Annotated in this window: 58 protein-coding genes and 2 tRNA genes (2 of these 60 only partly in view); 38 read left to right on the top strand and 22 right to left on the bottom strand. The window is 63.8% G+C overall.

The features are described 5' to 3' along the window. The 3 genes in view from R3D65_RS02065 to lptF are tightly spaced (at most 1 nt apart) and all read right to left on the bottom strand, a layout consistent with a single transcriptional unit that may run on beyond the window. A protein-coding gene (locus tag R3D65_RS02065; RefSeq protein WP_371273569.1) for an LPS-assembly protein LptD crosses the window boundary here: on the bottom strand, positions 1-1,708 show its 5' portion. Its footprint begins 716 nt before the window's first position; 1,708 of the gene's 2,424 nt are visible here — the first part of the coding sequence; the start codon lies at positions 1,706-1,708; its stop codon lies off the left edge, out of view. A 1-nt stretch (position 1,709) separates the two neighbouring features. Next, positions 1,710-2,810, bottom strand: a complete 1,101-nt coding sequence (gene lptG / locus R3D65_RS02060) for an LPS export ABC transporter permease LptG (RefSeq protein WP_371273568.1) — start codon at positions 2,808-2,810, stop codon at positions 1,710-1,712. Continuing rightward, positions 2,807-4,018 (bottom strand): LPS export ABC transporter permease LptF, encoded by a 1,212-nt coding sequence (gene lptF, locus R3D65_RS02055; protein WP_371273567.1) that lies wholly within the window; start codon positions 4,016-4,018, stop codon positions 2,807-2,809. Before lptF ends, lptG begins: the two co-directional genes overlap by 4 nt. Positions 4,019-4,250: 232 nt before the next feature. Here lptF and R3D65_RS02050 point away from each other — a divergent pair, with 232 nt between their 5' ends. Then, positions 4,251-5,732, top strand: coding sequence for a leucyl aminopeptidase (locus R3D65_RS02050; RefSeq protein WP_371273566.1), 1,482 nt, complete (start codon positions 4,251-4,253; stop codon positions 5,730-5,732). 3 nt (positions 5,733-5,735) lie between these two features. Here the strand turns inward: R3D65_RS02050 and R3D65_RS02045 are convergent, their stop codons facing one another. Beyond that, positions 5,736-6,203 carry a MarR family winged helix-turn-helix transcriptional regulator gene (locus R3D65_RS02045; RefSeq protein ID WP_371273565.1) on the bottom strand — a complete coding sequence of 156 codons (468 nt, stop codon included), beginning with the start codon at positions 6,201-6,203 and terminating at the stop codon, positions 5,736-5,738. A 91-nt stretch (positions 6,204-6,294) separates the two neighbouring features. On the opposite strand from R3D65_RS02045, the gene R3D65_RS02040 reads away from it, so the two are divergent. Then, complete coding sequence (locus R3D65_RS02040; protein ID WP_371273564.1) at positions 6,295-6,837, top strand: cytochrome b; 543 nt, start codon at positions 6,295-6,297, stop codon at positions 6,835-6,837. 5 nt (positions 6,838-6,842) lie between these two features. Here the strand turns inward: R3D65_RS02040 and R3D65_RS02035 are convergent, their stop codons facing one another. Continuing rightward, positions 6,843-7,133 (bottom strand): hypothetical protein, encoded by a 291-nt coding sequence (locus tag R3D65_RS02035; RefSeq protein ID WP_371273563.1) that lies wholly within the window; start codon positions 7,131-7,133, stop codon positions 6,843-6,845. 94 nt (positions 7,134-7,227) lie between these two features. Here R3D65_RS02035 and R3D65_RS02030 point away from each other — a divergent pair, with 94 nt between their 5' ends. The 4 genes from R3D65_RS02030 (at position 7,228) to R3D65_RS02015 (ending at position 9,451) form a co-directional block, all read left to right on the top strand. Beyond that, positions 7,228-7,677 (top strand): DNA polymerase III subunit chi, encoded by a 450-nt coding sequence (locus R3D65_RS02030; protein ID WP_371273562.1) that lies wholly within the window; start codon positions 7,228-7,230, stop codon positions 7,675-7,677. Continuing rightward, a complete protein-coding gene (locus R3D65_RS02025; RefSeq protein WP_371273561.1) occupies positions 7,674-8,375 on the top strand; it encodes a class I SAM-dependent methyltransferase in 702 nt (233 codons plus the stop codon). Before R3D65_RS02030 ends, R3D65_RS02025 begins: the two co-directional genes overlap by 4 nt. A gap of 19 nt (positions 8,376-8,394) precedes the next feature. Next, positions 8,395-8,994 (top strand): hypothetical protein, encoded by a 600-nt coding sequence (locus R3D65_RS02020; RefSeq protein ID WP_371273560.1) that lies wholly within the window; start codon positions 8,395-8,397, stop codon positions 8,992-8,994. A 139-nt stretch (positions 8,995-9,133) separates the two neighbouring features. Then, positions 9,134-9,451 carry a hypothetical protein gene (locus R3D65_RS02015; RefSeq protein WP_371273559.1) on the top strand — a complete coding sequence of 106 codons (318 nt, stop codon included), beginning with the start codon at positions 9,134-9,136 and terminating at the stop codon, positions 9,449-9,451. 77 nt (positions 9,452-9,528) lie between these two features. Here R3D65_RS02015 and R3D65_RS02010 read toward each other — a convergent pair whose 3' ends face one another. The 4 genes from R3D65_RS02010 to R3D65_RS01995 all read right to left on the bottom strand — a co-directional run bounded on the left by R3D65_RS02010 (position 9,529) and on the right by R3D65_RS01995 (position 13,914). Continuing rightward, positions 9,529-10,572 (bottom strand): aldo/keto reductase, encoded by a 1,044-nt coding sequence (locus tag R3D65_RS02010; protein ID WP_371273558.1) that lies wholly within the window; start codon positions 10,570-10,572, stop codon positions 9,529-9,531. Between the two features lie 112 nt (positions 10,573-10,684). Continuing rightward, a complete protein-coding gene (locus R3D65_RS02005) occupies positions 10,685-11,479 on the bottom strand; it encodes a crotonase/enoyl-CoA hydratase family protein (protein WP_371273557.1) in 795 nt (264 codons plus the stop codon). A gap of 8 nt (positions 11,480-11,487) precedes the next feature. Further along, positions 11,488-13,380, bottom strand: coding sequence for an ABC-F family ATP-binding cassette domain-containing protein (locus R3D65_RS02000; protein WP_371273556.1), 1,893 nt, complete (start codon positions 13,378-13,380; stop codon positions 11,488-11,490). 39 nt (positions 13,381-13,419) lie between these two features. Further along, positions 13,420-13,914 carry a DinB family protein gene (locus R3D65_RS01995; protein ID WP_371274336.1) on the bottom strand — a complete coding sequence of 165 codons (495 nt, stop codon included), beginning with the start codon at positions 13,912-13,914 and terminating at the stop codon, positions 13,420-13,422. An 87-nt stretch (positions 13,915-14,001) separates the two neighbouring features. On the opposite strand from R3D65_RS01995, the gene R3D65_RS01990 reads away from it, so the two are divergent. From R3D65_RS01990 to R3D65_RS01980, 3 genes are all read left to right on the top strand, one after another. Next, the gene (locus R3D65_RS01990) at positions 14,002-14,694 is read left to right on the top strand and encodes a glutathione S-transferase family protein (RefSeq protein ID WP_371273555.1); all 693 of its coding nucleotides are present in this window, start codon (positions 14,002-14,004) and stop codon (positions 14,692-14,694) included. A gap of 123 nt (positions 14,695-14,817) precedes the next feature. Further along, positions 14,818-15,240, top strand: a complete 423-nt coding sequence (ndk, locus tag R3D65_RS01985) for a nucleoside-diphosphate kinase (protein ID WP_099304891.1) — start codon at positions 14,818-14,820, stop codon at positions 15,238-15,240. A 175-nt stretch (positions 15,241-15,415) separates the two neighbouring features. Further along, on the top strand, positions 15,416-16,072 hold the full coding sequence (locus R3D65_RS01980) for a hemolysin III family protein (protein ID WP_371273554.1): 657 nt from the start codon (positions 15,416-15,418) through the stop codon (positions 16,070-16,072). 8 nt (positions 16,073-16,080) lie between these two features. Here the strand turns inward: R3D65_RS01980 and R3D65_RS01975 are convergent, their stop codons facing one another. The 6 genes from R3D65_RS01975 to R3D65_RS01950 form a co-directional block, all read right to left on the bottom strand. Next, complete coding sequence (locus R3D65_RS01975) at positions 16,081-16,551, bottom strand: molybdenum cofactor biosynthesis protein MoaE (protein ID WP_371273553.1); 471 nt, start codon at positions 16,549-16,551, stop codon at positions 16,081-16,083. Positions 16,552-16,555: 4 nt separating this feature from the next. Continuing rightward, positions 16,556-16,807, bottom strand: coding sequence for a molybdopterin converting factor subunit 1 (moaD, locus tag R3D65_RS01970; protein WP_371273552.1), 252 nt, complete (start codon positions 16,805-16,807; stop codon positions 16,556-16,558). Positions 16,808-16,837: 30 nt separating this feature from the next. After that, on the bottom strand, positions 16,838-17,428 hold the full coding sequence (pgsA, locus tag R3D65_RS01965) for a CDP-diacylglycerol--glycerol-3-phosphate 3-phosphatidyltransferase (protein ID WP_371273551.1): 591 nt from the start codon (positions 17,426-17,428) through the stop codon (positions 16,838-16,840). Positions 17,429-17,527: 99 nt separating this feature from the next. After that, on the bottom strand, positions 17,528-19,606 hold the full coding sequence (gene uvrC / locus R3D65_RS01960; protein WP_371273550.1) for an excinuclease ABC subunit UvrC: 2,079 nt from the start codon (positions 19,604-19,606) through the stop codon (positions 17,528-17,530). Next, positions 19,603-20,367: an SDR family oxidoreductase gene (locus R3D65_RS01955; protein ID WP_371274335.1), complete on the bottom strand. Its 765-nt coding sequence runs from the start codon at positions 20,365-20,367 to the stop codon at positions 19,603-19,605. The genes uvrC and R3D65_RS01955 overlap by 4 nt, the downstream gene beginning before the upstream one ends. Positions 20,368-20,375: 8 nt before the next feature. Continuing rightward, the gene (locus tag R3D65_RS01950) at positions 20,376-21,320 is read right to left on the bottom strand and encodes a calcium/sodium antiporter (RefSeq protein ID WP_371273549.1); all 945 of its coding nucleotides are present in this window, start codon (positions 21,318-21,320) and stop codon (positions 20,376-20,378) included. A gap of 292 nt (positions 21,321-21,612) precedes the next feature. On the opposite strand from R3D65_RS01950, the gene R3D65_RS01945 reads away from it, so the two are divergent. Further along, on the top strand, positions 21,613-22,284 hold the full coding sequence (locus tag R3D65_RS01945; RefSeq protein WP_371273548.1) for an outer membrane protein: 672 nt from the start codon (positions 21,613-21,615) through the stop codon (positions 22,282-22,284). Positions 22,285-22,362: 78 nt separating this feature from the next. Here the strand turns inward: R3D65_RS01945 and R3D65_RS01940 are convergent, their stop codons facing one another. The 4 genes from R3D65_RS01940 to R3D65_RS01925 all read right to left on the bottom strand — a co-directional run bounded on the left by R3D65_RS01940 (position 22,363) and on the right by R3D65_RS01925 (position 25,061). Then, positions 22,363-22,962: a glutathione S-transferase family protein gene (locus tag R3D65_RS01940; RefSeq protein WP_371273547.1), complete on the bottom strand. Its 600-nt coding sequence runs from the start codon at positions 22,960-22,962 to the stop codon at positions 22,363-22,365. 31 nt (positions 22,963-22,993) lie between these two features. Next, positions 22,994-23,662, bottom strand: coding sequence for a ribonuclease (locus R3D65_RS01935; protein ID WP_371273546.1), 669 nt, complete (start codon positions 23,660-23,662; stop codon positions 22,994-22,996). 7 nt (positions 23,663-23,669) lie between these two features. After that, positions 23,670-24,098 (bottom strand): hypothetical protein, encoded by a 429-nt coding sequence (locus R3D65_RS01930; protein WP_371273545.1) that lies wholly within the window; start codon positions 24,096-24,098, stop codon positions 23,670-23,672. 114 nt (positions 24,099-24,212) lie between these two features. Next, on the bottom strand, positions 24,213-25,061 hold the full coding sequence (locus R3D65_RS01925; protein WP_371273544.1) for a 23S rRNA (adenine(2030)-N(6))-methyltransferase RlmJ: 849 nt from the start codon (positions 25,059-25,061) through the stop codon (positions 24,213-24,215). Positions 25,062-25,155: 94 nt separating this feature from the next. On the opposite strand from R3D65_RS01925, the gene R3D65_RS01920 reads away from it, so the two are divergent. Next, positions 25,156-27,261, top strand: coding sequence for a molybdopterin-dependent oxidoreductase (locus R3D65_RS01920; protein WP_371273543.1), 2,106 nt, complete (start codon positions 25,156-25,158; stop codon positions 27,259-27,261). A 6-nt stretch (positions 27,262-27,267) separates the two neighbouring features. Here the strand turns inward: R3D65_RS01920 and R3D65_RS01915 are convergent, their stop codons facing one another. The 3 genes from R3D65_RS01915 to purM all read right to left on the bottom strand — a co-directional run bounded on the left by R3D65_RS01915 (position 27,268) and on the right by purM (position 29,742). Then, positions 27,268-27,966 carry a glutathione S-transferase family protein gene (locus R3D65_RS01915; RefSeq protein WP_371273542.1) on the bottom strand — a complete coding sequence of 233 codons (699 nt, stop codon included), beginning with the start codon at positions 27,964-27,966 and terminating at the stop codon, positions 27,268-27,270. A 91-nt stretch (positions 27,967-28,057) separates the two neighbouring features. Then, positions 28,058-28,681, bottom strand: coding sequence for a phosphoribosylglycinamide formyltransferase (purN, locus tag R3D65_RS01910; RefSeq protein WP_371273541.1), 624 nt, complete (start codon positions 28,679-28,681; stop codon positions 28,058-28,060). Then, positions 28,678-29,742, bottom strand: coding sequence for a phosphoribosylformylglycinamidine cyclo-ligase (gene purM, locus R3D65_RS01905; protein ID WP_371273540.1), 1,065 nt, complete (start codon positions 29,740-29,742; stop codon positions 28,678-28,680). Before purM ends, purN begins: the two co-directional genes overlap by 4 nt. 196 nt (positions 29,743-29,938) lie before the next feature. Here purM and R3D65_RS01900 point away from each other — a divergent pair, with 196 nt between their 5' ends. The 27 genes from R3D65_RS01900 to nuoN form a co-directional block, all read left to right on the top strand. Continuing rightward, positions 29,939-30,493, top strand: coding sequence for a CDP-alcohol phosphatidyltransferase family protein (locus tag R3D65_RS01900; protein WP_371273539.1), 555 nt, complete (start codon positions 29,939-29,941; stop codon positions 30,491-30,493). Then, the gene (locus tag R3D65_RS01895; RefSeq protein WP_371273537.1) at positions 30,468-31,619 is read left to right on the top strand and encodes an AI-2E family transporter; all 1,152 of its coding nucleotides are present in this window, start codon (positions 30,468-30,470) and stop codon (positions 31,617-31,619) included. The genes R3D65_RS01900 and R3D65_RS01895 overlap by 26 nt, the downstream gene beginning before the upstream one ends. 6 nt (positions 31,620-31,625) lie before the next feature. Next, a complete protein-coding gene (gene hdaA, locus R3D65_RS01890) occupies positions 31,626-32,336 on the top strand; it encodes a DnaA regulatory inactivator HdaA (protein WP_371273536.1) in 711 nt (236 codons plus the stop codon). A gap of 61 nt (positions 32,337-32,397) precedes the next feature. Continuing rightward, positions 32,398-32,474, top strand: a tRNA-Pro gene (locus tag R3D65_RS01885). 176 nt (positions 32,475-32,650) lie between these two features. Further along, positions 32,651-32,956 (top strand): ETC complex I subunit, encoded by a 306-nt coding sequence (locus R3D65_RS01880; protein WP_371273535.1) that lies wholly within the window; start codon positions 32,651-32,653, stop codon positions 32,954-32,956. A gap of 28 nt (positions 32,957-32,984) precedes the next feature. Beyond that, positions 32,985-33,061: transfer RNA gene (locus R3D65_RS01875), tRNA-Arg, on the top strand. Between the two features lie 612 nt (positions 33,062-33,673). Beyond that, on the top strand, positions 33,674-35,074 hold the full coding sequence (locus R3D65_RS01870; protein WP_371273534.1) for a selenium-binding protein SBP56-related protein: 1,401 nt from the start codon (positions 33,674-33,676) through the stop codon (positions 35,072-35,074). A gap of 13 nt (positions 35,075-35,087) precedes the next feature. Beyond that, the gene (locus R3D65_RS01865; protein ID WP_371273533.1) at positions 35,088-35,744 is read left to right on the top strand and encodes a hypothetical protein; all 657 of its coding nucleotides are present in this window, start codon (positions 35,088-35,090) and stop codon (positions 35,742-35,744) included. 225 nt (positions 35,745-35,969) lie between these two features. Then, positions 35,970-36,455: a TRAP transporter small permease subunit gene (locus R3D65_RS01860; protein ID WP_371273532.1), complete on the top strand. Its 486-nt coding sequence runs from the start codon at positions 35,970-35,972 to the stop codon at positions 36,453-36,455. Further along, complete coding sequence (locus tag R3D65_RS01855) at positions 36,442-38,007, top strand: TRAP transporter large permease subunit (RefSeq protein WP_371273531.1); 1,566 nt, start codon at positions 36,442-36,444, stop codon at positions 38,005-38,007. Before R3D65_RS01860 ends, R3D65_RS01855 begins: the two co-directional genes overlap by 14 nt. 49 nt (positions 38,008-38,056) lie before the next feature. Further along, positions 38,057-39,121: a TRAP transporter substrate-binding protein gene (locus tag R3D65_RS01850; RefSeq protein ID WP_371273530.1), complete on the top strand. Its 1,065-nt coding sequence runs from the start codon at positions 38,057-38,059 to the stop codon at positions 39,119-39,121. A 453-nt stretch (positions 39,122-39,574) separates the two neighbouring features. Next, positions 39,575-39,940, top strand: a complete 366-nt coding sequence (locus R3D65_RS01845; RefSeq protein ID WP_371273529.1) for an NADH-quinone oxidoreductase subunit A — start codon at positions 39,575-39,577, stop codon at positions 39,938-39,940. Next, entirely contained in the window at positions 39,931-40,512 is a 582-nt protein-coding gene (locus R3D65_RS01840; RefSeq protein WP_371273528.1) for an NADH-quinone oxidoreductase subunit B family protein, read from the top strand. Before R3D65_RS01845 ends, R3D65_RS01840 begins: the two co-directional genes overlap by 10 nt. Before the next feature lie 16 nt (positions 40,513-40,528). Next, on the top strand, positions 40,529-41,134 hold the full coding sequence (locus tag R3D65_RS01835) for an NADH-quinone oxidoreductase subunit C (protein WP_371273527.1): 606 nt from the start codon (positions 40,529-40,531) through the stop codon (positions 41,132-41,134). Positions 41,135-41,143: 9 nt separating this feature from the next. Beyond that, positions 41,144-42,334, top strand: coding sequence for an NADH-quinone oxidoreductase subunit D (locus tag R3D65_RS01830; RefSeq protein WP_371273526.1), 1,191 nt, complete (start codon positions 41,144-41,146; stop codon positions 42,332-42,334). Then, positions 42,335-43,561, top strand: coding sequence for an NADH-quinone oxidoreductase subunit E (locus R3D65_RS01825; RefSeq protein WP_371273525.1), 1,227 nt, complete (start codon positions 42,335-42,337; stop codon positions 43,559-43,561). 12 nt (positions 43,562-43,573) lie between these two features. Next, positions 43,574-44,878 carry an NADH-quinone oxidoreductase subunit NuoF gene (gene nuoF / locus R3D65_RS01820; RefSeq protein WP_371273524.1) on the top strand — a complete coding sequence of 435 codons (1,305 nt, stop codon included), beginning with the start codon at positions 43,574-43,576 and terminating at the stop codon, positions 44,876-44,878. A gap of 80 nt (positions 44,879-44,958) precedes the next feature. Further along, positions 44,959-45,750 carry an NADH-ubiquinone dehydrogenase gene (locus R3D65_RS01815; RefSeq protein WP_371273523.1) on the top strand — a complete coding sequence of 264 codons (792 nt, stop codon included), beginning with the start codon at positions 44,959-44,961 and terminating at the stop codon, positions 45,748-45,750. Between the two features lie 93 nt (positions 45,751-45,843). Then, entirely contained in the window at positions 45,844-47,928 is a 2,085-nt protein-coding gene (gene nuoG / locus R3D65_RS01810; RefSeq protein WP_371273522.1) for an NADH-quinone oxidoreductase subunit NuoG, read from the top strand. A 15-nt stretch (positions 47,929-47,943) separates the two neighbouring features. Further along, positions 47,944-48,990, top strand: a complete 1,047-nt coding sequence (nuoH, locus tag R3D65_RS01805; RefSeq protein WP_371273521.1) for an NADH-quinone oxidoreductase subunit NuoH — start codon at positions 47,944-47,946, stop codon at positions 48,988-48,990. Positions 48,991-48,992: 2 nt separating this feature from the next. Next, a complete protein-coding gene (locus R3D65_RS01800) occupies positions 48,993-49,184 on the top strand; it encodes a hypothetical protein (RefSeq protein WP_371273520.1) in 192 nt (63 codons plus the stop codon). Between the two features lie 2 nt (positions 49,185-49,186). After that, positions 49,187-49,678, top strand: a complete 492-nt coding sequence (nuoI, locus tag R3D65_RS01795; protein ID WP_371273519.1) for an NADH-quinone oxidoreductase subunit NuoI — start codon at positions 49,187-49,189, stop codon at positions 49,676-49,678. Positions 49,679-49,875: 197 nt separating this feature from the next. Further along, a complete protein-coding gene (locus R3D65_RS01790; protein ID WP_371273518.1) occupies positions 49,876-50,496 on the top strand; it encodes an NADH-quinone oxidoreductase subunit J in 621 nt (206 codons plus the stop codon). Positions 50,497-50,510: 14 nt separating this feature from the next. Continuing rightward, complete coding sequence (gene nuoK, locus R3D65_RS01785) at positions 50,511-50,819, top strand: NADH-quinone oxidoreductase subunit NuoK (RefSeq protein ID WP_371273517.1); 309 nt, start codon at positions 50,511-50,513, stop codon at positions 50,817-50,819. Positions 50,820-50,832: 13 nt separating this feature from the next. Continuing rightward, positions 50,833-52,839 (top strand): NADH-quinone oxidoreductase subunit L, encoded by a 2,007-nt coding sequence (gene nuoL / locus R3D65_RS01780; protein ID WP_371273516.1) that lies wholly within the window; start codon positions 50,833-50,835, stop codon positions 52,837-52,839. After that, complete coding sequence (locus tag R3D65_RS01775) at positions 52,839-54,347, top strand: NADH-quinone oxidoreductase subunit M (protein ID WP_371273515.1); 1,509 nt, start codon at positions 52,839-52,841, stop codon at positions 54,345-54,347. The genes nuoL and R3D65_RS01775 overlap by 1 nt, the downstream gene beginning before the upstream one ends. A gap of 20 nt (positions 54,348-54,367) precedes the next feature. Next, a protein-coding gene (gene nuoN, locus R3D65_RS01770; RefSeq protein WP_371273514.1) for an NADH-quinone oxidoreductase subunit NuoN crosses the window boundary here: on the top strand, positions 54,368-55,688 show its 5' portion. It continues 116 nt past the right edge of the window; the window shows 1,321 of its 1,437 coding nt (coding positions 1-1,321); it begins with the start codon at positions 54,368-54,370; its stop codon lies off the right edge, out of view.

Raw genomic sequence — 55,688 nt, 5'->3', positions numbered from 1 at the left:
CGAGCGCGGTCTGATACGGCGCGTCGGGCCGCACGAAAATCTGCGCTGTCGGCTCGAACACATGCGTGGCGGACGTGGTGGAGAACAGGATCGGCCAGCGCAATTCAAGCCCGGCCGTCGCCATGTAGCGGAACCAGGCATTGCGGGTGTTCACCGCCACGCCGTTATTGGCGGCCATGAAACCGATAGCTGCATTGGTGGCCTGATTGTAGTCGGTGAACACGCCATCGCCGCGCAGGCCCAGCATCGGGGTGATGATGAGGCCGTTCTCGGTAATGTAGTTGCGCTTCCATTCCAGTTCGGCGGAGATGCGCTGGCTGGTGCCGGCCAGGCCTGGAATCGTTGCAATTCCGTTTGTAAGGGCGCTTGGTCCCGCCAGGATTTCGCTTTCCAGCAGGTTGTTGCCGGTATGGGTGACATCGCGATAGATGCTCTGCGCATTCACGTCGAGCGACAGTTCGCCACCCGCCACCGGTTCGTCGAAGGTCCTCGAATAGTCGAAGGAGGGCAGGGCCCATGCCTGCCGTTCGTCCCTGGCGCCCCTGCTGCCCTTCAGCGCATTCTCCTGCACGTCGAATTTCATGAAGCGCAGGTCGAGGAAATTGCGGTCGTGGAGGCCGGTCAGGTAGATTTCCGAGCGGCGCACGCTGTCGTCAAAGCCGTCGATCCCGTAGACGCGGGAGAAATTCTTGTCGGTCTGGTAGAGCAGGTCCCAGCCGAAAAGCCAGCGCGGATTGAGGCGGAACTCGCCCTTGGTGCCCACCATGTAGCGCTCGCGCACCGACGCGCTGACCGCGTCATTGTCGAATGCGCCGGGAGACCGCTGGCGGATGCCGGCCCCCTTGATGAAAAACGCGCCGTTGTTGAACTGCTTGCGGAACTCCACTTCGCCCATGAACCCCTGGCGCGTGTAATAGGTCGGCGTCAGAAGCAGGTCATGGGTCGGTGCCAAGGCGATATTGAAGGGTGTGCCGACACCCCAGCCGAGCGCCGAATTGTTCGAGATTCGCGGAAACAGGAAGCCGGTCTTCCGCTTGATCGTCGGGTCCGCCATGGAGAAGCTGGGCAGGTAGGCGATCGGCATGCCGAAGAATTCGAAACTGGCATCCCTGAACCGGACAACCCGCTCCTTGCCGTCCCAGATGATCCGGCGTGCCTTGATCTGCCAGATCGGGGCCTTGTCCGGATTGTCCTGGCAGGGCTCGCAGGCCGTGTAGACGCCATTGTTGAATGTGGTGACGTTCCCGCCCTCGCGGGTGGCGCTTTCGGCCGCGAAACGGGTATTGTCCGTCGTTTCCACGCGCAGCGCATTGACGAAGCCGTCGCCAAGATCGTCGGTGATGTCGATTTCGTCGGCATAGATGCGATTGCCGTCGCGCTCGATGATCTCGACATTGCCGGAAGCCATCACCCTGCGGTTGGCCTGGTCGTAGCTGACCTGTTCGGCTACCACCTTGTATCCGTCATAGTCGATCTGGACATTGCCGCGCGCCGTTACCGTGCCGCGGTCATTGTCATAGACCAGCGTGTCGGCTTCCATGAGCATCTGCGCGTTGGGGTCGGTGCTGCCGGCCAGCGAGCGCACATCCTGCGCCAGGACGGGGGAGAAACCCGATGGCAGGGCGGCTGCGAGAAGCGCCAGGGCGCTGACGCCCGCCAGCCGCGCCGTCCGGACCGTGGAGTGTCCTGTCCCCCGAAAACGCACCACCTTATCCGTCCTCCCGATGCAGTAGAAAGCTGATCCCGATGAAGGCTGCAATCACGACGGGCGACCATGCTGCGATGACGGGAGGCACGAAACCGGAACTTCCAAACGCCTTGACCAGAACCGAAGCGACATAAAGCAGAAAACCCGCGGCAATGCCACCCACGATCATCGCGCCCGATTGCCCGAAACGGACGAAGCGCAATGACACCGTTGCCGCGATGAGGGTCATCGCCACAAGCAGTGCAGGCAGAGCAATAAGCGATTGGAATTGCATGCGCAACGGGTAAGCCGGATATCCGAAGGCTTGTGCGACTTCAATTTTTGCGGGCAGTGCGAAAAAGGGCACAGAATCCGGCTCCGCCAGCCGCTGGCTCACCAGTTCGGGCCGCAGGTTCGTGGCTACGCGCGCCTGCTGCACCTGTTCCGGCTGCGCGCCGAGTCGCGTCTCGCGCACATTCACCAGTTGCCAGAAACCGTCCTTGAGGATCGCGCGCTCGGCATCCTGGCGCCGTTCGATGGCGCCGTCCCTGCCGATGTGGATGAAGACCGGGCTGGCCAGCACGGTGCCGTCACGCAACACCGCCTTGGCACCGATGATCGTTTCCCCGTCTTCCGTCTTCTGGCGCAGCCACGGTACGCTTGTGGCGATGCTGGTGTTGGAGGCCCGTGCGCGCCAGTCGGCCTCGATGGCATTGGCTTCCTCGAAGCCGCGCGCCGACAGCGGATTGAGAACCGTGACGGCCAGTGCCCCGAAGGCGAACGCGCCCAGGCAGATCGGCGCCAGGAACTGCCAGGCGGAAACGCCCGAGGCGCGCGCCACGACCAGTTCGTGCCGGCGGTTGAGCGAGATCAGCGTCGCCATGCCGGAAAACAGCGCGATGAAGGGTACGATCTGCTGCATCAGGAACGGGATCCGCATGGCAGAGATGAACAGCGCGCCCGCCATCGTGTATTTGGGCAGGTTGGAGGTGCGCGAGGAGAATTCCGTGAAATCGATCAGGAAGGCCAGCGCGAAAATCCCGGTGAAGAACCAGGCGGTGATCACGGCATAACGGCGCAGGAAGTACCGCCCAAGCGTCCATCCGGGATAGGGCACGATCATGCCGCGGCCCCCCGGATGCCAAGCCAGGCCTGAAGCCTTGCCGGCAGCAGGCGGGCGGCGCGGTTTCGCCACGAATCGGCCAGCGCCTGCATCCGTTCAGCCTGATGCGCGGGCAGTTCCAGTGTCCGCGACGTGGCGAACAGCCATGCCGTCAGCGCAATCGCGGCGATGGGAATCACGTAGAGCGCGAAAGCGAAAACCACGGTCTCGTCGGCCTTGCCGAAGCTGAAATAGCTCATCCAGCGCACCAGCAGCACGGTGCCGATCGTCGATATCATCGGGTGCAGGCGCGCCTCGCGATGCGAACGCGCATTGCCGGCAATGGAGAGCGCGATCAGCCCGAAAACCAGCGGGTTGAGCCAGGTCGTCAGCCTTGAATGGATCTCGGCCACGAACAGTCCGGGCATCGATTTCAGATAGGTATCGTCGGGATCCGGGTTGAGCAGATAGGTCAGAGGACGGTCCTTCGGCCACAGGTTCACCTTGCCGGTGGAGGGCGTGAACTCCGCCAGGTCGAAGACATAGGAATTGAACCGGATGATCGAGACGGGCTCGCCCGGCCGGTTGCGGTGGATCTCGCCGTCGCGCATCGCCAGGAAGTTGGCGCCGTCCTTCTCGCCCAGCACCGCCGTCTTTGCGTAATAGGTCAGATCGACGTCCTTGGTGCGCGAATCGGCAACGAAGACGGATCCGAGCTGCCCGTCCGCCCGCCGCTCGCCCACCTGCAGGAACAGGTTGTCGTCGATCCGCCGGAAGGCACCTTCCTGGATCAGCGTGCTGATCAGGCCGGCCCGCGCCTCGGCGATCATTTCGCGCACCGTTTCGCGGGTGATCGGCGCGACGACGTTGTGAACAAGAAAGGTCGCGATGCAGGCTGCGCCTGCCAGCACGAGCACCGGTTTAGCAAGCGTCACGCGGGATGTGCCCGCCGCATTGATTACCACGAGTTCGGAATCGGTGTTCATCGTGGTCAGCGCATGGGCGACGCCGATGGCGACAGCGATCGGCATCACTTCCGGCACGACATTGGGCAGGATGAGCGTCGCCAGTTGAAGGAAGTCCAGCGCCGACTGGCCGGTATCGGTCACCAGGTTGATGCGGTTGAGCACCTGCACTGTCCAGGCGATCGTCAGCGTCGAGATCGTGGCCGCCAGAAAGACCGACGTCATTCGCCGCAGCAGGTATCGTTCGATGATGTTGAGCGTCATCCCGTATCCCTGTCGGCCGATGCGTAAACGCCGGTCCCCTGTCGCATCGCCTGCGAACGGCACCGCTTGCCGCTGTGTCCGACCGTCTCTCTTAATGGGCGAAGCTTGGCTAAAAAAGGGCCAAGAAACGCGGTTAACGAAGAGTTGCACACGCGTCCAGCCTTGCCAATCGCGTCAAAACGCCCAAGATCAGGCGCTTGTCATCCAGATTCCCCGAAAAACCGGAGTTGTCATGTCTTCTCGCCCCTCCATCAAGTTCGCGAAAATGTCTGTTCCCGAGAAGGGGGCCGTCATTCTTCTGGCCGGCGAAGATGCCGCGCTGTCGCAATCGGCGCTCGCCTGCGATCCGGACGGCGTTGCCGCGCGGGCGGCCGGAGATGCCGAATTCAAGGGCAAGCTGGCTGCCTCGCTGGAAATTCTCGCCCCCTCCGGTCCCGGCTTCTCGCGCCTCGCGCTCGTGGGTGCCGGCAAGCCGGACGAGCGCAAGGGCAGTGCCTGGTCGCGTATCGGCGGGGCTGCCATGGGGGCCGCCGGAAAGGCCGGTGAAATCGCCGTGATCGCAGACCTTCCCGATGGCGTCATGGCACCGGAGGCGGTGGCCGAACTGGCCATGGGCATGGTGCTGCGCGCCTACACCTTCGACAAGTACAAGACGAAGAAGGGCGACAAGAAGGACAAGGCCGCGAAAGTGACCGTGCATTGCGCCGATCCTTCGGCCGCGAAGAAGGCGTGGGCCGACGCCGAAGCCCTGGCCGACGGCATGATGCTGGCCCGCGACCTGGTGAACGAGCCGGCCAACATTCTCGGGCCGGAGGAATTCGCCGGCAAGGCGAAGGCGCTGGAAGAACTCGGGGTCGAGGTGGAAATCCTGACCGAGAAGGAGATGAAGAAGCTTGGCATGGGCGCGCTTCTGGGCGTCGCCCAGGGCTCGGTTCGCCCGCCGCGCCTGGCTGTCATGCAGTGGAACGGCGGCAAGTCCAAGGATCAGCCGGTTGCTTTCATCGGCAAGGGCGTGGTGTTTGACACCGGCGGCATCTCCATCAAGCCGGCCGCCGGCATGGAGGACATGAAGGGCGACATGGGTGGTGCGGCCGCCGTCACCGGCCTGATGCATGCCTTGGCGGCGCGCAAGGCCAAGGTGAATGCCATTGGCGTGATCGGCCTTGTGGAAAACATGCCCGACGGCAATGCGCAGCGTCCCGGCGACATCGTCACCTCCATGTCGGGCCAGACCATCGAGGTGCTGAACACCGATGCCGAAGGCCGCCTGGTGCTCTGCGATGCGCTGCATTACGTCAATGACCGCTTCAAGCCGGCCTTCATGATCAACCTTGCCACGCTGACCGGCGCCATCATCGTCGCGCTCGGCCATGACCATGCCGGCTTGTTCTCCAACAATGACGAACTGGCCGAGAGGCTTCATGCCGCGGGCAGGGAGACCGACGAGAAAGTCTGGCGCATGCCCTTGGCGCCGGAATACGACAAGCTGATCGACTCCAAGAACGCCGACATGAAGAATATCGGCGGCCGCTGGGCCGGCTCCATCACCGCCGCCCAGTTCCTGCAACGTTTCGTCGGCGATACGCCCTGGGCGCATCTCGATGTCGCCGGCACGGCCATGGGCTCGCCGTCCAGCGAAATCTCGAAGGGCTGGGCATCCGGTTTCGGCGTGCGCCTGCTCGATCGCCTGGTGCGCGAGCACTACGAGAAATAGGGCTTACGTCCCGTCCTGGCGATGCGTGGCGTCCTGGTGGCGCCGCGCATTGGCCTCGGCGCGTTCAAGCAGGCTGAACAGCAATTGCGTTTCCTGCGCCGTGAAACCGTCGAGAAGGCGCGCGTTCACCTCCTCCCAGAAATCGCGCAAGTGCGTCAGCTTCCCGGCTGCCGGGCCGAGGCGGACATGGATTGCGCGCCGGTCCCCGGCATTGGCTTCCCGGCGCACCAAATCCTTCTGCTCCATCCTGTCCAGAATGCGCGAGATCGCCGGCGCGTTGTTGCCGGTGTAGCGGACAAGATCGCCGACTGACAGCCCGTCGCGGCGCCATAGGGCTGACAGCACCACCCATTGTGCCAGCGTCAGATCGTGCCTGGACAGCATGGCCTGGCACATGGCCGTCGCCGCGCCAGCGGTGAAATTGAGCGCCCGGCCCAGCGAGCGGGGGGCTTGCAAACCATCATTTTCCATGTAATCTGTTTCCATGTAAATATTATGTGGGCTTTGCTTGTATTGTGCAAGCCCTGTGCGCTTGCCATGACACCCTGAAAGGAGCGATGCCATGCACCTGCCGACCCGCTACCACCCCGTACTTGTCGCGCTGCATTGGATCATGGCAGCGATGATTGTCGTCGCGCTTGTCATGGGCGGTGCTGTCCTGGCCGAAACGCCCAACAGCGATCCCGGCAAGATCGACGCGCTGCGCGGGCACATGATCTTCGGACTGTTGCTGCTGCTGCTCGTGCTCGTCCGCCTTGTCGTCCGGCTGCGCACGCCCCGGCCCGGCCACGCCTCCACCGGCAATCCCGTGCTCGACCGCATCGGCGTGTGGACGCACCGCGCCTTCTATGCGCTCATTGTCCTTGTGGCGCTGTCGGGCATCGGCATTTCGGCTCTTGCCGGGCTGCCGGGCATCGTGTTCTTCGCCAATGGCGAGCCGCTGCCGGCGGATTTCTGGGCTTATTCGCCGCGCTATGGCCATGCTGTTCTCACAAAGCTGCTCGGCGTCCTGGTCCTTGCCCACGTGGCGGCAGCGCTTTGGCATCAGTTCGGCCGCAAGGACCGGCTGATGGCGCGCATGTGGTTCGGCAGGAGCGGGCGGTAGCCCTGTCAGAACGCCGTCGGGACATCGGGAAATGCCACCTGCGGCTTCGGCTTGATCTCGCGCAGGTCTTTCGCCAGGTCTTCCACCTGTTCGCTCAGCGTCCGCTCCACGCCAACCGGCTTGTGCGTCTCCAGGCGCGGAACCCTTGTCTTCAGCATGGCATCCGGATCGGGAGCGATCGGCCGGATCGTGCTGCATGTCACGCCCTTGCTTCCCTGTTGCACGCATTGCGCAAGGGCAGGGGAGCCGGGCAGGACGGCTGCAAGCATCAGCGCGGGCAGGGTGGCGATTTTCATGGCGCCAGATATCGTGTGAAAAAACGGCGCGGGCAAGGCAGCGGACAAGCCTGCGCCGTTGCAAGCCGGTGTCCCGCTGTCCCATATAGTCTCCATGGCCGAGGTTCTTTTCTATCACCTGACCGAATCGACGCTCGAGGAGGCGCTGCCCGCCCTTCTGGAGCGCTCGCTGCAACGTGGCTGGAACGTGGTGATCCAGACCGGGACTGAAGAGCGGCGCGACGGGCTGGATCTTCACCTGTGGACCTACAGGGACGAAAGCTTCCTGGCCCATGCGACGGATCGCGCCGAACACGCCGCCGAAAACCCGGTGGTGCTGACATGCGGCGCGAACAACCCGAACGGCGCGACGATTCGCTTTCTTGTCGATGGCGCAACGCCGCCCGATCTTTCCGGCTATGAGCGCGGCGTCTTCATGTTCGATGGCCATGATCCTGACCAGTTGAACCACGCTCGTGCGCAATGGAAGGCACAAAAGGCCGCCGGCCACGACCTGACTTATTGGCAGCAGACGCCGGAACGGCGATGGGTGAAGAAGGCATGAGCTCAGACAGTCCCGACGATTTCCGCAGCCGGCGCGAGGCCATGAAGGCGCGTATCGATCCGCTGGACCGCGATGCCGGCGCAACGGTTTCCGAACGCAAGGCCTTCTTCGATCAGGTCTATGCCATGGCCGGCGGCGACGAAGCGGCCGTGCCATGGGCCGACCTTAAGCCCAAGGACAAGCTGCTGGAGTGGCTGGCAGCCCATCCCGGTAATGGCCGCACCGCCATCGATATCGCCTGCGGTCTGGGCGACAATGCCGAGGCGCTGGCCGCGGCCGGCTATGCCACCACGGCCTTCGACCTTTCGGAGAAGGCGGTGGAATGGGCGAGACGGCGGTTTCCCGGAAGCGCAGTCGATTATCAGACGGCAAACCTGCTGTCGCCGCCGCCTGAATGGATCGCCGGTTTCGACCTTGTCCACGAATGCTACACCATCCAGTCCGTGCCGCCGGCCATGCAGCAGGCATTCTCGCAAGCGGTGGCCGCTCTGGTAAGGCCGGGCGGGCGGTTGCTCGTCTATACGCGCCTGCGTCCGGAAGGCAGCGCCCATGAGGGGCCGCCCTGGCCGCTGATGCCGTCGCAAACCGGAGCCTTCGCCGGGCTCGGCCTTGTCGAGGAGCATCGCGAGCATTTCGACATCCTGCGCCCGGATCGCAGGATCGCGCATGAATTTTCCGTCTGGCACAAGCCGGCCTGAGCGACCGGGGGAAACGTGCATGCTTCGCTTCATCTTTCTTCTGGTCATGCTCGCCGGATTGGGCGCGGCGGTCGGCTATCCCTGGGCCGTGGAAAATTTCTCCGGCACCGAACTGGGCACCATTCGGGTTTACGACCGCGAAACGGGCTTCACGCCGGCGCGCGTGATCGTCTCGCCGGTGGACGCGCCGGTGCGTGTCCTCGTTGATCTGACCGCGCTGCCGCAGCGCATCCTGGCGTCCGACCGCACTGTCATCGACCTGACCATCGCGAGCGCTGGCGGAACGCAACGCACGGAGCGGCTCGACTTCGCCCCGGCTCAGGCCAACCGCGAGGATGCGGGCCTGTCCTCCGAACAGGTCTACCGTGTCTCGGCAGGAACGCTGGAGCCACGCATTACCGACGAATATACCTTCACCTTCGCTCCGGCAGGCAATCAGGCCATCGAAATGAAGACGCTGGACCTTGTCCTGCGCCGCAACGCGCTGGCCTGGGACAAGCGCGTCCAGCCGGCAGGCTTCATCGCCGCCGCGCTGGGCTTCATCGGCTTCGTCCTGGCGTTCAGACGCCGCAAGCGTCCGCCAGTGGAGCCGCAACGGCGCAAATGGGGCAGGGGCTGACGCGGGCGCCCCTGCCGGTCCTGGCGTGGCTGCCATCCGCCCGGCGCGCTCTTGAACCGCCTGTTTGTGATTTGGCGCACAGATGCACGGCCATTTGTGGCATAATACGGGATGCGGAGGGGCAACCACGGAGGTTGCTATGTCACGTCAATCCAGTCTTCACACATCCGGCCGGTTCGCCGCCACCTTGGCCTTGGCGGGTGCAGCGCTGCTTTTTGCCACGGCCGCGTTCGCCCAGGCAAATGCCGGAAATCAGGGTGGGCCGGATACCGGCAACGGGTCCGACAGACGGTCCAACTGCACTGCCGCGCCCTGTCCGACCGCCCAAAGGGAGGCGCCACGGCCGGATTGTTCCTGCGATATCCGGCGCATGAACACGGCCAATGGCGTCGTGCTGGTCCGCGATTGCTATGTGCAGGTCAATGGCCGGATGCAGTATTGCGAGGCCAGGCGGTAGCAATCTGCCAGCCGGAAAAGCCGCGCCCGTGTCTTCGGGCGCGGCACTTTGGCTGCCCTGTTTCCGAGGCACGCTGGTCAGAACGGCATCGGATAGTGCCGGTGGATGGCGTCGATCCGCTCCAGCACGTCCGCGCCAAGCGCCACGTCCTTGGCGGCGATGTTGGTCTTGAGCTGTTCCATCGAGGTTGCGCCGATGATGACCGAAGCCATGAAGGGCTTGGCCAGGCACCAGGCGAGCGCCATCTGCGCGGGGTCGAGGCCACACTCGCGTGCCAGCCCGACATAGGCCTCCATGGCCGGAATGGCATGCGCCTGCCAGCGCCCGCCGAGATTGTCCGTGATCGAGCGGCGCGAGCCGGCCGGAATGGCACCGTCGAGATACTTGCCAGTCAGGATGCCGGCAGCCAGCGGGGAGTAGGTCAGCAGGCCCACATCCTCGTGGTGCGAAAGCTCGGCCCAGTCGGTGTCGAAAAGGCGGCACATCAGGTTGTACTCGTTCTGCACCGAAGCCACGCGCGGTCCGCCGCTGCGCTCCGCGATCTCCAGCATCTTCGCCACGCCCCAGACCGTGTCATTGGAAACGCCAAGCGCGCGGATCTTGCCTTCCTTGACCAATGCGTCTGCCGTGGCCACGGTCTCTTCAAGGTCGGCCTGCGCCTGCGCCTTGTCCTGCTTCCAGGGCGCGTAGGCCCAGTTCTGCCGGAAATGATAGGAGCCGCGATTGGGCCAGTGAATCTGGTAGAGGTCGATATGATCCGTCCCGAGCCGCTTCAGGCTGTTTTCCACCGCCTCGCGAATGGTCAGGGCATTGGCGGGCGCACCATCGCGCACCGTCTTGTTGCCCTTGCCGACGATCTTGGTGGCGATGACGATGTCGTCACGCCGCCCGCGCGCCTTCAGCCATGAGCCGATGATCTCCTCGGTTCGTCCCGCCGTCTCGGCGCGGATCGGGTTGGTCGGGTACATTTCCGCGGTGTCGAAGAAGTTGATGCCCTGTTCGACGGCATGATCCATTTGTGCATGGCCGTCCGCTTCGCTGTTCTGCTCGCCCCAGGTCATGGTGCCGAGGCAGATTTCGGAAATGGCGATGCCGGTCCGGCCGAGCGGATTCATTTTCATCGGTTCTGTATCCTGATCGTGAAGGGGATTTGCCCAGGGGCAAAGACATAGCCGAAGACGGCTTCATGTCCAGTGCCCGCCGAAGATGGATTGCCGGAGAGGGAAGGCGGTTTCAGATTTCGCCGAAATCGCCGCCACGGCCCTTGCCGGATGAGAAACGCGCAGCCCCGGCGACGCCGTCGCGGGTGAAGGTGTCCAGGCTGCGCCACTCGTTGGCCAGCGCTTGCGCCGGCTCCTTGCCCCATTGGTTCAGCGCGCTCATCCGGTCGGCGCGCATGGTCGCCTGCGGAAAGCGCGTCAGCGTCTGCGCCAGTTCCAGCGCCGTCGCCAGCGCCGAACCATCGGCGCAGACAGTGGTTGCAAGCCCGATGGCGAGGCATTCGTCCGCATCCACCCGTCGCCCGGTCAGGATCAGGTCCATGGCGCGGCCCTGGCCAACGATGCGCGGCAGGCGCACCGTGCCGCCATCGATCAAGGGCACCCCCCAGCGCCGGCAATAGACGCCCATATAGGCGCTTTCCTCCATCACCCGCAGGTCGCACCACAGCGCCAGTTCCATGCCGCCAGCAACGGCCGGGCCCGAAATCGCGGCAATGACCGGTTTGGACAGCATCAGCCGCGTCGGCCCCATCGGACCGGGCCGCGGGTCGGCCGCCGGATTGTCCCAATCCTCGCCGATGACGTGACGCGAAAACCAGTCGGCATCCATCCCTTGGGCGGCCGCCTTCAGGTCGAAGCCCGCGCAGAAGGCGCCCGGAACCCCGGTCAGGATCGCCACGCGCTGGCTCTGATCCGCCTCGAAGGCAAGGAACGCCTCGTAAAGCGCCGAGGCCATGGCCGGGTTGACGGCATTGCGCGCCTCCGGCCGGTCGATGGTGACGGTCGTCACCGCGCCGTCTGCGGTCATGCGTATCGTCACCCCGCCATTGCCTCCTCGTATTGCGCGGACATGTCCAGCCAGCTTTCCTCGGTCTGCGCCAGTTTCGCGGTCAGGTCAGCCCGTTCCTTGCCCAGATCGGCGGCCTTCTTCGCGTTCTTCTCATAGAGCGAAGGGTCGGCCAATTCGGTTTCGATGGACGCAATCCGCTTGCCAAGCTTTTCCATCAAGGTCTCGGTTTCCTTGATCTTTCTTGCCAGCGGCTTGAGTTGCTCGCGCTTCTGCGCCGCCTCGCGCCGCTGGTCCGCCTTGGAGACGGCGGCGGGGCCGTCTTCCTTCGGCCTCTTCGCCTCGCCTGCCGCCCTGGCCGCGCCGGTGATGAACTGGCGGTAGTCGTCGAGATCGCCGTCATAGGGTTTGACGCCGCCGTCATGCACCAGCCAGAGCCGGTCGGCGGTGGCTTCGACAAGGTGCCGGTCGTGCGAGATCACGATCACGGCGCCCGGAAAATCGTTCAGCGCCTCGATCAGCGCCTGCCGGCTGTCGATGTCGAGATGGTTGGTCGGCTCGTCGAGGATCAGAAGGTTCGGGCCGTCGAAGGCGGCAAGTCCCATCAGCAGCCGCGCCTTTTCCCCACCCGAGAGGTTCTTGGCCGGCGTATCCATCTTCTCCGTCGCCAGCCCCATTTGTGCCACGCGGGAGCGCACGCGGGCCTCCGGCTCTTTCGGCATCAGCGCGCGCACGTGGTCGGCCGGGCTGTCGTCTGGCCGCAGGTCGTCCATCTGGTGCTGGGCGAAGAAGGCCACCTTCAGATTGGGCGACAGCGTGATCGATCCGGTTTCCGGTTGCAACCGTCCGGCGATCATCTTGGCGAAGGTGGATTTGCCATTGCCATTGGCGCCCAGCAGCGCGATCCGGTCGTCGGCGTCGATCCGTAGCGAAAGCCGCTTGAGAACCGGCTGGCCGGGCACATAGCCCACCGAACCGCCGTCGATTGCAATGGCCGGCGAGGCAGCGCGTTTTTCCGGCTCGGGAAAGCGGATCGGCGCGACATGATCGTTCACGGCTGCCGATATGGGGGCCATGCGCTCCAGCGCCTTGAGCCGGCTTTGCGCCTGGCGCGCCTTGGAAGCCTTGGCGCGGAAGCGTTCGACAAAGCTTTCCATGTGCTTGCGCTTGGCTTCCTGCTTCTCCCGGCTTTTTTCCTGGAGGATCGCCTTCTCGGCCCGCTGGCGCTCGAACTGGTCATAGCCGCCGCGCCAGAAGGTCAGCTTCTGCTGATCGAGATGGACGATGGAATTGACGGCCCGGTTGAGCAGGTCACGGTCGTGCGAGATGAGCAGAACGGTGTGCGGATAGCGGGCAAGATAGGTCTCCAGCCACAGCGTGCCTTCAAGGTCGAGATAGTTGGTCGGCTCGTCCAGCAGCAGCAGGTCGGGCTCGGCGAACAGCACGGCGGCCAGTGCGACGCGCATCCGCCAGCCACCGGAAAAGCTCTTCGCCGGGCGTTTCTGCGCCTCGGCATCGAAGCCCAGCCCTGCCAGGATGGAGGCAGCACGCGCTTCGGCCGAATGCGCCTGGATGTCGGCTAGCCGGGTCTGGATGTCTGCGATGCGATGCGGATCGGTCGCCGTCTCCGCCTCCGCCATCAGGGCAAGGCGCTCCGTGTCGGCCTTCAGCACGATCTCGATCAGCGGCTCGTCCGTACCCGGCGCTTCCTGCGCCACCTGGCCTATTCTCATGTTTTTCGGCAGGTGGATGGAGCCGGTTTCGGGCGCCAGGTCGCCGGCAATGGCGCGAAAAAGGGTGGTCTTGCCCGTGCCGTTGCGCCCCACCAGTCCGGCCTTCGCGCCTTCGGGCAGCGACAGCGTGGCATGGTCGATGAGCAGGCGTCCGGCAATGCGAAGCGAAAGGTCGGATATCGTCAGCATGGCCCGCTTTTGACCGATGCGGGGGAGCGGCGCAAGGGGTCAGGCGAAGCGCCTGCCTTCCGGCGCGCGGTGGAACTGGATCAGGTCGAGTCCCGGCGGCGTCTCGCCCAGAACCGAAAGGATCATGTGCGCCTGCCCGCGATGATGTGTTTGGTGATTGAAGAAATGGCTGAGCGCCGGTGCAAGCCGCTGGCTGACCGTCCTGAGGTCCGTCATGGTCGTATAGGTGAAACGCCCGGCCACCGCCGCGTCGTCCAGCCCGTCGATGAAGGCGAGGATGCGCCGGTCCTCGGCTTCACGCGCGGCCCGCAGGCTGGCAAGGTCTTCGTAGAGGATCGTGTCCAGCGAAGGCGGATTGGTGCCTTCGCCGGTGAATCGCTTCATCCAGACGCGGTCGCCGACGAGGATATGGTTCAGCGTGCCCATCATCGACTTGAAGAAGGCGCCACAATCGCGCCGCCAGGCCGCATCGTCCAGCGCGCCGGCCGCATCGTAGAGCCGCCCGTTCGCCCAGGCATTGTAATGCGCGAACATCTGGAAATTTTGTCTGGCGTCCACTTTCCTTGTCCCCCGCCTGTGGCAATAGTGTCGCCACAATAACGAATTGCGAGGGACAGAACAGTGACCATTCAGCTTTACGATCTCGTCGGCGCCGATGCCGCCCGCCCGTTCAGCCCCCATTGCTGGAAGACGGCGATGTCGCTGGCCCACAAGGGCCTGGATTTCACCCGCGTGCCGACCCGTTTTCCCGAAGTGGCGAAAATCGAGGGCGGGGCATCGAAGACGGTGCCGGTCATCAATGACGGCGGCAAGGTGGTGGCGGACAGTTTCGCCATCGCCGAGTATCTTGAAGACGCCTATCCGGACAGGCCGAGCCTGTTCGGCGGGGAGGGAGGCCGCGCAACCGCGCGCTTCGTCGAAAGCTGGACGCAATGGGTCATCCACCCGCAGCTTGTGCGCGTCGCCATCATGGACATTCACGACTGCCTGTCGCCGGAAGACCGGGAATGGTTCCGCGCCGACCGCGAGGGCAAGTTCGGCAAGCCGCTGGAAGAGCTGCGTCTGTCCGGCGAGGAGGCGCAGGCCGCGTTCACGAAAACGCTCGATCCGCTGCGCGCCACGCTGAAGAAGCAGGCTTTCATCGGCGGTGCCGGCCCGCTCTTTGCCGATTACATCGTCTTTGGCGCGTTCCAGTGGGCCCGCGTGGTCTGCCCGCATGAATTCCTGCCGCAAGGCGATCCGGTGGCCGATTGGTTCGGCCGCTGCCTCGATCTGCATGACGGGCTTGGGCGCCAGGTTCCCGCCTGCGGCTGAGGCGGCGTTGCGGGCGTCTTTCGTTTTTCATCCAGACGCGCTATAGCGCCCGCGAACCGGCGCTGCGGGCCGCGCCCGCGGCGCCGCGCCATTTCAAGACAACAAACGGATCCGAGGACCATCATGGCCATTGAACGTACCTTTTCGATGATCAAGCCCGACGCCACCAAGCGCAACCTGACCGGTGCCATCACCAAGATGCTGGAAGATGCCGGCCTGCGCGTCGTCGCTTCCAAGCGCGTGTGGATGAGCCGCCGTCAGGCCGAGCAGTTCTATGCCGTCCACAAGGAGCGTCCCTTCTTCGGTGAACTGACCGAGTTCATGTCCTCCGGCCCGACCATCGTGCAGGTGCTGGAAGGCGAAAACGCCATTGCCAAGAACCGCGAAGTCATGGGCGCCACCAACCCGGCCGATGCCGCCGAGGGCACGATCCGCAAGGCCTTCGCCCAGTCCATCGGCGAAAATTCCGTCCACGGCTCCGATGCGCCGGAAACGGCTGCCGAGGAAATCGCCTTCTGGTTCGGCGGCAACGAGATCGTCGGCTGACCACGGGTGACGGACTGCCTGCGCAGGCATCCGATACGAGACTGCGAAAGCCGGGCCCCGCGCCCGGCTTTTCGTTGTCCGGATGCGGCTTTCCGCCGCGTTACGATTGCTTCACTGATTTATGACATGATCATGGGGCAAGAGAACCGGAACCAACAACGACCGGCAGGCAGGCGTGTTCGATCACAGGGAATATACGGCCCGCGAGATCCTCGCTGACGGCATCGTGCACGGAGTGGCCATCGCCGCCAGTCTGGCTGCGGGCGGCGCGGTGCTGGCGCTGGCAACGATCTACCTGGAGCCGGGCATCCGGCTGGCGCTCACCGTCTATGCGGTCACGCTGGTCGCCATGTTCGCCTTTTCCATGGCCTACAATCTCATTCCGCATCCGCCGCTCAAGCCGCTGCTGCGCCGGTTCGACCAGGCTGCCATCTTTCTGAAGATTGCCGGCACCTACACGCCGCTGACGGTGCTGATCGGCTCTGTCTTTTCGCATACCATGCTGGCGCTCATCTGGCTGGCCGCTCTGGCCGGCGTTGCGCTCAAGATGTTCGGCCGTATGCATCGCGACCGCTACACGATCCCGCTTTATCTCGGGCTGGGATGGGCCAGCGTCGCGCTGGTCTGGCCCATGATGCAGACCCTGCCGACGGTGGATGCGGTGCTGATCATCGCCGGCGGCCTGCTGTACACGGCTGGACTGGTGTTCCATGTCTGGCATTCGCTGGCCTACCAGAATGCCATCTGGCACGGCTTCGTCGCCGCGGCCGCAACCTGCCATTTCACCGCCGTTTCGCACGCCTCCTTCACGCTCGGTGTGCTCACGGCCTGAACAGGATATCAGGCGTCCCAGCGCCGTGCGGCCGCGTCATCGGCCTCCTTGGCGTCCACCCAATGCCCCGACGATCCGTCGGCCAGATGCTCCTTCTTCCAGAAAGGCGCCCGCGTCTTCAGGTAGTCCATCAGGAAGGAGGCCGCATCGAAGGCTGCCTGGCGGTGCGCCGATGCGGCGACAACAAGCACGATCTGCCCGCCCGGCTCGATCCTGCCGAACCTGTGAATGGCGGTCAGGCCGGTCAGCGGCCAGCGTTCGATGGCCTGCGCCGCGATGCGCGCGATCTCGGCTTCGGCCATGCCCGGATAATGCTCCAGTTCCAGCGCGGAAAGCTTGCCGGCCTCGTCTCGGCAATAACCGGTAAAGGTGACGACGGCACCCACGTCTCCGAGCCCCGCTGCCAGGCGAGCAACTTCCGACTGAATGTCGAAATCCTCCCGCTGGATGCGCACCAGCGGCTCAACTGCGCCAGCCATGGCGTCAGCCTCCGGTCATCGGCGGGAACAGCGCGATCTCGAAGGGCGTGCCGATTTTCTCCGAATGGTGCACGTGCTCCATGTCCAGCGCCACGCGTATGGCATCGGAATGTTCCAGCGCTCCGGCATATTCCGGCCCGCGCGTCTTCAGCCAGTCGAGCAGATCGCGCACCGTGACGACCTCCGCCGGCAGGTCGATATCCTCGCTCTCCTTGCCGATGCGTTCGCGCACCCAGGCGAAATAGACGAATCTCATGGCTGCTGGTCCTCCGCCGTTCGGGTTGTCTCAATCGTCGATCATGTGTTTCAGGCCGGCCCGGAAATAGTCGTAGCCGGTGTAAAGTGTGACGATGGCCGATATCCAGAGAAGGGCAAGGCCTGTCTCGGTCGTGTAGGGCAGAACCTTGTCGCCCGCCGGACCCGCCAGCAGGAAGCCGATGGCGAGAAGCTGGATCGTGGTCTTCCACTTGGCCAGCGTCGTGACCGGCACGGAAACCTTCAGTTCCGCCAGATATTCGCGCAGGCCCGAGACCAGGATTTCGCGGCACAGGATGATGATGGCCGCCCAGAGCGACCAGCCGGCAATGGTCTTGTCGGTATCGGCGGCAAGCAGCAGCAGGCATGTTGCCACCAGAAGCTTGTCGGCGATCGGGTCGAGCATGCGGCCGATATTGGATGTCTGCTTCCAGGCGCGCGCCAGGTAGCCGTCGAAGAAGTCGGTGATCGAGGCCGCTGCGAAAATGGCGAAGGCTGCCCAGCGGGCGAAGTCGCTCGATTGCAGCCGGCCCTCGATGAAGAAACACAGGACAATGGCCGGCACGGCCAGGATCCGGCCGTAGGTCAATATGTTCGGAAGGGAGAACGCGCGCGATGCCATGAAGCCAGTTTCCAGTCTTGAGCCGCGACAGTCAAACCAGAAGGAGGGCCCGCCGGTCAACCGCGTTTGCGACGCTTCCCTGGCTGGTTGCCGGCCGGATCAGCCTTTTTCGTGAAAATGGTTGTAGATTGTCTGCGCCGTCTGTTCCGAAATGCCGTCCACGGCCATCAGGTCTTCCAGAGCGGCGCGCGAGACCGCCTTGGCGGTGCCGAAATGGTGCAGCAGGGCGCGCTTGCGCGCCGGGCCGATACCGGCGATCTCGTCGAGCGGGTTCTTCACCATTTCCTTCTTGCGCCGCGCCCGGTGCGAGCCGATGGCGAAGCGGTGCGCCTCGTCGCGAAGGCGCTGCACGAAATACAGCACGGGATCGCGGGGCGGCAGCGAGAAATCCGGCTTGCCTTCCATGTGGAAACGTTCGCGCCCGGCATCGCGGTCCGCCCCCTTGGCCACGCCGATGGCGGTCACCGCCTGCGCCACGCCCAGGTCTTCGAGAATGGCGCGCACGGCGCTCATCTGGCCCTTGCCGCCGTCGATCAGGATCAGATCGGGCCAGGCAGGGAAGGCTGCATCCTCGTCCGCTTCGCCGCCCGGATTGCTGGCGGCGGCCTCGGCGGCGCGGTCGGGAATGCCGTGTTCCTTGACCAGCCGGGAAAAGCGCCGGCGCATCACCTCGCGCATCATGCCGAAATCGTCGCCCGGCGTCAGTTCCTCGTCCTTGATGTTGAACTTGCGGTACTGGTTCTTCACGAAGCCTTCCGGCCCGGCCACGATCATGCCGCCCACGGCATTGGTGCCCATGATGTGGGAATTGTCGTAAACCTCGATGCGGCGCGGCACCGACGGCAGGCTGAACGTCTCCGCCAGCCCCTTCAGCAGGCGCGCCTGGGAGGATGTCTCGGCCAGCCGCCGTCCCAGCGCCTCGCGCGCATTCTGCACCGCGTGATCGACCAGATCCTTCTTTTCGCCGCGCTGCGGCACGCTCACCTGCACACGGTGCCCGGCTTTCGCCGTCAGCGCTTCGGCCAGCAGCGCCTGCTCCTCCACTGCCTCCGACAGCAGGATCAGCCGCGGCAAGGGCTTGTCGTCGTAGAATTGCGCAAGGAAGGCGCCCAGCACTTCCGCGGCTTCCAGCGCCGGGTCCGCCTTCGGGAAATAGGCGCGGTTGCCCCAGTTCTGTCCGGTTCGGAAGAAGAAGACCTCCACGCAGGTCTGCCCGCCGTCCTGGTGGATGGCGAATATGTCCGCTTCTTCCGTGTTCTGCGCGTTGATGCCCTGGTGGCTCTGCACATGGGACAGCGCAGACAGGCGGTCGCGATAGATCGCGGCGCGTTCGAAATCGAGGTCCTCGGCCGCCTGTTGCATCGCCCCGGCCATCTGCGCCTTCACCGTCTGCGACTTGCCGGAAAGGAAGGCCTTGGCCTCGGCCACAAGCCGCAGGTAGTCGGCCTCGCCGATCTCGCCCGTGCATGGCCCGGCACAACGCTTGATCTGGTAGAGCAGGCAGGGCCGCGTGCGGCTGTCGAACACCGAATCGGAGCAGGTTCGCAGCAGGAAGGCCCGCTGCAGTGCATTGATGGTGCGCCCCACGGCGCCGGCGGAAGCAAACGGGCCGAAATAGTCGGCCGCGCGCGAGCGGGCGCCGCGATGCTTGAAGATGCCGGGCGAGGCGTGGTTCTTCGTCAGCACGATATAGGGAAACGACTTGTCGTCGCGCAGCAGCACGTTGAAGCGCGGCCGCAACCGCTTGATCAGATTGGCTTCCAGCAGCAGCGCTTCGGTTTCGGTGCGCGTGACGATGAACTCCATCGTCGCGGTCTCGGCGATCATCCGCGTGATGCGGTTGGAATGGCCGCGCCCCTGCGCATAGTTGGAGACGCGCTTCTTGAGGCTGCGTGCCTTGCCGACATAGAGCACGTCCCCGGCCGCATTCATCATCCGGTAGACGCCGGGACTGTTGGGCAGATGCTTCACGTAAAGCTGGATCGCCTCGGCCCCTGTCGCCCCCTGCAATTCCACATGCGAATCGGACCATTCGATGGCCGAAAGCAGGGCGGCCGCGCCGTCGCCGGCATCCGCCATGGGCTCGGCCTCGTCGGCAAGGTCGTCAGTCTCCGCGTCCAGCCGCGGATCGAAACCGGCAATGTCGTCCATTCCGGCGGCCTTGCGCCCGCCGGTCATTCCGCGATTCCCGCCACATCAGGCGTTTCCCAAGCCAGGTGCTGGCCACCGTCCAGCGCCACGATCTGGCCTGTCACCGAAGGGGTTTCCCACATCCAGCGGATGGTCGCACCAAACTCCTCCAGCGCAGGGCCGCGTTTCAGGATCAGCCCGTCGACCTGGCGGTCGAAGTCAGCCTGGCTCTGCCGCTCGTTCGGCAGGGTCGGTCCGGGACCGATGGCATTGACCCGGATGCGCGGCGCCAGCGCCTGCGCCATGGTGCGCGTGGCTGTCCACAGCGCCGATTTCGACAGCGTGTAGGAATAGAAGCGCGGCGTCAGCGAAAGCACGCGCTGGTCGATCATGTTGACGATGAGCCCTTCCGCGCCGTCCGGAAGCCGTTCGCCCATGGCACGGGCGATGAGCGATGGCGCTTTCAGGTGAACCGCGAAATGCCGTTCGAACTGGTCGAGGTCGAAATCGGTCACGCAATCGTCCTGGAAGACCGACGCGTTGTTGACTGCCAGCGTCACCGGGCCGAGCGCCGCCTCGGCCTTTGCCACCAGTCCCGCCGCTGCGCCCGCATCTTCGAGATCGGCGCCAATGGCGGCGGCTTGCCCGCCCTGCGACCGGATCGCCTCGGCCAGCGCCTCCGCGTCACCCGGCGAGCTGTTGTAGTGGACGGCGACCGCAAACCCGTGCGCGGCCAGGTCGCGCGCGATGGCCGCGCCGATGCGCCGCGATCCGCCGGTGACGAGTGCCGTTCCCCGCTGCTCCATGATGCCTGTCCTCAACTGATGAAAATCGACCATGTATAGGCGGCATAGGCAAGCACCATGACTACCCCGATGATCCGGCCGGCCGACATGCGGGCATAGGCCAGCAGGGCGAGGATCAGCGTCGTCGCAGCCATGACCCAATTGTCGATGGCGATGATGCGATCCGACACGGACAGCGGCACGATCATGCCGGTGATCCCCAGGATGCACATGATGTTGAACAGGTTGGAGCCGACCACATTGCCCATGGCGACAGCCGTTGAGCCGCGCAGCACCGCGGTCAGCGTGGTTGCCAGTTCCGGCAGCGACGTGCCGACGGCGACGATGGTCAGGCCGATCGCCTCGTCCGAAACGCCGAAGGCGCGGGCAATGTCGCTGGCGCCCATGACGGTGAGTTGCGCACCCACCGGCAGGCCGATCAGGCCGCCGACAATGGAAAGCCCGATCCGGTACTTGTCATGCGGTGCCTCGCCGATTTCCTCGTGATAGTCGTCTTGCGGTTCCCTGCGGGCCCGCGCCATGTGGATCTGCCAGCCGATATAGGCGGCAAGCATGGCGAACAGGACCAGCCCTTCCAGGCGCCCGACGATGCCGTTCATCGACATCCAGAAATAGACGGCGGTCACGCCCAGCATGACGGTCATGTTGCGCCGGAGGCCCGGTTCGGTGGCAGCCAGCGGCGCAATGAGTGCCGGCAGGCCGATGACCAGCAGCACATTGGCGACGTTCGATCCGACCACGTTTCCGATGGCAATGCCCGGAGACCCGGACAGCGCGGCTTGTGTCGAAATGAACAGCTCCGGCGCGGACGTACCGAACGCGACCACGGTCAGGCCGATGACGAGAGGCGAAATACCGAGATTCTCAGCCAGGCCGACAGAACCGCGCACCAGGTAGTCGCCGGCAAACACCAGCAGGACGAGCCCCGCCGCCAGAATGAAAAAGCTGAGAATCATGGAACATCCAAAGGAACGGCAATTGCCGGCTCTATATAGGCGCCGCTCCCGGACCCTCCAACCCCGAGCGCCGATTTGTCGTCCTGTTGCGCGAACAACACATCGCTTTTTTGCCGCATTGAGGCCGGGAAATCTCCTCCTTCCCGGTCTCCTTAGAACAAATTCGCAGATGAGATTGCCCCTGTCCGGCGAGGGGACATCCCGCGCTTGCCTCCCATGCGGGAGCCGGTGCCGGGCCCACAGGAACACTGCCGTCGGCGTTGCGTTTGTACGGCGGCAAAGGAGAAAGACAATGACCATGAAAATCATCTCGACCCGCACGGCGGCTCTGGCCGCCGGTATCGCGTTCGGCGCAATGGCAACGCCGGTCTTTGCGGCCGATGCCATCAGCGAGGCTCCGCCGGCACCGCCCGCCGCCCCGGTCTATGAAGAAGCTCCCGCTGGCTGGGAAGGCGGTTATGCCGGTATTACCGGCTCCTACGCCACCGGCAGCGCCGACCATTCGCAGGCAGCGCCGAACGGCCATGACATCGACGGCTATCGCGCCGGCGCCTTTGGCGGCTTCAACATGCAGAACGGCCAGTTCGTCTACGGTCTCGAAGGCGACGTTTCCGGCGGCAACGTGGATGGCCGCAATGCCACCAACAGCCTCGAATCCAATGTCGATGGCTCCTTGCGGGCCCGCGCCGGCGTCGCGTTGAACGATCGCGCACTGGTTTACGGCACCGCCGGTGCGGCTGCTGCGCAGCTCGAGGCCACCGAAGGCGGTGTTTCCGATACCGAAACCGCGATCGGCTGGACGGCTGGCGCCGGTGTCGATGTGAAGGTGACCGAGAACGTGTTTGCGCGCGGTGAATACCGCTACACGGACTACGGCTCGCATACCTTCCAGACCGGTTCCGGCGCCAACTCCGTTGACGCGAACGAAAACCGCTTCACCGTCGGTCTTGGCCTGAAGTTCTGATCGCTGGCCACGATCGTTGACGAAAGCCCGGGATGCAGCCTGCATCCCGGGCTTTTTGCCTTGGTGAAGGGCAACAGGTCAGTTGCTGGGCGCCAGCGCCGCCAGTTCGGGATATTTCTCGTCGAACTTCGCGGCCCATCGGACCAGCTTGGACCGCCCGCGTTCCCACTTGCCTTCAAACCGCAGGGCCGCGTAGCCAAGTGCCGCGCGCAAGGCCAGATGCCCGCCATTCAGCTTGCCGCTCAGCCGCGGCGGATTGGCATTGAAATGGTCGAGCGCGCGCGTCGCCTTGCTCCATTGCTTGTCGAGCCACGGCTGGTGGACGAGTTCCTCGGGCCGGAACCGGCGCTCGTAGACATGGGCCAGAAGTGCGTCCATCAGTCCGTCAGCCGTGGCTTCGGTCACTTCCGCGTCCGTGCGTTTGGCCGCATTGGTCGGAAAGATGCTGTTGCGTTTCTCGCGGTTGATGAATTGCAGGATCATGGCGCTGTCATGGACCGCGCGTCCATCGTCGGTGAGCAGGACCGGGATCTTCCCCAGCGGGTTGTTGCCCGTCAGCAGGTCGGGCTTGGCATTGGTGTCGACGACAACCGCATCCAGATCGTAGCCGGCAAGCGCGGCAGCCATGCGCACCTTGGCGGAATAGGGCGAGGCAGGTGAATAAAGCAGTTTCGGCATGAAGACGTCCTCGTTGGCGATTGCGATAGGTCTACTGTTTTCGTGGCATGGCAAGACGCGGCGTCCGGCAGCCGGCGCTGTCCACCGCGGGGCAGGCGATGAAGTCGAGCGAGCGGTCAAGGCAGATCCGCACCTCGCGCATCAGCCGCCCGTCGCAGGCCACCGCGATCTCGTCCGCATCCAGGCCCCGGTTGGTCCGGATGAAGGCGTTTTCCACTTCTTTCGGACTGATCGTGCCACCGCCGATCCCCCGCGGAATGCGCACCCGCTCCCGCGCCTGCCGCGTCAGGTCGAAATAGCCGCGCTGCGACAGCCCCGAACAGGTGCCATGCTTGCGCCATTCATGGGCGGCCAGCCCGTCGCTCGGAAACAGGTCGCGCACGGAGGAAAGCAACTGGCGCGGCACACGGTCCGGCTCATCGGAGCGGCAATGGGCGGGATAGCCCTTGTCCTTCTGGGGCCACAGTCCGTGCACGACAAATCCGGTCGGCCCGCCCGGCCCGCATTGCCGGCGGTCGGCCCTGTCGCCCTCCGCCGCGCAGTAGGACGGCGACCATGACAGGGCGAGCACGTAGAAATCGAACCCCTCCGGTGCCAAGGAGGCACTCGCCGCGGTTGTTGTCCGGTCCACGCCGGCATCGCTGCATCCGCCCAGCAGCGCGGCCAGCAGGGCCGTGGCGGCGGTCAGCCGGAACTGCATGCCGGCCTCAGCGGACCACGCGGCACCATCCGTTATAGACCTTCCAGCGGTCGAACCCGGCGACGCAGAACTGCACCCCGTCTCCCAGCTTGCCGGCAAAGCCCATGCCGTCCTCGATCATGTACCAGACCGAGCGCCGATGCCCGTCGGACATCTGCGCGGTGGCCTTGCAATAGCGCCGCGAGATCATCGTGTGCGTGGCCTTGGACGCCGGCACGAGGTAGCGCTCATGGACGCGATGGAAGGACAGGATCTTCACGTCGGGCAGGTGCGGAACATGCCGGACCTGGTAATCGAACTTGCGCGAGATGGTCTTGAGCACGCGGGCATCGTCGCACCGCGCATCGAAGCCGATGAAGTCGAACGCCTGTGCCGGCGCGCCGAAGGCGGCAGCAAGCAGGATCGCGCTGATGAGTTTCGTGGCCATACGGAACATGGATGCGCCTCGCTTTGAGAAAATAAGGGCCGGACCAGAGTCGCAGGCAGTTTGGAATCCCGCCATTCAGGGGTCAAGCCGCAGTTGCATGCCCGGGCGTCGTCCCGCGCCGATTCACTCGCCGGCAAGCCAGTCGGCCGACCAGCGCGCCTTGCCGTCCTCTGCCACCAGCGGGGCGATGGCGGGCAGCAGCGTCCGCATTTCGCTCTCAAGGGTGAAGGGCGGATTGACGACGACCATGCCGGAGCCGTCGAGGCGGGCCTCCGCCGAGGGCGCGCGAATCGACAAGGTGATGTCGAGGATTTTCGCAATGCCGGACGAGGCAAGGGCGGCACGGAAGGCGTTGACGGCCCTTCGGTCCTTGACGGGATACCAGAGCGCATAGGTGCCGCCGGGCCAGCGCTTGTATCCGGTTTCGAGCGCGTCCACGAGACGGCTGAAATCGCCCTCTTTCTCGAACGGCGGATCGATGACGACGAGGCCGCGCTTTTCCTTCGGCGGCAATTGCGCTCCGGGCGCCAGCCAGCCGTCCAGTTCGATCACCCGCACCTGGAAGTCGCCGGCAAACAGGGCCTTGAGCGCCTGCGCATCCTGCGGATGCAGTTCGATGGCGGTCAGCCGGTCCTGCTTGCGAAGGAGCGAGCGGACGAGAAAAGGCGAGCCGGGATAACGCGTTATGCCGCCATCCGGATTCACCGCGCGAACCGTCTCGAGCAGGGGGGCGAGAAGCCCGGATGCCTCCGCCGGCAGGCCGGCGGACAGGATGCGCCCGATTCCCCCCTGCCATTCGCCCGTTTTCTGCGCCGCCTCGCTCGTCAGGTCATAGAGCCCTGCGCCGGCATGGGTGTCGATGACGCGGAATGCCTTGTCCTTGCCCTTGAGATACGCCACGATCCGCGCCAGCACGGCATGCTTGAGAAGATCGGCGAAATTGCCTGCGTGGTAGATGTGGCGATAATTCATGTCCGCTTTGCACCTGTTCCGGTGATGGATGCCATCACCGCTTTTCATGCATACCCGCCTACACCGGCCATGCGCTTTCGGCTAGTGTGGCGGTATGAACCAGCACATTCCCGTTCGCATCGGCCACTCGGCCTGCCCGCACGATTGCCCCTCCACATGCGCCCTCGACGTCGAGATCGGGGCGGATGGCCGCATTGGCCGCGTCCATGGCGCCAGGGGGAATTCCTACACCGCCGGCGTCATCTGCGCCAAGGTGGCCCGCTATGCCGAGCGCATCCATCATCCGGAACGGCTGACCCGGCCGCTGGTGCGCGCAGGCGCGAAGGGCGGCGCGCAGTGGAAGGAGGCAAGCTGGGATGGCGCGCTCGATCTCGTGGCCGAACGGCTGGCCGAAGCCGCGCGGCGCGACGGGTCCGAATCGGTCTGGCCCTATTTTTACGCCGGCACGATGGGCCTGGTGCAGCGTGACGGAATCCACCGCCTGCGCCACGCCATGAAATGGTCCGGGCAGTTCGATTCCATCTGCACCAACCCCGCATGGACCGGGTTTGTTGCCGGCACGGGCGCGCTGCGCGGCCCGGATCCGCGCGAGATGGCCAAGGCCGATTGCGTTGTCATCTGGGGCACCAATGCGGTGGCCACGCAAGTCAACGTGATGACCCACGCGGTCAGGGCGCGCAAGGAGCGCGGCGCGAAGATCGTCGTCATCGACATTTACGACAATCCGACCGTCAGGCAGGCCGACATGGGTCTTGTGCTGAAGCCCGGCACCGATGCCGCCCTGGCATGCGCGGTCATGCATGTCGCCTTCCGCGATGGCTACGCGGATCGCGAATATCTCAATGAATTCAGCGATGATCCGGCCGGCCTTGAATCACATCTTCAATCGCGCACGCCGCAATGGGCCGCGGCCATCACCGGGCTATCGGTCGCCGAGATCGAGGCTTTCGCCCGGCTCGTGGGAAGCACGAAGCGCAGCTATTTCCGCCTAGGCTACGGCTTCACGCGCTCGCGCAACGGAACGGTGGCCATGCATGCCGCCGCGTCGCTGGCGACGGTGCTCGGAAGCTGGAAACACGAGGGCGGCGGCGCCTTCCATTCCAATTCCGGCATATTCCGGCTCGACAATGGCGAGATCACCGGCACGAAACTGATGGACCCGAAGATCCGCCATCTCGACCAGTCGAAGATCGGCCGTGTCCTGACCGGTGATGAAGCGAGCCTGAACGGAGGGCCGCCGGTGGGGGCGCTCTTCATCCAGAACACCAACCCGGCCAATGTCGCGCCCGAACAGCGCAAGGTGATCGCGGGGCTGATGCGCGACGACCTCTTCGTCTGCGTGCACGAGCAGTTCATGACGGATACCGCGAAACTGGCCGATGTGGTGCTGCCCGCAACCATGTTCATGGAGCATGACGACATCTATCGCGGCGGCGGCAACCAGCACATCATTCCCGGTCCGAAACTCGTCGATCCGCCGGAAGGGCCGCGCTCCAACCATTTCGTCATCAACGAACTGGCGAAACGCCTTGGCGTCGCTCACTTGCCGGGTTTCGGCAAGACGGAGCGCGAACTGATCACCGCCATGCTGCAGAAGCGCGGTCTCGGCACCTACGAGGATCTGTGCGAGCGCCGCTGGGCCGACATGCAGCCGTCCTTCGAGGAAAGCCACTACCTGAACGGCTTTGCCTTTCCCGATGGCAGGTTCCGCTTCCGGCCGGACTGGACAGGCACGATCGCGCCGAACAGGCCGCCGAAATCGGTGGGACTGCTGGGTCCGCATGGCGACCTGCCAGCCTTCCCGGATCATTTCACGGCCATCGAGTCGGCCGACGAAGCCCATCCCTTCCGCCTTGCCACGTCGCCGGCGCGCCAGTTCCTCAATTCCACCTTCACCGAAACGCCCGGCTCCAGCCAGCGCGAAGGCCGGCCGGAACTGATGCTTCATCCGGACGATGCGGCGGCCTTGGGCATAGCCGATGGCGCGCGTGTCGAGATCGGCAATGCGCGCGGCGAGGTGGTCCTGCACGCCCGCCTTTCTGAAGGCGTGAAGCGCGGCGTGGTGATCGCGGAGGGCATCTGGCCCAATTCCGCCCACGAGCGTGGCGAGGGCATCAACGTGCTGACAGGGGCCGATTCCGTCGCGCCCTATGGCGGCGCGGCCTTCCATGACACGAAGGTGTGGCTGAGGGCGGCGTGACACGTCTCACGGCTGGCGCCCGTCGAGCACCTGTGCGCGAAACGCATCCAGAAACGCAGCGACCTTGCCCGATCCCTGGCAGAAGGTTTGCAATGGCGAGGCCACAGGCACGCTCACGATATTCTCCAGCGCGCCATAGAGCGAAGCATCCAGGGAACAGGGCTGGTCCCCGAAAAAGAACGGTCCGTCCATGGCCGTCTCGATGGCCTGGAGATCGCTCACACCGAAACGGGCGATTTCATCTGCCGGGTGGCGGCCCAGTCCCTGTCCTTTCAGGTCGCGGGCGATTCGGCGAACCAGCATGGGAAAGACGAAGCGGCGTACCGGCCACGGCGCCTTGCCGAAAAACAGGTCGCAGGTTGTTTCCCGCGCCATGATCCAGCGCGAGTGAACCAGGGCGAAATAGAGATGTTCCTCCAACATGCGGCGGAACGCCATTGCGATCGCGCGTTGCCGGCCACTGAGACGGCCATCGAAATCAACGCCTTTCACGTCTTCCAGATAGCGCTGGATGAGGCTTGAATCGGCAATGGTCCGGCTGCCGTCGACCAGCACCGGCAGCTTGCCCGTCGGGCTCTTCATCGGCAGGCCGGGCCTGGTTTCGAATTCCAGCCCCGACATGGCCAGAAGCGCCTCGGCCTTGAGCCCGAAGGGAGAGGGGCAGCGCACACCGCCTGCGGGTGCGAAGGTAAGCAATTGGAGCATGTCCGCCGATCCGTTCACTGGTGAAACGATGTCGCGATAGCATGCCCATGCTGACAGCCTGTTGTCAGCAGGCAAGGCGGCGGTTTGCGCTTCAGGTCCGGAAAATCGCCTTGCCGTCGCCGCCCATGCGCACCTCGCCGCGTGCCACCATCGCCAGCGCCCTTGGATAGGTGGCGTGCTCGGCTTCCAGCACGCGGGCGGCCAGCGTTTCTTCGGTGTCGCCCGTTTCCACGGGCACGGCCGCCTGCGCGATGATCGGGCCGCCATCCATGTCCGGCGTGACGAAATGGACGGTGCAGCCGTGAACCCGCACACCGGCGTCCAGCGCCCGCTGATGCGTATCCAGCCCCTTGAACAGCGGCAGCAAGGCAGGGTGGATGTTGATCATGCGTCCCTGCCAGGCGCGCACGAAATCCGGGGTGAGCAGACGCATGTAACCGGCCAGCGCCACGATCTCGACATGCGCCTCGCGCAGCGCCGCGTCGATGGCCGCGTCATGGGCCTTGCGGCTGCCATGGTCGCGATAGGCGATGACCCTGGTCTCGATGCCGGCCTGGCGCGCGGTTTCAAGCCCCTTGGCATCCGCCTTGTTGGAAACGACAAGAACGATCTGCGCGGGAAAGGCCGGATCCATCGCAGCGCCGATCAGCGCCGTCATGTTGGAGCCGCGCCCGGAAATGAGCACGGCGGTGCGCTTGCGCGAAGACGTGGTCACAGGTCGAGCGTCCCGGAATAGATGACGCCCTGGTCCCGGCGCGGCACGATCCGGCCGATGATTTCCACGTGCTCGCCCTCGCGCTGAAGCACGGCGATGGCCTGCGCGGCCTGGTCGGCCTCGACCACGGCCACCATGCCGACGCCGCAATTGAAGGTGCGCAGCATTTCGCGCGCGGCCACGCCGCCCTGTTCCGCCAGCCACGAAAAGACCGCAGGCACCTCGAAGGCGTCGAGGTCAATCTCGGCGGCAAAATGCTCCGGCAGCACGCGCGGGATGTTCTCGGTGAACCCGCCGCCCGTGATGTGGGCCAGTGCCTTGATGGCGCCGACTTCGCGGATCGTCTCCAGCAGCGGCCTGACATAGATGCGCGTCGGCTCCAGCAGCGCTTCGCCCAGCGACTTGCCATCGGCGAACGGCGCTGGATCGGACCATGAAAGCCCGCTCTTCTCAACGATCTTGCGCACCAGCGAATAGCCGTTGGAATGCACGCCCGACGAGGCAAGGCCAAGGATGAGATCGCCTTCCATCACATGGCCCGAGGGCAGCAGCGCGCCGCGCTCGGCCGCGCCCACGGCGAAACCCGCGAGGTCATAATCGCCGCCCGCATACATGCCCGGCATTTCGGCGGTCTCGCCGCCGATCAGCGCGCAACCGGCCTGGCGGCAGCCTTCCGCGATGCCCGCCACGATGGCCGCGCCCTGGTCCGGGTCCAGCTTGCCGGTCGCGAAATAGTCCAGGAAGAACAGCGGCTCGGCGCCCTGCACAACGAGATCGTTGACACACATGGCCACCAGGTCGATGCCGACCGTGTCATGCTTGTCCGCACCGATGGCGATCTTCAGCTTGGTGCCGACACCGTCATTGGCCGCCACCAGCACCGGGTCGGTGAAGCCGGCCGCCTTGAGATCGAACAGACCGCCAAAGCCGCCGATCTCGCCATCGGCGCCCGGGCGGCGGGTGGAGCGCACCATGGGCTTGATCTTCTCCACCAGGCTGTTGCCGGCGTCGATATCGACACCTGCATCGGCATAGGAAAGGCCGTTCTTCTTCTCGCTCATGGCGTCTTCCGCGATTGTTGGCGTGTAGAGCCCGCTCTTGGCATGAAACGGGGCAGGGCCGCAAGAACGGCCGCGCGGCAGCGGTGGCGCCGAAGGCCCGTTTTCCCGCGGTTTCGCGTCTTCGCTCCACCCGGCTTGCCAAGCGGCCTGTGGACGCCCACATTTCAGCCATGCGCAATAAACGGCGGGCACCCGCGTGACCATACCCAATATCATCACAGTGCTGCGCTTCCTGCTTGTGCCCTTCATCATCAACGCCATGCTGGAAGGCGAGATGATGCTGGCGCTGGCCGGCTTCGTGCTGGCCGGCATTTCCGACGGTGTGGACGGCTTCATCGCCCGCCACTTCGATCAGCGATCCGAACTGGGCGCCTATCTCGACCCGCTGGCCGACAAACTCCTGCTTGTCAGCGTCTTTGTCGTGCTCGGCTTCATCGGCGAACTGCCCCAATGGCTCGTCATCGGCATTGTCAGCCGCGATGCGATGATCGTTGGCGCTGTCACGCTGTCGGCGGTCATGGGGCATCCGGTCCAGGTCAAGCCGCTCTTCGTTTCGAAGGCGAACACGCTTGCCCAGATTCTCCTCGCCATCGTGGCCCTGGGCGAAATGGCGTTCGCGCCGGGGCCGGAATGGCTGCGCTCCGGCCTCATCACCGTGACCGCGCTCTTGACCGGCGCTTCCGCCGCGGCCTATCTGTTCACCTGGCTCCAGCACATGAGCGGAAATGGCGCGCGCGAAGAAGACAACTGATATCGACGCCGAGGACGCGGCGGCTGCACAGGCCGGCGCCGCGCTGCGCCGTCAGGCCGTCTTCTGGCTGCTCTTCTTCGTTGCCTTTCTCGGTTTTCTCTATGTCTTCCGCTCCATCCTGCTGCCCTTCGTCGCCGGCATGGCGCTGGCCTATTTCCTCGATCCGGTGGCGGACCGGCTGGAAAGGATGGGCCTTTCGCGCCTGACCGCGACCATTGTCATTCTGGTGGGCTTCATCGTCGCTTTCCTGCTGGCGCTGATGGTCGTGGTGCCGGTGCTGGCCACCCAGTTGACCGGTTTCATCGAGCGTTTGCCTTCGCTCGTCGCCAGCTTGCAGAACCTGATCGGCAATTTCGATCCCGAATGGATCAGGCGCGTTCTCGGCACCGATCCGCAAGGCATCCGCGAAGGCGTGAACACGCTTCTGACTCAGGGCGCGGGCTTTCTTTCCACGCTCGCGCAGTCGATCTGGAGTTCCGGCAAGGCGCTGGTCGACATCGCAGGCCTGTTCGTCGTCACACCCGTTGTCGCCTTCTACATGCTGCTGGACTGGGACCACATGGTTGCCCGTGTCGATGGCTGGATCCCGCGCGATCATCTGGGCGCCGTGCGCGAGATCGCGCGTGACATCGATTCCGCGGTTGCCGGCTTCATCCGCGGGCAGGGCACGGTCTGCCTGGCGCTCGGCATCTTCTATGCCATCGGCCTGACGGCGGTCGGCCTCAACTTCGGTCTGCTGATCGGCCTTGTCGCCGGACTGATCTCCTTCATCCCCTATATCGGATCGCTGGTCGGCCTTGCCGTTTCGATCGGCGTGGCGCTGGTGCAGTTCTGGCCGGACTGGATCTGGATCGCTGCCGTCGCGGCGGTCTTCTTCTCCGGGCAGTTCCTCGAAGGCAACATCCTTCAGCCGAAACTGGTAGGCGACCGTGTCGGCCTGCATCCGGTCTGGCTGATGTTCGCCCTGTTCGCCTTCGGCATGCTGTTCGGCTTTGTCGGCCTCCTGATCGCGGTTCCCGCAGCCGCAGCCGTTGGCGTGATCGCCCGTTTCGGCCTCAAATCCTACCTTGCCAGCCCGGTCTACCGGGGGCATTCGCCGGTGGCGGGCCGGGATGGCGAAGGCTGACCGGCCATGACAGCCGCACGCGATGATTCCCCGCGGCAATTGCCGCTCGATCTTGCCCTTGAGCCCGGCCGCTCGCGCGACGAACTGGTGGTCAGTCCCTCCAATGCGCAGGCCGTCGCACTCGTCGACAACTGGCCGGATTGGCCCTCGCCGGTCGTCGTGCTGGCCGGTCCGGCAGGCGCGGGCAAATCGCATATCGCCGCGATCTGGCAGGACATGGCGGGTGCCGTCGCGCTCCGCCCGGACAGGCTGGATGCGGCGAGCCGTGAACGCGCGCTCGCTGCCGGCGCCGTGCTCGTTGACGATGCGGACGAGCCGGGGCTCGATGAGACCGGCCTGTTCCACCTGATCAACGACGTGCGCGGCTGTGGCGCGCGGCTGCTGCTCGCCGCGCGGCTTTTCCCGGGCGCCTGGGGCGTGCGGCTTCCCGATCTGGCCTCGCGCCTGAAGGCCGCAACCACGGTGGAAATCGGTGAGCCGGACGAGGATCTGCTGGAAGGCGTCATCACCAAGCTGTTTGCCGACCGCCAGATCCTGGTCGATCCGGGCGTGGTCAGTTTCCTGGTGCGCCGGATCGAGCGGTCGCTGGCATCGGCCTGCGCCGTGGTGGACGCAATGGACAAGGCATCGCTTGAACGGCACAGCCGGATCACGCGCCATCTGGCCGGCCAGGTGATCGACAGGATGGACGACCGGCAGGGCCGCTTCGATCTTTGAGGCGCGCGACATGCGAAAGCGGTTGCGTCCCAGGCGTGGTCCGTGTATCCGGCTTCTCGTTCGGAGCGTAGCGCAGTCTGGTAGCGCATCTGGTTTGGGACCAGAGGGTCGCAGGTTCAAATCCTGCCGCTCCGACCAGTTCCCCCGCAAAGCCGGCCTGTTTCTTCGCCTTGATGTCCGTTGCGGCACAAAAAGGTGTTTACCCGACAAAGCCCCCGCGTATATAGCACTGGCTGACAGGAAGAGGCGGCGCCCCGTGTTCGGCATGGCCCGCCGCTTGACCTGAAGGCTTCAGCAGACCGCGGGGAAACGAGATGAGCGCGCGTATCTACAGTCCGGCCAAGACCGCGATGCAATCGGGAAAGGCCAAGACCGGCCGCTGGATTCTGGAATTCGAACCCGAAGCGCCGCGCAAGATCGATCCGCTGATGGGCTATACCACATCGTCCGACATGAAGAGCCAGATCCGCCTTTCCTTCGAGACGAAGGAAGAGGCGATAGCCTATGCGGAAAAGAACGGCATTGCCTATTCGGTCCGTGAACCGAAGGAAGCCAAGCGCCGCCAGATTTCCTATTCCGACAATTTCCGTTACGACCGGAAAACGCCCTGGACGCACTGAAGACGTCGCCCGCCGGCGGGCGTCATCCGGCCCCTTAGCTCAGCTGGATAGAGCACCGGCCTTCTAAGCCGATGGTCGCAGGTTCGAATCCTGCAGGGGTCGCCATATTCTTTCCGGCCGCTTCGGTGCCGGCGGCCTGCCGCCTGCATTGCGCCGACAGCCAGCCACTTTGGTGGCCGCCCGACATCCCCGCCGCCGCGCCGCGTGCGCGTGAAACCGGGATGGCCGGATCAATCCATTCCCGCGCCACAAGCCGGACCGAGACCATCCAAACAAACGGAATTGCAGACCGCCAGCCCGGCTCAAGCCCTGGCTGCTGTGCTTGTATGGAATAGATTTAGTAAAAACGAAATAAAAAAATTATAATACAAGCAAAATAAAAATATGAATTTCATTTGTCGTATTTTATTGACAATGTAACATGCGGAATTCAGAATATTTAGTACAGGAATTCAATAAGTCGCCCTTATTGAGAAAAAAAGACCCGTTCAATGCGTGTTGTTGGAACGGGTTGGGGTCGGGCTGGGCATTGGTTTGGGAGGCCAATGCCGGTCTGCGGTGCGTTTGGCGCTCAATGAGCATCATTGGTCCCGCCATGAATGCGCGAAAGAAGTCGGTCGAGCCTGATGCAGTCTCGCCGAAGCGAACCAGGCCCGTATCCGTCCGGCATTGCCGGATTTCAACGGGCATTGAGGGATGACAACCAGGGAGGAAATCATGACATTGAGACCGGACCCGACATTCTACCCGTCGGCAAGACTTGCAATGCAGGGACCCACCGAAAAACTCGCATTCACGCTGATGCTCAGCCCTGACGGGTCGCAACCGGACGGCCTGGCTGTTGTTGACGTCGATCCCGGCTCGCAAACCTACGGCCAGATCTTGCACAGCCTGTTCATGCCCTACAAAGGCGACGAGTTTCACCACTTCGGCTGGAATGCGTGTTCTTCGGCCTTGTCGCCGCTCACCGGTCATGCCTTCCTCGAAAGGCGGTATCTGATCATCCCGGGGATTCGGTCTTCGCGCATCTATGTGATCGACGTGAAGGATCCGCTGGACGCGAAGATCCACAAGATCATCGAACCGGAAGAGCTGTTCGAGAAGACCGGCTATTCCCGCCCGCACACGATCCATCGCGGACCGGAAGGCATCTATGTCTCCACGCTTGGAGGCGGCGGCGCGGAGGGCACCGACGGACCGCCCGGCATCTTCATCATGGATTGCCAGACCTTCGAGATCCTCGGCCGCTACGAGATGGACCGCGGCACGCAGGACAAGCACTATGATTTCTGGTGGAATCTGCCGCGCGACTACATGGTCAGCTCGGAATGGGGGTTGCCGCCGCAATATGAAAACGGCCTTGTCCCCGAGGACCTGCTGTCCAACAAGTATGGTCACAGCATCCATTTCTGGGATTTGCGCGGCCGCAAGAACATCCAGACCATCGATCTGGGAGAGAATTACCAGATGGCCCTGGAAATCCGTCCCGCGCATGAGCCGACGCGGCAGTATGGCTTCTGTGGCGTTGTGGTCGATACCAAGACGCTTCAGGGGGCCGTCTTTACATGGTGGCGCAACGAGGATGGCACTTTCGAAGCCAGGAAGACGATCGTCATCGATCCGCAACCCGCATCAGCAGATGAACTTCCGGACCTGCTCAAGGGTTTCGGCGCCGTGCCTCCGCTCGTTACCGATATCGATCTGAGCCTGGACGACCGTTTTCTCTATGTCGCCTGCTGGGGCACCGGGGAAATGCATCAGTACGATGTCACCGATCCCATGAACCCGAAGCTTGTTGGCAAGGTCGAGATCGGCGGTATCGTGAAACGGAAGAAGCATCCCAATGGAAAGACATTCGGCTACGGTCCGCAAATGGTCGAGATCAGCCGTGATGGCAAGCGGGTCTACTGGACCAATTCGCTCTATTCGACTTGGGACGACCAGTTCTATCCCGATGACAGCGGCGCCGCGATGGTGATGGCCCATGTCGGCGAGAATGGTGGACTGACCCTTGCGGAAGACTTCTGGGTCGATTTCCCGCAAGGGTACCGAAGCCACCAGATCCGTCTGGAAGGCGGTGATTGCTCAACCGACAGTTTCTGCTACCCGTCCGTCTGAGGTGCCGGCGTTCATGGATGCGGCGGCCTTGTGGTGGGCCGTCGCAGCGGTCGGCGTCTACCATGGCATCAATCCGGGCATGGGTTGGCCGATGGCAGTGTCGGCCGCCTTGATGGAAAGCCGCTCGCGGGCGCTGGTCAGGGCACTGGCCGCCCTCGGCGCCGGTCATTTCGCGTCCATGGCTCTCATGCTTCTGCCATTCACGGCAATGAGCACCCTGGTTCGTGTCGAGCATGAGATACGGGTTGCAGCGTCCTGTTGCGTCATCGCGATGGGACTTTTCCTGCTCGTGTGGCGGCGCCATCCGCGCTTCCTGTCGCGCGTGCGGCCTTCGCAACTTGCCCTCTGGTCCTTCCTTGCAGCGCTTGCCCATGGGGCAGGGTTGATGCTCGTTCCGATGTATCTTGGTCTTTGCCGCGTCGATCCGGAGGATACGGGACACCTGGCCGCCATAACGCTGATGTCGAACAACCTTGTCATGGCCCTGCTCGTTGCCGCCGTCCATACTGCGGCGATGGTCCTTGGAGGCGGACTTGTCGCCATGATCGTCTACCGGTGGCTCGGGCTGCGCGTCCTGTCGAAGGCGTGGCTCAATCTCGACTGGCTTTGGGCCCTGTCCCTTGTCCTGGTCGGGGTCGCCAGTCTCTACGGAGCGTTTGCGTTATCCTGACCGGCCCGTGGCACGTCCCGTTCTGGATCGCTGCGTTTCCTGGTGCCTGTCCATTCCGGGCGGCATGACGGCGCCGTTTGCCCGCGGGAGGCTGTCCTTCGCGATTCCCGGCTGCAGGCTGGAAAACGATCGTGCATCGAACACCGTGACATCGCGCCTGTCACGCGCTAGAGCAGGGCGGCCTGCCGGCAGGAAAAGCGCGCAGGCGGCACCAATGGGGGGTTCATGCGCAGACTTGCCGACCGGCTGCACAGGTTCACGCTCGGGCTATGCCTGACGCTGTTCGCAGTCATGTTCGTCGGTCAGATCGTCATCGTCCTGCTGCGCTATGTCATGGGAATCGGTTTCCTGGAATTGCAGGACGCCGTCATCTACGCCTTTGCGTGCCTCGTCGTGCTGACGATTCCGCTTGCGATGCGCAATGACCGTCACGTTCGCGTCGATGTCCTTCGGGAAGGCCAGTCGCCGCGCGCCCGCCGGTTGACCGACCGGGCAGGGCACCTGGTGTTCACGCTGCCGGTTTTCCTGCTTGTCGCCATGGATGCCTGGCCGCTCGTTTCGGCGTCCTGGGCGATCCGCGAAGGGTCTTTGGAAACCGGCGGCCTGCCGGGCCTGTTCCTCGTCAAGTCGGCCGTTCTGGTCATGTGCGTGCTGGTGATCCTGCAGGCGCTTGCCGACCTGTTTGCCGGGAGCGCTGATGACGCCGGTTGAAATCGAGACACTCTGGGTCACCATCCTCGGCATCTCGCTGCTGGCCGGCATCCTTTCGGGCCTGCCAGTCATCTTCGTGATCGCCGGCATCCCCACGCTGATCGGCTTCATCGCCCATGGCTTCGGCCATTTCGACCTGGCCTATTTTCAGGCCGTGCCACAGCGCATTTTCGGCGTCATGGAAAACCGGCTGCTGATCGCGGTGCCGCTTTTCGTGATGATGGGCGTTCTGCTGGAGCGCTCGCGCCAGGCCGAGCGCATGCTGGAAAACATCAACCGGCTTTTTGGCGGCAGCCGCACGGCGCTGGCGCTCTCGGTTCTCTTCGTCTCCACGCTCATTGCCGCCTCCACCGGCATCATCGGCGCCACCATCGTGGCGCTGGGTACGATCAGCCTGCCGAGCCTGCTGCGCTCGGGCGTCGATGACCGCACCGCAAGCGGACTGATCTGCGCCAGCGGCACGCTGGGCCAGATCATTCCCCCGTCCATCGTGCTGATCCTGCTCGGCGACCAGGTGTCGAACGCCTATATCGAGGCGCAGCAGACGGTCGGCAATTTCGCACCCGATTCGGTCACCATCGGCGACCTCTTTGCCGGTGCGCTGCTTCCGGGCCTGCTGCTTGTCGCCCTCTATGCGGCCTATGCCGTCTTTCGCTTGCGCGGATCGCCGGCAATGGAAGGCGTGGAGCGGCCTGCCGGGCGCGCCGAACTGGCCGAGGCGCTGGCCGGCATCCTGCCGAGCCTGCTGCTCATCTTCGCCGTCCTCGGGTCGATCCTGTTCGGCATCGCCACCCCGACAGAGGCTGCCGGCGTCGGCGTCGCCGGAACCATCCTCATCGCCGCTGCGCAGATTTCGCCTTTCATGGCCCGCACGGCAGCCGCCACCGGCGCGCTGGCGATCGCGCTTGTGCTGGCCAGCGTCGCGGGCTTCCTGCGCGTGGACTTTTCCACCGGGCATCTGGCCCTGACGCCGGGAACATTGGTCACCATTCTGCTTCTCGCGGTGCTGGGCGCAGGACTTGCCTGGCATGCCCTCGCGCTGGTGCGCACCCGCATCCTGGTCGCGGCTGTCACCGAAACGCTGATGGTGTCGGGCATGATCTTCGGCATCATCATCGCCGCAAGCATCCTCTCGCTCGTCTTCCGCGGCTTTCGTGGCGACGAACTGGTGGCCGAACTGCTCAACGGCGTGCCGGGCGGGGCCTGGGGAATGCTGGCCGCCACCATGCTGGTCATCTTCCTGCTGGGCTTCATCCTGGAATTCGTCGAGATCATCTTCATCGTCATCCCCATCGTCGGGCCGGTCATCCTTCAGGAGGACATCAGCCCGGTCTGGTTCGCCATCCTGATCGCGATGAACCTGCAAACGTCCTTCCTGACACCGCCCTTCGGTTTCGCGCTTTTCTATTTCCGTTCCGTGGCGCCGCCGCGCATTCGTACCGTGACGATCTATCGCGCCATAATTCCGTTTGTCATCATACAGTTGATCGCAATACTGTGTCTGGCGATGTTCCCGGCGCTGGCAATCTGGCTGCCGGACATGCTGTTCTGATTTTGGCCCCTCGGCTGAAGAGGGGTCTTGTTCCAGGAAGGAGGAACCCATGAAACGCCGCGAATTCCTGAAAAGTGCTGCCATTGCGGCGCCGGCGGCCGCGCTGGCGACCCCGGCTCTCGCCCAGGGCAAGGTCGAGTGGAAAATGCCGACATCCTTTCCGGCCAAGGCGCCGGGCGTCGGCACCAACGCCACGACTTTCGCAAAACGTGTCGCCGACATGTCCGACGGCCAGTTGACGCTCAAGGTCTTTTCCGGAGGCGAACTCGTGCCGCCCTTCGGCGTGGAGGATGCCGTCCAGCAGGGCACGGCCGAAATCGGCCATTCCACGCCCTACTACGCCGCCTCGAAGAACAGCGCGTTGCATTTCTTTTCTGCCGTTCCCTTTGGAATGACGGCAGTGGAAACGACCGCCTGGCTGCGCCATGGCGGCGGCCAGGACCTGTGGAACGAGATCTATGCCGAACGCGGCCTCGTGCCCCTCTACAGCGGCAATTCCGGTGTGCAGGCCGCCGGCTGGTTCAAGAATCCGGTGACGAAACTGGAGGACCTGTCGGGCCTGAACATGCGCATTGCCGGCCTTGGCGGCGAAGCCATGCGCAAGGTCGGGGTCAACGCCGTGCTGCTGCCGCCCCCGGAGATCTTCTCCGCCTTCCAGTCCGGCGCCATCGATGCCGCCGAGTGGGTGGGCCCGATGCTCGATCAGGCCTTCGGCCTTCAGAAGGTGGCAAAGCACTGCTATGTGCCGGCCTTCCACGAGCCGTCCGCAGGTCTTGAGATCGTGGTCAACAAGGAGGCCTGGGATGGCCTGCCCAGGCACCTGCAAGCCATCATCACCAATGCGGCCGATGCAGCCAATACCGAGGCTCTGGCCCAGTTCGACTATTTCAACGCGATGGCCATGAAGCAGCTTGAAGAGGCCGGCGTCGAATTCGGCACGTTCCCGGATGATGTCGTGGCGGCGCTGCGCAAGGCCTCCGACGAGGTCATGGCCGAGAACGCCGATGCCAATCCGGATTTCCGCAAGGTCATGGACAGCTACAACGCCTTCCTCGACCTGGCACGCCCCTATGGCATGAAGGTCAAGGCGCCGGTTTTCTCCCAGCGCATGTAGGCGCTGCGGGGGCGATCGCCGCCGCCGTTGAATCGAAAAATCAAGCACCCCGCGCAAGGCATTGCCTGCGCGGGGTTTTTTGAAACGAGGCTCCGCAAGTAGGCGTGGGCCCGCGGCGCCGCAATCGCGCGATTGCCCGGAAAGGGCTGAACGGAGGGCCTTCCCGTGCTTGGACCATGGAAGGCGGGCCTGCCGGCGCCTTCGGCTGGCAAATGTGACCTTGATGTCTCGCGCGCGGCCCGATGGCAGGTTTTCGTCAAGGACGACAATCTTTTGCCGTATATCACCAATGTTGCTCTTGCGTCGCGCCACCCTCTGGGCTAACCCTCGCCGCGTTGCAACAACCGTTGCGGCCAGGCCCGCCGGTCTGCCTCCGCGCCTCCGTCAGGCGGTGCGTTGATCCAAGAGGCAAGACCCCGGATCGCCGATCGCCGCCGGCAAGAAAGCAAGGTCATGAACGATCTCCTCAGCTCATACCTGCCGATCATCATCTTCCTGGGACTCTGCCTTGTCATCGGCCTCGCGCTGATGTTCGCGCCCTTCGTTCTGGCTTACAAGAACCCGGATCCCGCGAAGCTTTCGGCATACGAATGCGGCTTCGACGCCTTCGACGATGCGCGCATGAAGTTCGACGTGCGGTATTACCTCGTCGCCATCCTGTTCATCATCTTCGATCTCGAAGTGGCATTTCTCTTCCCGTGGGCTGTCTCCTTCGGTGAAATCGGCTGGTTCGGCTTCTGGTCGATGATGGTGTTCCTGGCCATCCTGACCATCGGCTTCGTCTATGAATGGAAAAAGGGAGCGCTGGAATGGGACTGAGCGACAATACCACCACGCTGATCGCGCCCCAGCCCAAGGGGATCGTCGATCCCAAGACCGGCAAGCCGGTCGGCTCGGACGACGTTTTCTTCGGCGAGATCAACGCCGAACTGTCCGACAAGGGCTTCATTGTCACGTCCACCGACGCCCTGGTCACCTGGGCGCGCACCGGTTCGCTGATGTGGATGACCTTCGGCCTTGCCTGCTGCGCCGTCGAGCTCATGCAGGTGTCCATGCCGCGCTATGACGTGGAGCGCTTCGGCACCGCGCCGCGCGCCAGCCCGCGCCAGTCCGACGTGATGATCGTCGCCGGTACGCTGACCAACAAGATGGCGCCGGCCATGCGCCGGGTCTACGACCAGATGCCGGAGCCGCGCTACGTCATTTCCATGGGCTCCTGCGCCAATGGCGGCGGCTACTACCACTATTCCTATTCTGTGGTGCGCGGCTGCGACCGCATCGTGCCGGTCGACATCTATGTTCCGGGCTGCCCGCCCACCGCCGAGGCGCTTCTCTACGGCATCCTGCTGCTGCAGAAGAAGATCCGCCGCACCGGCACCATTGAACGCTGAGAGGACGCATCCGGCCATGAACGAAGAGGCTTTGAAGGATCTCGCGGCCTATGTCACCGAGAAGCTGGACGGCCAGATCACGGACGCCAAGGTCGCCTATGGCGAGCTGACGCTGGAGGCCGAGGCAGGCGATATTGTCAATGTGCTGACCTTCCTGCGCGACGATGTCCAGTGCCAGTTCGTGTCTTTCATCGATGTCTGCGGCGCCGACTATCCGGCGCGTGCCCGCCGGTTCGATGTGGTTTACCACCTTCTGTCGCCGCGCCAGAACATGCGCGTGCGGGTGAAGGTTCAGGCCGACGAGGACAGCACCGTGCCCTCGATCACGGGCGTCTTTCCGGGTGCCGAATGGTTCGAGCGCGAGACCTATGACATGTATGGCGTCCTGTTCACCGGCCACCCGGACCTGCGCCGCATCCTGACCGACTACGGTTTCGAGGGGCATCCCCTGCGCAAGGATTTCCCGCTGACCGGCTATTGGGAAGTGCGCTGGGACGACGAGGTCAAGCGCGTGGTCTACGAACCGGTCGAACTGAAGCAGGAATTCCGCAATTTCGATTTCCTTTCGCCCTGGGAAGGCACCGAATACGTGCTGCCCGGCGACGAGAAGGCGAAGGGGTGAGGCGGTCAGATGACTGAACACAACGTCCGCAATTTCAGCATCAATTTCGGTCCGCAGCATCCGGCGGCGCACGGCGTGCTGCGTCTTGTCCTGGAACTGGACGGCGAGGTGGTGGAGCGCGCCGACCCGCATATCGGCCTGCTGCACCGCGGCACCGAGAAGCTGATGGAGTACAAGACCTACCTCCAGGCCGTGCCCTATCTCGACCGCCTCGATTATGTCGCGCCGATGAACCAGGAGCATGCATTCGCGCTGGCGGTGGAGCGCCTTGTGGGCGTCGAGATCCCGAAGCGCGGGCAGCTCATTCGCGTGCTCTATGCCGAGATCGGCCGCATCCTCAACCACCTGATGAACGTCACCACGCAGGCGCTCGACGTCGGTGCGCTGACGCCGCCGCTCTGGGGCTTCGAGGAACGCGAGAAGCTGATGGTGTTCTATGAGCGGGCATCCGGCTCGCGCATGCACGCCGCCTATTTCCGCCCCGGCGGCGTTCATCAGGACATCCCGGACCAGCTTGTCGAGGACATCGGCAAGTGGTGCGACCCGTTCCTGCAGACCCTGCAGGATCTGCATGGCCTGCTGACCGAGAACCGCATCTTCAAGCAGCGTAACGTCGATATCGGCGTCGTGACGCTCGAACAGGCCTGGGAGCGCGGCTTTTCCGGTGTCATGGTTCGCGGCTCCGGCGCGGCCTGGGACTTGCGCCGCTCGCAGCCTTACGAATGCTACGACGAACTGGACTTCGAGATTCCGGTCGGCAAGCACGGCGACTGCTACGACCGCTACCTGATCCGCATGGAGGAGATGGCGCAGTCGGTGAAGATCATGCGCCAGTGCATCGACCGCCTTCTCGGATCGGAACGCAAGGGCCCGGTTTCGGCCACCGACGGCAAGATCGTCCCGCCCAAGCGTGGCGAGATGAAGCGTTCGATGGAGGCGCTCATCCATCACTTCAAGCTCTACACCGAGGGTTACAAGGTGCCCGAGGGCGAGGTTTATGCCGCTGTCGAGGCGCCCAAGGGCGAATTCGGCGTCTATCTCGTCTCCGACGGTACCAACCGTCCCTACCGCGTGCATCTGCGCGCGCCCGGTTTCGCCCATTTGGCAGCTATGGATTTCATCGGAACCAAGCATCTGCTTGGCGATATCCCGGCCCTGATCGGTTCCTTTGACATCGTGTTTGGAGAGGTGGATCGCTAAATGTCCGTCCGTCGTCTCGCAGAAGACTCCGTCCAGCCCGAAAGCTTCGCCTTCAACGAGGCGATGACCGCCGAGGTCGGCAAGTGGCTGAAGAAATACCCCGAGGGCCGTGAACAATCGGCCGTCATTCCGCTGCTCATGCTGGCGCAGGAGCAGGAGGGCTGGGTGTCGAAGGCCGCCATCGAGCACGTCTCGCAAATGCTCGACATGCCGAAGATCCGCGTTCTGGAAGTGGCCACCTTCTATACCCAGTTCCAGTTGAACCCGGTTGGCACGAAGGCCCATATCCAGGTTTGTGGCACCACGCCCTGCATGCTGCGCGGGTCCGAGGATCTGATCAAGGTCTGCAAGAGCAAGATCCATCCCGAACCCTTCCACACCAATGCCGGGGGCACGCTGTCCTGGGAAGAGGTGGAATGTCAGGGCGCCTGCGTGAATGCGCCCATGGTCGTGATCTTCAAGGACACCTATGAGGACCTGACGCCGGAGCGCCTGGAAGAAATCATCGACGCCTTCGAGGCAGGCAAGGGCGACAACGTCGAGCCTGGCCCGCAGAACGGCCGTGTCTACTCGGCCGCGGCGACTGGCGCCACGACGCTGACAGACGAGGACGCGATCATCAGGAAGAAGCGCGTGTCCATTTCCAAGGCCAGGCCGAATGGCGGCGATCCGGAGATCGCGCCTTCGAAGGCAGCACGGCCCAAGACGGAAGCTGCGGAAACCGACAGCGCGGTGACGGGCCCGTCGCCCGAAAAGGCATCGCCTGCGGCCGAAGAGGCCGTTTCCGCCGAGCCCGCGCCGCCGGCTGCGCCCAAGGCATCGACGCGCCGCGGTGTCTCCGAGGATGTCACGGCTGCAGGTGGCGGCAAGCGCAAGGCTGGGCAGCCGGCCGAGCCGTCGGATGCCGGCGAGGCGGCCTCCGCCAAGGATGCCAAGCCCTCGCTGAACGACAAGAACCGCCCCGCTGGCATCGAGAAACCGGCGGAACCCGATGACCTGAAGATGATTTCCGGCGTCGGCCCCAAGATCGAGGGCATCCTCAACGAACTCGGCATCTATACCTTTGCCCAGGTCGCCTCGTGGAAAAAGGCCGAGCGCGAATGGGTGGACGGCTACCTGCGTTTCAAGGGCCGCATCGACCGTGACGACTGGGTCAAGCAGGCCAAGGCGCTCGCCAAGGGCGGGCGTGAGGAATATGTCCGCGTCTTCGGCAAAGAGCCGCGATAAGGGAGAGATGACATGCTGACCGACAAGGATCGCATCTTTACCAATATCTACGGCCAGTACGACCGTTCCCTGAAGGGCGCCATGATGCGCGGTCACTGGGACGGCACGAAGGACATCGTTGCCAAGGGCCGCGACTGGATTGTCAACGAGATGAAGGCGTCGGGCCTGCGCGGCCGCGGCGGCGCTGGCTTCCCGACCGGGCTCAAGTGGTCCTTCATGCCCAAGGAGGCCGGGCCGCGCCCGCATTATCTCGTGGTCAATGCGGACGAATCGGAACCGGGCACCTGCAAGGATCGCGAGATCCTGCGTCATGACCCGCATACCCTGGTCGAGGGCTGCCTGATCGCCGGTTTCGCCATGGGCGCACACACCGCCTACATCTACGTGCGCGGCGAGTTCATGCGTGAGCGCGAGGCGCTGCAGCGCGCCATCGACGAGTGCTACGAAGCGGGCCTTCTGGGCAAGGACAACAAGTGCGGCTGGGACATGGACGTCTTCGTCCATCACGGTGCCGGCGCCTATATCTGCGGCGAGGAAACGGCGCTGCTGGAAAGCCTGGAGGGCAAGAAGGGCCAGCCGCGCCTGAAGCCGCCTTTTCCGGCCAATGTCGGGCTTTATGGATGCCCGACCACGGTCAACAACGTCGAGTCGATTGCAGTTGCGCCGACCATCCTGCGCCGCGGTGCCGGCTGGTTCGCCTCTTTCGGCCGCGAGAACAACAAGGGCACCAAGCTGTTCTGCGTGTCCGGTCACGTCAACACGCCGGCGACCTTCGAGGAAGCCATGTCGGTTCCGTTCAAGGAACTGATCGACCGCCATTGCGGTGGGATTCGCGGCGGCTGGGACAACCTGCTGGCAGTCATTCCGGGCGGTTCTTCCGTTCCGCTGGTGCCCGCCGAGCAGATCATGGACGCGCCGATGGACTTTGACGGCCTGCGCGAACTGCGTTCCGGTCTTGGCACCGCTGCCGTGATCGTGATGGACAAGTCGACAGACATCGTGAAGGCGATCGCGCGCCTGTCCTACTTCTACAAGCACGAAAGCTGCGGCCAGTGTACGCCGTGCCGCGAGGGCACCGGCTGGATGTGGCGCGTCATGGAGCGGCTGGTGCGCGGTGAGGCGCACAAGCGCGAGATCGACATGCTGCTTGATGTGACCAAGCAGGTGGAAGGGCATACCATCTGTGCGCTCGGTGATGCCGCAGCCTGGCCGATCCAGGGTCTCATCCGCCATTTCCGGCCGGAAATCGAGCGGCGCATTGATGAATTCACGAGAAACAGCCACCGGGCCGAACCGGTGATGGTGGCGGCGGAATAGGGAAGGGCAAGCCGGGAATTCACCCGGCGCCAGGGAAACGCAATCGAGGGCCGGTTCGACCGGAAACAAGGAGATTGCCGATGTCGACATGTGGAATACCCAACGACTTCGCCCAGGGCGCCAGTGTGTATGAATCCGCGTTGAGAACCATGACCAGGGCGATGACAGCAAATTCAGGCGCAGGCATGCCACTGGCTTCACCGGCCATGCTGATGGCCGGTCCGGCGCTCGGCCTTGGCATGGTGGCCCAGTACTGGGGGGCGGTGATCGGGACATTGCACGGCGCCGCCGCGTCTGCCGGCCGGGTGCCGTCCATTGACGCGCCGTTCAAGGCGCCTGTCCTGTTCTGGAACGCCGAGGACGAGGATTCCGATTCCTTCGGCATGGCCATGGCCAATCCCATGTCCTTCTTCGCAGCCGCGACCAAGACCGTCTATGCGGACATGGAGCATGCCGCGAAGGATTTCGTCGAAGTCGGCGAACATGTCCTGTCAGGCATGGCCGAGGATGCCGATACGGTCGCCCGCACCATGGAAGGCGCCGGTTCTGCGGCCATCATCGGGCCGGATGAGGCCGCGGACGCGGCCGGCGCGATCATGCCGGAGGACTTCCGGCGTCCGTCGGGCATGGACAGGCCGGAGCATGCCGACGATCTGAAGCGGATCGCGGGAATCGGACCCAGGCTTGAGGAAAAGCTCAATGGACTGGGCATCTGGACCTTTGCGCAGGTCGCGGCCTGGACGCCCGAGCAGGTGGCATGGGTCGATGATTACCTTGCCTTCAAGGGGCGCATCGAGCGCGATGGCTGGATCGCCCAGGCATCGGAACTTGCTGCGGCGCGCGAAGACGGAAACGTGACGACGACCGGCTAGCGGCCGGAACAGGAACCTGGGCATCCCGCGGCACGCCCGCCGGGATGCCTCAAGTCAGGCGGCAAGGCCGCTTCTGAAAACGTGGAAATGAAGATGGCTAAGATCAGGGTTGACGGCAAGGAGATCGAGGTTCCGGACCATTTCACGCTGTTGCAGGCGTGCGAGGAGGCCGGTGCCGAGGTTCCGCGTTTCTGCTTTCACGAGCGGTTGTCGATCGCCGGCAATTGCCGCATGTGCCTTGTCGAGGTGAAAGGCGGGCCGCCCAAGCCGGCCGCCTCCTGCGCCATGGGCGTGCGCGACCTGCGCCCTGGCCCCAATGGCGAGTCGCCGGAAGTCTTCACCAACACGCCCATGGTCAAGAAGGCCCGCGAAGGCGTGATGGAGTTCCTGCTCATCAACCACCCGCTGGACTGCCCGATCTGCGACCAGGGCGGCGAGTGCGACCTGCAGGACCAGGCCATGGCCTTCGGTGTCGATGCCTCCCGCTACACCGAGAACAAGCGCGCCGTGGAAGACAAGTATATCGGCCCGCTGGTCAAGACGATCATGACGCGCTGCATCCACTGCACGCGCTGCGTCCGCTTCACCACGGAAGTGGCCGGCATTTCCGAACTGGGCCTGATCGGCCGCGGCGAGGATGCCGAAATCACCACCTATCTCGAACAGGCGATGACGTCCGAACTGCAGGGCAATGTCATCGACCTGTGCCCGGTCGGCGCGCTGACCTCCCGGCCCTACGCCTTCCAGGCACGTCCGTGGGAACTGACCAAGACCGAAACCATCGATGTCATGGACGCGGTCGGTTCGGCCATCCGGGTCGACACCCGCGGCCGCGAAGTGATGCGCATCATGCCGCGCGTCAACGAGCAGGTGAACGAGGAATGGATTTCCGACAAGTCGCGTTTTGTCTGGGACGGATTGCGCACGCAGCGTCTCGACCGGCCCTATGTCAAGCGTGACGGGCGCCTTCAGGCGGCAAGCTGGGCTGAGGCCTTCGCCGCCATTCGCGACGCGGTCGCGAAGACCTCGGGCGACAGGATCGGCGCCATTGCCGGCGATCTGGCCGCCGTCGAGGAAATGTTCGCGCTGCGCCAGCTGATGGAATCGCTGGGATCGGCCAATATCGATTGCCGCCAGGATGGCGCGCCGCACGATCCCGCGCTTGGCCGGGAAACCTACCTGTTCAACCCGACGATCGAAGGCATCGAGGATGCCGACGCGCTGCTGGTCATTGGCGCGAACCCGCGTTTCGAGGCGTCGGTGCTCAATGCGCGCATCCGCAAGCGCTGGCGCATGGACAATTTTCCCATCGGCGTCATCGGCGAAATGGGCGACCTGCGCTACGACTATGAAATGCTGGGTGCCGGCCCGGATACGCTCAAGGAACTGGCTGCGGGTGAGGGCGCCTTCTTCCGGACGCTGAAAGATGCCGAGCGGCCGATGATCGTCGTCGGGCAGGGCGCACTTGCCCGCACCGATGGCGCGGCGGTTCTTGCCCATGCGGCGAAGCTGGCGGTTGCCTGCGGCGCGGTCGGTGCGGACTGGAACGGCTTTGCCATGCTGCACACCGCGGCATCGCGCGTCGGCGGTCTCGATATCGGCTTCGTGCCGGGCGAGGGTGGCAAGGACGTGGCCGGCATGCTGGGTGGCGCCATGGACGTGCTGTTCCTGCTCGGTGCCGATGAGTTCGACATGGGCCAGATCGGCGGCGCGTTCACCGTCTATATCGGCACCCACGGCGATGCCGGCGCGCACGCGGCCGATGTCATCCTGCCGGCGGCTGCCTATACCGAGAAATCCGGCACCTATGTGAACACCGAAGGCCGCGTGCAGATTGCCGCGCGGGCCGGTTTTGCACCGGGGGATGCGAAGGAGGACTGGGCGATCCTGCGCGCGCTTTCCGAAGTGCTCGGCAAGAAGCTGCCCTATGATTCGCTCAGGCAGTTGCGTTCCGCTCTTCATGAGGCCCATCCGCACATGGCGGACGCCGACGAGATTGCCGCGGGTTCCACTGCCGGCATCGAGGCGCTGGCGAAGAAGGGCGGCCGTCTCAACAAGGCGCCGTTCGTATCGCCGGTGGCTGATTTCTACCTGACCAATCCGGTCGCCCGCGCCTCCGCCGTCATGGCGGAGTGTTCCGCGCTCGCCCGCAATGGTTTCCGCCAGGCCGCAGAGTAAGGGGACGGCAAGACGATGGACCTTTTCTTCGACACCTATGTCTGGCCGACACTGCTGATCGTCATCCAGTCGCTGGCGCTGCTGGTGATCCTGCTGATCTACGTCGCCTATGTGATCTATGCCGACCGCAAGATCTGGGCGGCGGTGCAGGCGCGCCGCGGCCCCAACGTGGTCGGGCCTTGGGGCCTGCTGCAGTCCTTCGCCGACATGCTGAAGTTCTTCGTCAAGGAGCCGGTCATCCCCTCCGGCGCCAACAAGGGCGTGTTCCTTCTGGCGCCGCTGGTTTCGGCGGTGCTGGCGCTTGCCGCCTTCGCCGTCATCCCGGTCGCCGACGGCTGGGTCGTCGCCTCCATCAATGTCGGCATTCTCTATGTCTTCGCCATTTCCTCGCTGGAGGTCTATGGCGTGATCATGATCGGCTGGGCATCGAACTCGAAATATCCGTTCCTTGGCGCGCTGCGTTCGGCCGCTCAGATGGTCTCTTATGAAGTGTCCATCGGCTTCGTCATCGTCACCGTGCTGCTTTGCGTCGGTTCGCTGAACCTGTCGGATATTGTCCTTTCGCAGGGAGACGGCCTCGGCACCCGGCTCGGTCTGCCCAATTCCTTCCTGGATTGGCATTGGCTCGGCCTGTTCCCGATGTTCATCATCTTCTTCATTTCCGCGCTCGCGGAAACCAACCGTCCGCCTTTCGATCTCGTCGAGGCGGAGTCGGAACTGGTCGCCGGCCACATGGTGGAATATTCATCCGGCCCGTACATGCTCTACATGCTGGGCGAGTATGTCGCGATCTGCCTGATGTCCGCCCTGGCGACGATCCTGTTCCTCGGCGGCTGGCTGCCGCCCGTCGACATCGCGCCCTTCACCTGGATACCGGGCGTCATCTGGTTCGTTCTCAAGGCGACGGCGGTGTTCTTCATGATCTCGCTGGTCAAGGCCTTCGTGCCCCGCTACCGCTACGACCAGCTGATGCGGCTGGGCTGGAAGGTCTTCCTTCCGATCTCGATCTTCATGGTCGTGGCCACGGCATTCGTCCTGAAGCTGACCGGCTGGAGTGCGTGAGGATGAGCGCGGCCGCCATCGGAGCCCTGGTCGGATTGATCGTCGCGGCGATCGATTGGGTGCTTCTGCGCACGCTGGCCGGCCGGGTGGACATGACTGAAACGAAAACGGCGCTGAAGGCCGCCGGCCTGGTGCAATTCGTTCTGCTGCCGGTCATCGGCTGGTTCGCAGCGCCATACGTGATTGGAGTCTGACAATGACTGGTCTTGCACAAGCGGCCAAGTCGCTGCTTCTGAAAGAGTTCATCGACGCCACCATCCTGTCGATGCGCTATTTCTTCAAGCCGAAGTTCACCGTCAATTATCCCAACGAGAAGGGCCCGGTCAGCCCGCGATTCCGTGGCGAGCACGCCTTGCGCCGTTACCCCAACGGGGAAGAGCGCTGCATTGCATGCAAGCTTTGCGAGGCGATCTGTCCTGCGCAGGCCATCACCATCGAGGCCGGCCCGCGCCGCAACGACGGTACGCGGCGCACGGTGCGCTACGATATCGACATGGTGAAGTGCATCTATTGCGGCTTCTGCCAGGAAGCCTGCCCGGTGGATGCCATCGTCGAGGGGCCGAATTTCGAGTTCGCCACCGAGACGCGCGAGGAACTTTACTACAACAAGGACAAGCTGCTCGCCAACGGCGATCGGTGGGAGCGGGAGATCGCCCGCAACATGTCGCTGGACGCGCCATACCGCTAAGTGTGCCGCAGAAAGTGCAATCGGTGCCGCGCAGGCCCGAAAAAGTTTTGAACCAGAGCGGGCAGGCGGTTTTGCAACTGCGAAAAACGCTCTAAAGGACACCGGACCTGAACCGTGGCGGGGGACTCGCGCGACGGAAGGGTCGATGAAGCGGAGCCATCGCGGCGCCGCGGCACATGCAAGGATCGGGGGCAGTCATGCTCACAGGATTGGCGGCGGCGTTTTTCTATCTATTCGCCTTTGTTGCGGTTGCGTCGGCCCTGATGGTCATCGCGGCGCGCAACCCGGTGCATTCCGTTCTTTTCCTCATTCTCACCTTCTTCAACGCCGCGGCGCTCTTCCTGCTGACCGGCGCTGAATTCCTCGCCATGATCCTCCTCATCGTCTATGTCGGCGCCGTGGCGGTCCTGTTCCTGTTCGTTGTCATGATGCTTGACGTGGATTTCGCGGAACTGAAGGCCGGAGCATTGCAATATGCGCCGATCGGCGCACTCGTCGGCATCGTGCTGGTGGCGGAACTGGCCGTCGTGCTTGGCGGCTACACGCTGTCGCCGGAGGTCGCTTCCGGCTCTGCGCAGCCGATCCGCGATCTCGCCGAACGGCACAACACCGCCCAGTTGGGCGACATTCTCTACACCGACTATGTCTACGCGTTCCAGGTCGCCGGCATCATCCTGCTGGTGGCGATGATCGGCGCAATTGTCCTGACGCTGCGCCACAAGGAAGGCGTCAAGCGCCAGGTCATCGCCGAGCAGGTGGCGCGGGACCACCGCACCGCGATCGAGGTGCGCAAGGTCGAGTCGGGCAAGGGCATCTGAGAGAGGTCTCAATCATGGAAATCGGTATCGGCCACTATCTGACCCTGTCAGCCGTCCTGTTCACCATCGGCGTGTTCGGCATTTTCCTGAACCGCAAGAACATCATCGTCATCCTGATGTCGATCGAACTGATCCTGCTGTCGGTCAATCTGAATTTCGTGGCCTTCTCGGCTGCCTTGAACGACCTCGTCGGTCAGGTTTTCGCGCTGTTCATTCTCACCGTCGCGGCGGCGGAAGCCGCGATCGGCCTTGCAATCCTCGTCGTCTTCTTCCGCAACCGCGGTTCGATCTCGGTCGAAGACGTCAACATGATGAAGGGCTAAGGGAAACGCCGCCATGATGTATCAAGCGATTGTCTTCCTGCCGCTCATCGGTTTCCTGATTGCCGGTCTGTTTGGCCGCTCCATCGGTGCCAAGGCGTCCGAATATGTCACGTCTGGCCTTCTGGTCGTCTCGGCGCTGCTGTCCTGGGTCGCCTTTTTCACCGTGGCCATGGCCCATGGCGGCGAGGGGCACCAGGCCCATGCCATCGTGGTCCCGGTCCTGGCGTTCATCCAGTCGGGCGATTTCGCGGTCGACTGGGCCTTGCGCATCGACACGCTGACGGCCGTCATGCTGGTCGTCGTCAACACGGTTTCCGCGCTGGTGCATATCTATTCGATCGGCTACATGCACCACGATCCCGACCGGCCGCGCTTCTTCGCCTATTTGTCGCTGTTCACCTTCGCCATGCTGATGCTGGTGACCTCCGACAACCTGGTACAGATGTTCTTCGGCTGGGAAGGCGTCGGCCTGGCGTCCTATCTGCTCATCGGCTTCTGGTACAAGAAGCCTTCGGCAAACGCCGCGGCGATGAAGGCCTTCATCGTCAACCGCGTCGGCGACTTCGGATTTGCGCTCGGCATTTTCGGTGTCTTCGTCCTGTTCGGCTCGGTGTCGTTCGACACGATCTTCGCCAATGCCGCCACATTCCTGCCAGCCGAGGGTGCGGCCAGTGGTGAGCCGGTTCTGAATTTCCTCGGCAACGCGCTTGATCGGCAAGGCGCCATCACCATCGTCTGCCTGCTGCTGTTCATGGGCGCGATGGGCAAGTCGGCGCAGTTCCTGCTGCACACCTGGCTGCCGGATGCGATGGAGGGGCCGACGCCTGTCTCGGCGCTCATTCACGCTGCCACCATGGTGACCGCTGGCGTGTTCATGGTCGCGCGCCTGTCGCCCCTTTTCGAACTGTCGCACACGGCCTTGCTGGTCGTCACGATCATCGGCTCGATCACCGCGTTCTTTGCCGCCACCGTCGGACTGGTGCAGAACGACATCAAGCGTGTCATCGCCTACTCGACCTGTTCGCAGCTCGGCTACATGTTTGCAGCCCTTGGTGTCGGCGCCTATGGCGCAGCCATCTTCCACCTGTTCACGCACGCCTTCTTCAAGGCGCTGCTGTTCCTCGGCGCCGGCTCGGTGATCCATGCCGTGTCCGATGAACAGGACATGCGCCGCATGGGTGGCCTGCGCAAGCTGATCCCCGCCACCTACTGGATGATGGTCATCGGAACGGTTGCGCTGACCGGCCTTGGCATTCCCGGCACCTTCATCGGGACTGCCGGCTTCTTCTCCAAGGACATCATCATCGAGAGCGTGTTTGCCTCGCACAGCACGGTATCGGCCTTCTCCTTCTCCATGCTCGCCATTGCCGCGCTTTTCACCAGCTTCTATTCCTGGCGGCTGATCTTCATGACCTTCCACGGCAAGCCGCGCGCGACGGCCGATGTGATGCATCATGTCCACGAAAGCCCGCCGGTCATGCTGGTGCCGCTGTTCGTGCTGGCGGCCGGCGCCCTGTTTGCCGGCGTCCTGTTCGAGGGCTATTTCTACGGCCACGAATATGAAGCCTTCTGGAAGGGCGCGCTGTTCACGGCGGCGCAAAACAATCTCGTCGAGGAATTCCACCACGTTCCCTTTGTCGTGAAGATTACGCCCTTCATCGCCATGCTGGCCGGTTTTGCGATCGCCTGGTGGTTCTACATCTCCAACCCCGAAATGCCCCGGCAGGTGGCCCGGCGCCATCACGGCCTCTACCAGTTCCTGCTCAACAAGTGGTATTTCGACGAGCTCTATGACTTCATCTTCGTCCGCCCGGCCATGTGGCTTGGCCGCTTCCTGTGGAAGAAGGGCGATGGCGCTGTCATTGACGGGCTCGGTCCTGACGGCGTGGCTGCCCGCGTTGTCGATGTCACCAACCGCGTCGTCAAACTTCAGAGCGGTTACCTTTATCACTATGCCTTCGCGATGCTCATCGGCGTCGCCGCGCTGGTCACCTGGATGATGCTCGGGAGCGCCTTCTGATGTCTGATTGGCCCATCCTTTCGCTGGTCACATTCCTGCCGCTCGTCGGCGCCTTCCTCATCCTCCTGATCAAGGATGAAGGCTACGGCCGCCGCAACATCCGCAATGTTGCGCTGCTGACGACCGTCTTCACCTTCATCTTCTCGCTCTTCATCTGGGCCGGGTTCGACAATTCCCGTCAGGGTTTCCAGATGCTGGAGGAGGTCGAATGGCTGGGTGGGGGCATTTCCTACCGCATGGGCGTGGATGGCATCTCGATGCTGTTCGTCATCCTGACGACCTTCCTGATGCCGCTTTGCATCCTGGCGTCCTGGGAGTCGGTGGAAAAGCGCGTCAAGGAATACATGATCGCCTTCCTCGTGCTTGAAACACTGATGATCGGTGTCTTTTGCGCGCTCGACCTGGTGCTGTTCTATGTCTTCTTCGAAGCCGGTCTCATCCCGATGTTCATCATCATCGGTGTCTGGGGTGGCAAGCGCCGGGTCTATGCCTCCTTCAAGTTCTTCCTCTACACGCTGCTGGGGTCGGTGCTGATGATGCTGGCCATCATGGCCATGTACTGGGAAGCCGGAACGACATCGATCCCGGATCTGCTTGCCTATGACTTCCCGGCATCCATGCAGACATGGCTGTGGCTGGCCTTTTTCGCTTCCTTCGCGGTGAAGATGCCGATGTGGCCTGTCCACACCTGGCTGCCGGATGCGCACGTGGAAGCACCGACCGCCGGCTCGGTCATTCTGGCAGCCATTCTCCTGAAAATGGGTGGCTACGGTTTCCTTCGGTTCTCCCTGCCGATGTTTCCTGTCGCATCGGAGGAGTTTCAGTCCTTCGTCTTCACGCTCTCGGTGGTCGCGATTGTCTACACGTCGCTCGTCGCCTTGCGTCAGGAGGACATCAAGAAGTTGATTGCCTATTCCTCCGTCGCCCATATGGGTTACGTGACGATGGGCATTTTCGCGATGAACACGCAGGGCGTGGAAGGCGCGATCTTCCAGATGATCAGCCACGGTTTCGTCTCGGGCGCGCTCTTCCTGTGCGTCGGCGTCGTCTATGACCGGATGCACACCCGCGAGATCGCGGCCTATGGCGGTCTGGTCAACAACATGCCGAAATATGCCGTCGTGTTCATGATCTTCACCATGGCCAATGTCGGCCTGCCCGGCACATCCGGCTTCATCGGCGAATTCCTGACGCTTCTGGGCGTGTTCCGGGTCAACACCTGGGTTGCCTTCTTCGCCACGACGGGCGTGGTGCTTTCGGCCGCCTATGCGCTCTGGCTCTATCGCCGGGTCGTCTTCGGCAAGCTCGACAAGGAAGCGCTGAAGGGCATGCTCGACCTTTCGACCCGCGAGAAGGTGATCATCTATCCGCTGGTCGCGCTGACCATCCTGTTCGGCGTGTATCCGGCGCCGATCTTCGATGTGACCAGCGTTTCGGTCAATGCACTCATCAACGACGTCACCGCATCGCTTGACATGGCGGTGACAACGGCCGCGATCGGCCAGTAAGACAAGGCGGGAAAAGGGACATGATGACGGATCTCGCAACCAGCCTCTCGCTCGCCACGCCGGAGCTCATTGTCGCGGTGGGGGCGATCGCCCTGCTGATGTTCGGCGTCTTTTCGGGGCCGCGATCAACCTCCACCATCAACGGCCTTGCCGTGGCGATCCTGATCGGTGCGATGGCCTGGATGGTCTTTTTCGGCCATGACGGGAAGGCATTCAACGGAGCGTTCACGTCTGATCCGTTCGCGCAGCTGATGAAGATATTGGCGCTGACCGGCTCCGTGGTCACGCTCGTCATGTCCGTGGGCTTCGCGAAGGCGGAGAAATTCGACAAGTTCGAATTCCCGGTCCTCGTGATGCTGGCCACGCTCGGCATGATGCTGATGATCTCGGCCAACGATACGCTGGCGCTCTATCTCGGCCTGGAACTCCAGTCGCTGGCGCTCTACGTCGTCGCCGCCTTCAATCGCGATTCCGTCCGTTCCACCGAGGCAGGGCTGAAATATTTCGTGCTCGGCGCGCTGTCTTCCGGCATGCTGCTTTACGGCATCTCCCTTGTCTACGGCTTCACCGGCCACACGAATTTCCTCGCCATCGCGGAGACGGTGAACAATGGACAGCGGGACCTGGGCCTTGTCTTCGGCCTCGTCTTCATCCTGGCCGGCCTGGCGTTCAAGATTTCAGCCGTTCCATTCCACATGTGGACGCCGGACGTCTATGAAGGCGCACCGACGCCCGTGACCGCCTTCTTTGCCGCCGCGCCGAAGATGGCGGCCATGGCGCTGGTCGTACGCGTCGTATCCGAAGCCTTTGCGCCCATGCACACCGACTGGCAGCAGGTCATCGTGTTCATCGCGATCGCATCCATGGTGCTCGGCGCCTTCGGCGCGATCGGACAGCGCAACATCAAGCGGCTGATGGCCTATTCGTCGATCGGCCACATGGGTTATGCGCTTGTTGGCCTTGCCGCCGGCACGCTGGCCGGCGTTCAGGGCGTCGTCATCTACATGATCATCTATCTGGTCATGACCCTTGGCACGTTTGCCTTCATCCTCGCCATGCGGCGCAAGGAGGGCAACGTGGAGCAAATCGATGACCTTTCGGGCCTGGCCTCGACCAATCCGGTCATGGCGACCATCCTCACGATCCTGATGTTCTCGCTGGCCGGCATTCCGCCGCTGGCTGGCTTCTGGGCCAAGTGGTCCGTGTTCCTGGCGGCCATCGAGGCCAACCTCTTCGCCCTCGCCGTGATCGGCGTCCTGGCGTCCGTGGTGGGTGCCTATTATTACCTGCGGATCATCAAGATCATGTGGTTCGACGAGCCGGCGGGCAAGCTTCAGCCAG

It is taken from the genome of Zhengella sp., from assembly GCF_041397485.1.
Lineage (GTDB): Bacteria > Pseudomonadota > Alphaproteobacteria > Rhizobiales > Rhizobiaceae > Zhengella.
The sequence above is the reverse complement of the archived record's forward strand: the minus strand, read 5'-3'. Positions and strand labels throughout refer to the sequence as shown.

Coding starts and splice junctions, on each gene's coding strand:
- R3D65_RS01945 (WP_371273548.1), top strand. CDS start 21,613: ATGACCATGAAAATCATCTCGACCCGCACGGCGGCTCTGGCCGCCGGT.
- R3D65_RS01860 (WP_371273532.1), top strand. CDS start 35,970: ATGCGCAGACTTGCCGACCGGCTGCACAGGTTCACGCTCGGGCTATGC.
- nuoK (WP_371273517.1), top strand. CDS start 50,511: ATGGAAATCGGTATCGGCCACTATCTGACCCTGTCAGCCGTCCTGTTC.
- R3D65_RS01800 (WP_371273520.1), top strand. CDS start 48,993: ATGAGCGCGGCCGCCATCGGAGCCCTGGTCGGATTGATCGTCGCGGCG.
- R3D65_RS01880 (WP_371273535.1), top strand. CDS start 32,651: ATGAGCGCGCGTATCTACAGTCCGGCCAAGACCGCGATGCAATCGGGA.
- R3D65_RS01790 (WP_371273518.1), top strand. CDS start 49,876: ATGCTCACAGGATTGGCGGCGGCGTTTTTCTATCTATTCGCCTTTGTT.
- R3D65_RS02050 (WP_371273566.1), top strand. CDS start 4,251: ATGTCTTCTCGCCCCTCCATCAAGTTCGCGAAAATGTCTGTTCCCGAG.
- R3D65_RS02005 (WP_371273557.1), bottom strand. CDS start 11,479: ATGACCGCAGACGGCGCGGTGACGACCGTCACCATCGACCGGCCGGAG.
- R3D65_RS01830 (WP_371273526.1), top strand. CDS start 41,144: ATGACTGAACACAACGTCCGCAATTTCAGCATCAATTTCGGTCCGCAG.
- nuoG (WP_371273522.1), top strand. CDS start 45,844: ATGGCTAAGATCAGGGTTGACGGCAAGGAGATCGAGGTTCCGGACCAT.
- nuoI (WP_371273519.1), top strand. CDS start 49,187: ATGACTGGTCTTGCACAAGCGGCCAAGTCGCTGCTTCTGAAAGAGTTC.
- R3D65_RS02045 (WP_371273565.1), bottom strand. CDS start 6,203: ATGGAAAATGATGGTTTGCAAGCCCCCCGCTCGCTGGGCCGGGCGCTC.
- R3D65_RS01870 (WP_371273534.1), top strand. CDS start 33,674: ATGACATTGAGACCGGACCCGACATTCTACCCGTCGGCAAGACTTGCA.
- R3D65_RS01815 (WP_371273523.1), top strand. CDS start 44,959: ATGTCGACATGTGGAATACCCAACGACTTCGCCCAGGGCGCCAGTGTG.
- R3D65_RS02025 (WP_371273561.1), top strand. CDS start 7,674: ATGAGCTCAGACAGTCCCGACGATTTCCGCAGCCGGCGCGAGGCCATG.
- R3D65_RS01850 (WP_371273530.1), top strand. CDS start 38,057: ATGAAACGCCGCGAATTCCTGAAAAGTGCTGCCATTGCGGCGCCGGCG.
- R3D65_RS02035 (WP_371273563.1), bottom strand. CDS start 7,133: ATGAAAATCGCCACCCTGCCCGCGCTGATGCTTGCAGCCGTCCTGCCC.
- R3D65_RS01840 (WP_371273528.1), top strand. CDS start 39,931: ATGGGACTGAGCGACAATACCACCACGCTGATCGCGCCCCAGCCCAAG.
- moaD (WP_371273552.1), bottom strand. CDS start 16,807: ATGAGATTCGTCTATTTCGCCTGGGTGCGCGAACGCATCGGCAAGGAG.
- R3D65_RS01975 (WP_371273553.1), bottom strand. CDS start 16,551: ATGGCTGGCGCAGTTGAGCCGCTGGTGCGCATCCAGCGGGAGGATTTC.
- R3D65_RS01920 (WP_371273543.1), top strand. CDS start 25,156: ATGAACCAGCACATTCCCGTTCGCATCGGCCACTCGGCCTGCCCGCAC.
- purM (WP_371273540.1), bottom strand. CDS start 29,742: ATGAGCGAGAAGAAGAACGGCCTTTCCTATGCCGATGCAGGTGTCGAT.
- R3D65_RS02000 (WP_371273556.1), bottom strand. CDS start 13,380: ATGCTGACGATATCCGACCTTTCGCTTCGCATTGCCGGACGCCTGCTC.
- R3D65_RS02020 (WP_371273560.1), top strand. CDS start 8,395: ATGCTTCGCTTCATCTTTCTTCTGGTCATGCTCGCCGGATTGGGCGCG.
- nuoH (WP_371273521.1), top strand. CDS start 47,944: ATGGACCTTTTCTTCGACACCTATGTCTGGCCGACACTGCTGATCGTC.
- R3D65_RS02010 (WP_371273558.1), bottom strand. CDS start 10,572: ATGAAAATGAATCCGCTCGGCCGGACCGGCATCGCCATTTCCGAAATC.
- pgsA (WP_371273551.1), bottom strand. CDS start 17,428: ATGGCATCGCGCGCGTTCTCCCTTCCGAACATATTGACCTACGGCCGG.
- R3D65_RS02030 (WP_371273562.1), top strand. CDS start 7,228: ATGGCCGAGGTTCTTTTCTATCACCTGACCGAATCGACGCTCGAGGAG.
- R3D65_RS01865 (WP_371273533.1), top strand. CDS start 35,088: ATGGATGCGGCGGCCTTGTGGTGGGCCGTCGCAGCGGTCGGCGTCTAC.
- lptF (WP_371273567.1), bottom strand. CDS start 4,018: ATGACGCTCAACATCATCGAACGATACCTGCTGCGGCGAATGACGTCG.
- R3D65_RS01940 (WP_371273547.1), bottom strand. CDS start 22,962: ATGCCGAAACTGCTTTATTCACCTGCCTCGCCCTATTCCGCCAAGGTG.
- hdaA (WP_371273536.1), top strand. CDS start 31,626: ATGACAGCCGCACGCGATGATTCCCCGCGGCAATTGCCGCTCGATCTT.
- R3D65_RS01995 (WP_371274336.1), bottom strand. CDS start 13,914: ATGTTCGCGCATTACAATGCCTGGGCGAACGGGCGGCTCTACGATGCG.
- R3D65_RS02015 (WP_371273559.1), top strand. CDS start 9,134: ATGTCACGTCAATCCAGTCTTCACACATCCGGCCGGTTCGCCGCCACC.
- R3D65_RS01775 (WP_371273515.1), top strand. CDS start 52,839: ATGTCTGATTGGCCCATCCTTTCGCTGGTCACATTCCTGCCGCTCGTC.
- ndk (WP_099304891.1), top strand. CDS start 14,818: ATGGCCATTGAACGTACCTTTTCGATGATCAAGCCCGACGCCACCAAG.
- nuoF (WP_371273524.1), top strand. CDS start 43,574: ATGCTGACCGACAAGGATCGCATCTTTACCAATATCTACGGCCAGTAC.
- R3D65_RS01855 (WP_371273531.1), top strand. CDS start 36,442: ATGACGCCGGTTGAAATCGAGACACTCTGGGTCACCATCCTCGGCATC.
- lptG (WP_371273568.1), bottom strand. CDS start 2,810: ATGATCGTGCCCTATCCCGGATGGACGCTTGGGCGGTACTTCCTGCGC.
- R3D65_RS01925 (WP_371273544.1), bottom strand. CDS start 25,061: ATGAATTATCGCCACATCTACCACGCAGGCAATTTCGCCGATCTTCTC.
- uvrC (WP_371273550.1), bottom strand. CDS start 19,606: ATGACCGGCGGGCGCAAGGCCGCCGGAATGGACGACATTGCCGGTTTC.
- R3D65_RS01825 (WP_371273525.1), top strand. CDS start 42,335: ATGTCCGTCCGTCGTCTCGCAGAAGACTCCGTCCAGCCCGAAAGCTTC.
- R3D65_RS02040 (WP_371273564.1), top strand. CDS start 6,295: ATGCACCTGCCGACCCGCTACCACCCCGTACTTGTCGCGCTGCATTGG.
- R3D65_RS01835 (WP_371273527.1), top strand. CDS start 40,529: ATGAACGAAGAGGCTTTGAAGGATCTCGCGGCCTATGTCACCGAGAAG.
- R3D65_RS01950 (WP_371273549.1), bottom strand. CDS start 21,320: ATGATTCTCAGCTTTTTCATTCTGGCGGCGGGGCTCGTCCTGCTGGTG.
- nuoL (WP_371273516.1), top strand. CDS start 50,833: ATGATGTATCAAGCGATTGTCTTCCTGCCGCTCATCGGTTTCCTGATT.
- R3D65_RS01895 (WP_371273537.1), top strand. CDS start 30,468: ATGGCGCGCGCGAAGAAGACAACTGATATCGACGCCGAGGACGCGGCG.
- R3D65_RS01930 (WP_371273545.1), bottom strand. CDS start 24,098: ATGTTCCGTATGGCCACGAAACTCATCAGCGCGATCCTGCTTGCTGCC.
- R3D65_RS01915 (WP_371273542.1), bottom strand. CDS start 27,966: ATGCTCCAATTGCTTACCTTCGCACCCGCAGGCGGTGTGCGCTGCCCC.
- R3D65_RS01845 (WP_371273529.1), top strand. CDS start 39,575: ATGAACGATCTCCTCAGCTCATACCTGCCGATCATCATCTTCCTGGGA.
- R3D65_RS01935 (WP_371273546.1), bottom strand. CDS start 23,662: ATGCAGTTCCGGCTGACCGCCGCCACGGCCCTGCTGGCCGCGCTGCTG.